The sequence below is a fragment of the bacterium genome (genome assembly GCA_016124905.1).
GTDB lineage: Bacteria > Pseudomonadota > Alphaproteobacteria > Rickettsiales > RI-342 > RI-342.
The window spans coordinates 1-56,665 of record WGMV01000040.1 but is presented as its reverse complement, the minus strand read 5'-3'; the positions used below and the strand labels follow the sequence as shown (position 1 = coordinate 56,665).

Sequence of the window (56,665 nt, the reverse complement as noted above, 5' to 3'; positions counted from 1 at the left end):
CCTAGGAAAGGTCGATATCAGCTTCCAGTGACACAGCTAATCGCTCGGTTTGGTCGGGATTGAGTTTGAACATCTCCTGAGCCGCATTCACCATATCCTCGCTCCGATCGACAATGCCGTCTTGCAGCAGGTCTTTGGCGCACTGGATAACGGCATTTAATTCGTCATCCGTATCGATGCTGCCGTTACCGGCACTGCCGGCAAATGCTTCAGCTCGTCGTATCATTGAGGAAGACCAATCCCGAGGGCGATCATCTATGAAACTCTCGGTCGCCAAAACAACACCTTGAAGCAAATCGGTATAAGAGTTGTCAAAATGATGCTCGGCGGCTTGGTAGGCTGCATAATCACCAGAGTTCAGGTCAGCAGAATGGGATGCTTCATCGAATGCAGCCTGAACCTGGCCTGTATGATAGGTTTCTCCTGACAAAAAGCCTGAGGTATCGAGTTCAGGAAATGCTGCCGCCGCGAAAGCATGGCGAAAATCGCTCAAGAATTGGTTGCGTTCATCCGGGTTGTCCCAGTCAACCGTTAAGGCTTGTTGATGCCAGTCATTCAAAAATTGACGTTTAAACTGGTCTAACCGGTCATTCCGGTCACCGGTCAAGCCGCTTGCTGCCTGAGATTGAACGGCGTAATCATGGCTGTAAATGCCAGATTCAGGGGAAGACAAAAATAACGCGCCATATTGATTTTCTAAGGTCGCAAAGGCCTGCTGTTGGACGGCATTCAGCTCCGCATTCAGCAGCTGATGAATAGTGGGACTAGGCATGGTTTATTCTCGCAGTAATGGATACACGCAGAAAACTAACAAAGGACGATGACATCGTGATGACGATGCATCGCACGGTCCAGCGGCCGTTTTCCCCAATGAATCTTGCACAACAGCGCCAAATCGTTAAAAACACCGGGTAACCCTCACAGATTGGTTAACTTCATGCAGCTGCCCGAACGCTATAACCCCCTCGAATCCGAACCGAGCTGGCAAAAAGCCTGGGAAAAAGCCGGGGTATTCAACACGCCCGCGCCGTCTGCGCGCCCGAAATATTACGTGCTGGAAATGCTACCCTACCCAAGCGGCAAGCTGCATATGGGCCATTTGCGCAACTACACGCTCGGCGATGTGCTCGCCCGGTTCCTCACCATGAACGGCCATGACGTGCTTCACCCCATGGGCTGGGACGCCTTCGGCCTGCCTGCGGAAAACGCCGCCATCCAGAACAAAACCCACCCGGCCACCTGGACCTACGCCAACATCGCCGACATGCGCCAGAAGCTGAAGGAAATCGGCTTCTCCTACGACTGGAATAAGGAAGTCGCCACCTGCTCGCCGGATTACTATCGCCACGAACAAAGCTTCTTCCTTGATTTCCTGGAGAAGGGCCTCGCCTACAAAAAAGAATCCTGGGTCAACTGGGACCCCGTCGACAATACCGTGCTTGCCAACGAGCAGGTCGTCGATGGTCGCGGCTGGCGCAGCGGTGCGGTGGTGGAACGCCGCCTGATGAACCAGTGGTTCCTCAAAATCACCCATTACGCGCAGGAACTTCTCGATGCCGTGGATAATGACCTGACCGACTGGCCCGAATCCGTCCGCACCATGCAGCGCCGCTGGATCGGCCGCAGCGAAGGCGCGCACATGACCTTTGAATTCACCGATGGCAGCCGCGCACCGCTCCCCATCTACACCACCCGCCCCGATACGCTCTGGGGCGCCAGCTTCGTCGCCATCTCGCCCGATCACCCCATCGCCGCCGAACTGGCGAAATCAGATGAAAAACTCACCGCCTTCATCGCCGAATGCCGCCAGCTCGGCACGGCGGAAGAAGCCATCGACACCGCCGAAAAAGTCGGCCACAAAACCCCGCTCAAACTCAAGCACCCGCTGGATGCGAGCATCGAGCTCCCGCTCTATGTCGCCAATTACATCCTCATGGATTACGGCACCGGCGCCATCTTCGGCTGCCCCGCGCACGATGCGCGCGACCTGGAATTCGCCCGCCGCTATAGCCTCCCGGTCATTCCCGTCGTCGCCCCCGAAGGCGTCGCCGAAATGACCATCAACGAGGACCCTTTCCTCGGCGCGGGCCGGCTCATCAACTCACGCGACTGGAACGGCCTCACGGTTGAGGAAGGCAAAAAAACCGCCATCGCCGCGCTGAAAAAAGCGGGCAGGGGCGAAAGCCAGATCAACTTCCGCCTGCGCGACTGGGGCGTTTCCCGTCAGCGCTACTGGGGCTGCCCCATTCCCGTCATCAACTGCCCGAGCTGCGGTACCGTGCCGGTGCCCAAAAACCAGCTCCCGGTAACATTGCCCGAGGACGTGAATTTCGACACCCCCGGCAACCCGCTCGACCGTCATCCCACCTGGAAGCATGTCGACTGCCCAAAATGCTCTGGCAAGGCCACACGCGAGACAGACACGTTCGACACCTTCTTCGAATCCTCCTGGTACTTCCTCCGCTACACCGACCCCTCCACCAGCGAGCCGCTGAACAAAAAGGAAGTCGAGCGCTGGAACCCGGTGGATTGCTACATCGGCGGCATCGAACACGCCGTGCTGCACCTTCTCTACGCCCGCTTCTTCATCAAAGCCCTGCGCGACACCGGCCACATCAGTTTCAGCGAACCTTTCAAAAAACTCGTCACCCAGGGCATGGTCACGCACGAGACGTACAAAGACGCCAACGGCCAATGGTGCTACCCTGAGGAGGTCGTGAAATCCGCCGACGGCAAATGGCAGACGGAATCCGGCACGCCGGTGACCATCGGCCGCTCCGAGAAAATGAGCAAATCCAAAAAGAACACCGTGGAGCCGGACCGCATCGTCAAAGCCTATGGCGCCGACACCGCCCGCCTCTTCATGCTCTCCGACAGCCCGCCCGAGCGCGACCTGGAATGGACCGAAGCCGGCGTCGACGGCGCATGGCGCTACATGGGCCGCCTCTGGCGCCTGGTACGCGAGGCACAACCCCTCATCACCGGCAGCGATGCCCATGATGCATCCGATGCACCCGCCCTGGCGCTGCGCAAACTCACCCACAAAACGCTCCATCAGGTCGCGCAGGATATCCCTGCCTTCCGCATGAACCGCGCCGTGGCCCGCATCCGCGAACTCTCCAACGCCATTGAAGGTTTCAAGGCCGAAACCCCCGCTCAGAAAGCCGCGCTGAAAGAGTCCATTAACGCCGTCATCCACCTCATCGCCCCCATGATGCACCACCTGGCCGAAAGCTTATGGCAGGCTGTGGACGGTAAAGGCTTCATCTGCCAGCAGCCATGGCCCACGGTCGATATGGCCCTCGTCGCCGACGATGTCGTCACCCTCGCCGTACAGGTCAACGGCAAGCTCCGCGGCACCATCGAATGCGCCAAGGACGCCAGCGAGGCCGACGTCAAACCCGCCGCGCTCGAACTCGCCGATGTGCAACGCGCCATCGACGGCAAACAGCTGCGCAAGGTCATCTACGTTCCCGGCCGCATCCTGAACCTCGTTGCCGCATAGTTCCACGATGGTTGCTGTTCAGCATGATCCGTTCAGCGAACTGCGCCCCTTACTGAAGCTCTATGTCGATGCCAATTTCACCAACGCTGACTGCGCATTGGCAACATGCGACAGCCTGCTCACCTTCATTGCCATGCAGGAGCAGGGCCGCGCCTTTGAGCCGGAATTTCTAGGCCTCGGCAATGAAGCGGTTGTCGCCGGGCTGGACAAGCAAACAGCCGTGCGCTTCGCCTTCAATCCGCTGGATGATTTTGTGCCCGGGCAGCATTGTGCCTTCAGGCCGCCTTTGTCCCAGGTGGTGCCTGCCCATCTCACCATCATGGTGGAGCAGGGCGTGGTGGAATTCATGAACAACCTTCGCCATCACCCTGCCGTGACCTTGCTGGATGAAACGCCGCCGGTGCTTTTATGGTGGGAGCTTTTCTGCTCCATGTGGCGGCAGCGCCATTTTTGCAGCGCCGGACAGGACAGCAATTACATCATCGTCGAAACCGAGGATGAATCCACCCTCTATGTGCTGGACAATGACGGCATGATGTCGCTCGATGAAATGACCGATGAAGAGATATACGGGCTATTCGATTCTATTAAAGAGGGCAGCTTTTCCGTGGATGTTTTTGGCGAGGAATGGGAGGAGCTTCAGGAAACCCATCCGCTGCAGTCCGCCTATTGGCGCCATCTGTCCGATCTGCTGCACCAGTTCCCAAAAGATTTCTCGGAGCCGCATTACAAGGAGATGTGCCGGTTGCTAGATGAGGCTTCCCTTACCGTGCAAGACATGGAAAAATGGCAGCGCATCGCCGCGCAAACCGGGGTGTTCGAAACGACCAGCCTGATCGAGGCGGTGCGCCCGGAACTGGACCGGCTGGCGGCAAGGATGAACGAGGTGGAATGTTAGGAATGGCCATGGTTACACGGATGATGAAATACACGGCCATCATGGCATGCCTGATGCTGACGGCCTGCGACGTACGCCCCCTCTACGGCTCCCGCCAGGATATCGGCGGCGGCACCTCCTTTATGGAAGCCATTGACGTCAATACGCCGGATACGCGCGAAGGTCAGCTGATGCGCCGCTACATGCGTGAGGCGCTGGGCGTGGACCGCGCGGTGCAGAAGGATTTCACGCTGCAGGTGGTTCCTACTGTCAGCAAGCTGACGGCCCGCATTGATGAGCGCGGCCTTGTCGGGCGTTATTCCGTCAGCGTGGCATGCGCCTACACGCTTACCCGTCTTTCCGACCATAAACAGCTGACCATGGGTAGCGCCCGCGCCCTCTCCAGCTACGATGTCGCGCTGGAGGATTTCGCCACCACCATGGCCGAGCGTGATGCCACCGAGCGCGCCATCGCCGAATGCGCCCAAATCATCCGCTTGCGCCTGGCCAATCGCGACTACAGCAAGCAGCCGAATGCGAAAGCCGCCGCCACGCCGGAAATCGCCGAAACCCCGGTGACGCATCAATGAAATGGAACCCCAACGATATCGGCCAGCTTCCGGCACGCCTGAAACAATCGCCGGTGCGCTGCTTTCTGCTGCACGGCAACGATGCATCCCGCCAGCAGGCGGTTGGGGCGGATATCGTCGCCCATCTGAAGAACCTGCATAAGGACCTGGAGCATCAGCGCCTGGACGCGGGCGCGGTGATGAAGGGCAACCCTTTCCTGGGCGATCTGCTCGCCAGCGGTTCGCTCTTTGGCGGCACCAGCCTGTATGACATCACCGGCGCGGGCGAAACCTTCCGCGAAACGCTCGAAGCCGCCGATCTCGCCAAAACCTCCCATTTCCTCCTCATCCGCGTGGATGAAAGCCTCACCAAAACCTCCAAGTTCGGCCAGTGGGCGGAAAAGGAACCCGCCATCGCCATCATCGGCTGCTATGCGCCAGAGATGGGCGACATGGCCGCCATGCTAAGGCACGAAGCCGCCAATGTCGGCCTGGTGCTGGACCGCGACGCCGCCACCTACCTTGCCGGGCAAATGGCCGGTGATTCCATGGCCGTCCGCATGGAAATGGAAAAGCTCCTGCTCTTTAAGGGCGGCCCCGGCAACATATCGCTGGAGGAGGTCAAACTCGCCGTCCCAAGCTACGAGCACGACAGCGCCGATGCCCTTCTTTCCGCCCTCTTGCGCCGCGATTTCGCTAAACTCACCCACCAGCTCAACCTGCTGGAAGCCGAACAGACCAGCGCCGTCAGCGTCCATCGCCAGCTGGCAGGCAACGTGCTGCGCCTCATTGCCGTGCGTCAGGCATTGGATGCGGGCATGGGCATGGAGCAGGCCGCCATGAAGGCCCGCCCGCCCTTTTTCTTCAAACAGCAGGATTTATTAAAAGCCACCATGCGCGGCTGGTCATTGCAGGATCTCATCTCGCTCATGCAATCCCTGCTCGCCATGGAAGCCGACGTGAAAATGAACGCCAACCAGGCCTACGCCCTGCTGCTGCACAAGCTCGCCCAGCCGCGGGCGGCTTAGCGGTCAAAGCATTCGGGAAACGGCGGATTGCTCAACATTGCTGAGGCCGGTGAACCGCTGCCACATGGCCAGCATTTCACCGATGAGAGATGTATCAACATCCCGCCCGTAGCTCTGGCTCAGGATGCGGCATGTTTCCTCTTTGGCCATATTCGCAACGGTCTCGTCCGCGCCTGTGCGTAAAAGCGTGCGGGCAAACTGGGTGATTTCCTCCAGCGCATCCAGCCGGATGGGAATGCCTGCCTGTTTCAGGCCGAAGATATCAAACGCGCAATGCGGCCCCGCATTATCGGGGTTGTAAAGGGAATCATAGGCAAATCCTGCGCGATAGCGAACCAGAAGCTCGTCCATATCCGCGTAACGCTGGCCATAAACCCCTGCGCCGTCATAGCGAATGGCGGTATAGGTTCCAACCGGCCTGTCAAACAGCGCATATCCGTCTTTAAAGGATGTGTAGAGCTCATTGGCCTGCCCGGCGATGACATTGCCATACCTGAGGGTGTTCATGGGGTTGGGGCTCGGCTCCCAGCGACGGATGCCATGCTCTTTGAATGCATGCTCCAACTCCGTCAGAAACTGAATGAAAGAAACCTTGGGGCGGATTCCTTCATCATTCAGGGATTGATTCTCATAGAAGGTGAAATGTTTGCCGGCCTGCCATGTCTGGTCGGGGTCGGAGATTTCTTCCAGAGTGCCGACCCTCACGGCCTTGGCATTGAGGCCATATTTCAAAATCAACGGAACAGCCAGGTTAAGCGCCGCTTCCATATCGTCCGGATGAACGGACACATGGGCTTTCCAGCCGGAGACCATGGGCCTTCCGCCGATGGGGTGTTTCGCGCTGAAATTGATGTAATTTGCGCCATTCTGGCCCTCCGCCACGGTAATAGCGGTTACCTGATCGGAAAGGGGTACCTGACGCGCGCCCGGTGCGCTGAATGCCTGATAGTCGAACATGCAAAACCCGTGATGAATAACATCCCGAGTTCTACCATCGCTTTGTTAAGCTTTTGCGAAAACGTTCTTTTTACAGCTCTCCTGCGGCCACCACCATGTCCCAGGTCAAGGGAATCTCCCCATCCTCCTCATGCTGATGGAAGAATCTCTCCATGCTGGCCAGGGCCGCATCCCGGCTGGTCGGGCCGCTCATCCAGTCTGCCAGGCTGGAAATGGATGCCAGATAGGCAATGAACCGCTCGAAGGAGAAATGGATCACCGGCTGGTTTTTCTCATAAAAGCTCGGCGTGATATAGGCCTCGATATAGCGGTCCACATGGCTTTGCCGGGTGGAGGCGAATTGCGTCGGCGCTTCGGAATAGTCAGGGCATTCCTTCGTCAGCACCGCATGCAGCTTTTGGGTGATCTCCGCATCGGGCGAAATGATGGAGGAAAGCCCGAGCAGCCATCCGCTCGGGGCCAGCGCGCGTCGCATTTCCGGCTTGGCCTTGGCGGGGTCAAACCAGTGCAGCGCGTTCGCCACCCCGATCAGGTGCACGCTCTGGTCTTCCAGTGGCAGCTTTTCCGCCGTACCGGGCTTAATGGCAACCGTCGTGATGCCTTCCACCTGCAACCGGTCTGCCAATGCGCCGCGCATGGCATCGTTCGGTTCAATCGCCGTCACCTGATAGCCCAGCTTCGCCAGTGGCACCGTCAGGTTGCCCGTGCCGGCGGCCACGTCCGCCACGGCGGAATCCGGCGGCACCTTCATATGCGCCAGCCAGCGTCCCACCTCCGGCGTTTCCAGCATCACCCGGCCTTTTTGATAATGCGCCACTTGGCGGCCGAAAATCTCTTTGGGGTCGAAAAGCGTGGTATCGTGCGAGGCCATATGCATCTCCTATGCAGCCTCTCTGCGCCTTTTCGGATAAAAAAACAATCAAAATCGGTTAATAGAAATTAATACACATATAATATGTGAATTACAGGCGGCGACTGGCGCGTATCGCCAGGTTGGTAATGGCGCTCACAACCCCATGCAACACAGGGTAAGCAACGGCCCCCTGCGCCCCTTCCTCCAGCCCCGTGTCATGATGCTCCAGCTCGTCGGCCTGAAACTTCGCCAGCTGCTGTTTCAGCTCAGGGCTGGCGGCGTCCATTTTTTCCAGCTGCTCGCCATAATGCTGGCCGATCACCTCTTCCACCGCCACCGTGCAGGCCATCGCTGCCTTGGGCCCAAGCGCTGCCGTGGCCGCGCCCAGCAAAAACCCGCCCACATGCCACAGGGGCTGCAAGGCGGTGGGGCGGATGCGCTGCGCGGGCAGGGCCTTGTTGAAATAATCCAGATGCATGCGTTCCTGTTCCAGCATTTGCTCAATCAGCTTCACCGCCTTGCGGCTTTCCGGGTCTTTCCGCCGCCGCAGCGCCGCCAGCTGGCCCTTGTAAATCCGCACCGCGCCATATTCCCCTGCCTGGTTGACGCGCATCATCCGGTGCAGGTATTCCTTGCCATCGGCATCGCCGGGCTGTGGGGGGAGTTGGCTCATCAATAAAACGTCCTGTTCATGCTGTCGGTACGGTTCCAGAAGCCCCGCAATGCCGCCGTCGCCCAGAAGGCCATCACCAGCACGAACACCGCGTTCCAGCTCGCCAGCGACCAGCCGAAGAACACCGCCGTCGGCTGATCGCACGAAACCAGCGGCGCGGCCATAATGGCGGCCCTCATTGCCTCCAGCGAGCTGGTATCGCCGCTTTGCGCCACGCAGCCGCTTTCGGTAATCCACCCCATCTCAATGCCCACATGGTAGGCCGCCAGCCCCACGCCCACCCACATGCTGAGCGCAATGGCCGCCAGCGCCGCGCGCCGCACGCCCGGCTGCGCGGTGGCGCAGCTGCCCAGAAGCGCGGCAATGCCCGCCACGGCATAGGGAATGCGCTCTTTCAAACACATGGCGCACGGGGCAAACCCAAAGCCATATTGCAGCACATAGGCCGCCAGCAATGCCCCGAGCGAAACCACGCCCAAGGCCCGCAGCACATGCCGCGCCGGCCATTGACGGATGGATTGCAACCGTTTGTGTGTGTTCCACATGGGCGGTTATCATAATCCTGCGGAGGATAGAGAAAAGAAAAATCAATGCCCGAACGAGTTATGCCTGTGGAGCAAACAATTCACGCGCATGGGCCTCGGCGCCGGCCAGGTTTATGATCACTCCCTCAAACGCATAGCTCTGAAGGTAATATTCGATCGATGAAACATCGATCAGCGTATGCGCATGCGTCTGGTTGTAGGCGGCGATGGCTTCCGGGTGGTTGCGCATGATGGTAACGATGGATTCCAGGCGTTCCTGAACCTGTTTCATCAACGCGCCCGCATAACGATAGCGCATGGAAAAATCCTCGTGGATGCTTTTTATCACCTGCTCCATATCATCAGCCCCATCAATTTTGCCGATGCTTCCGAAAACCCCATACAAAGGGTCGTCGCTGATGAGGAAATCCTGTGCGTAATCGATCAATTTCAAGCAAGGATTATCGATGGCGTGATTAAGAGCGGCCAACTCCGAAAGATCGGGGGTCTCGCCTTTGCTGGACCAGTCGCTGTGAAAATGGAAAAGCGCAGCCGACAGGGCATGCACGGCATGGTGGATTTGTCCCATCTGATAGGTGATGGCGGCACTCTGGTGCATCAGTTTCAATAATGCGGCTTCGTGGTCCACGGGATTCTCTCGGTTTCTCAGTGCTTTTATCCGTGTTTTATTACGCAGGCGTGACAAATGCCTTTGGTGACAAAACAATGGAAAACAATGCGTAAATACGTTAATCCCTGTGGCTCGCACTTTTACGGAACCCTTTATGTCCAACGCCGCAGCCGCCATGCCCATTGACTCCGCCCCCGATGCCGAAAGCCTGAAACAGGAAGCCCTTTCCCAGGTGCAATTCGCCGCCAGCCTTGATGCGCTGGAGCAGGTACGCGTCGCCGTGCTCGGCAAAAAGGGCAGCCTCTCGCTTGCCATGGGCCAGCTTGGCCGCATGCCGCCGGAAGAGCGCAAGACATTCGGTGCCTCCATCAATGCCGCAAAACAGGCCGTGGAAGAAGCCCTCGCCACCCGCAAGCAGGCGCTGGAAGCCAGCGAGATGGAAGCCCGCCTGAAAACCGAGATCGCCGACATCTCGCTTGCCGTGCGGCCGGAGGCCAAAGGCGCCATCCACCCCATCAGCAAGGTGATGACCGAGATCCAGGAAATCTTCGCCGATATGGGTTTCGCCGTGGCGCTCGGCCCGGATATCGAGACGGACTGGTACAATTTCACCGCCCTCAACATCCCGCCGGAACACCCCGCCCGCCAGATGCACGACACCTTCTACCTGCAGGGCGAGGAGGGCAACCGTCCCGTGCTGCGCACCCACACCTCCCCGGTGCAGATCCGCGCCATGCAGGCCGGCCAGCCGCCCATTCGCATCATCGCCCCCGGCAACACCTACCGGGCGGATAGCGACGCCACCCACACTCCCATGTTCCACCAGGTGGAGGGCATCGTCATCGACAAGGGCATCCACATGGGCCACCTCAAGGGCTGCCTGGAGGGCTTCCTGAAGCGCTTTTTCGGCCTGGAGACCGTGCCGCTCCGTTTCCGCCCGAGTTTCTTCCCCTTCACCGAACCTTCCGCCGAAGTTGATATCGGCTGCAAGCGCGGCCCCGATGGCGTCGATGTCGGCAAGGGCACCGACTGGCTGGAAATCCTCGGCTGCGGCATGATTCATCCAGTAGTCCTGAAGAACGGCGGCATCGACCCCGCCGACTACAGCGGCTTCGCCTTCGGCATGGGCGTGGAGCGCCTCGCCATGCTCAAATACGGCATGGCCGACCTCCGCCTCTTCTTCGAAGGCGATCTCCGCTGGCTCCAGCATTACGGCTTTTCTCCGCTGAGCTGACACGATGGACAAAACGGTCTTCCAGCTTTTTGAGATCAAAAAAGCCTGCCCCGGTACGGAACAGGCAAGCTTTCGCGTGTCCGCGCATTACACGCGCGCCAATCCGTTTGAGGGCGAGCATGCCACCGTGATTTTTGAGCTGCACAGCCACTATGATCTGAACGCGGAGGATGTGGAATGCCTCAACAGCATCGCCACGGAGAATGATTCCGCGGGGTTGCTGATGCCGGGCGACGGGCTGATGGCCTATTTGGGCAAGATGCGAAAATGCGCGGAGGATGGAAAAATCACCGACCCGCTTTTTGCAAAGCGCCTGATGCCCCTCATGCACATGATCCACATAAACATCGCCCCCCTGTTTGATGCCGCTGCAAAGGCCCCGAGCATGAACCTGGCCTATTGCGGCGGTGTCGGCAGGAATGACACGGCTGGCGGCATCGGGTCCTCCACAACGCTGTGGATTGAGATTCCCTGTGGGGAAGCTGATAAACAGGTGCTGACATCCCCATACCAGCAAAGCACGGGCGCGGAGGCATTGGGGATCGTGGTGGATGCGCTCCTTTCCGGTTTGGTGCAGGCGGGCTTTGTTGACGAAGCGGAAAAAGAGCGCGCCATGAATCAGGCAACCTTGCGCAATGATGCAGGGCTGTTGATGACACTGAATGGCTCGGTTGAACGCGCCGGCATGCGAATATTAAACTAAAGGCTTGTTATGAAATTCACCCTCTCCTGGCTCAAATCCCACCTCGATACCACGGCATCGCTGAACGAGATCTGCGACCGCCTCACCGCCATCGGGCTGGAAGTGGAAAGCCTCGACGACAAGGGCGCAGCCCTCAAGCCCTTCGTGATTGCTGAAATCCGCGAAGCCACCCGCCATCCGGAAGCCACCAAGCTGCAAATCTGCCGCGTGTTCGACGGCACCGAGGAACACCAGGTCATCTGCGGCGCCGCCAACGCGCGCGCGGGCCTGAAGGTGGTCATGGCCCCCATCGGCACGGTGATCCCCAATGGCGGTCTGGTCATTCAGAAAGCCAAAATCCGCGGTGTGGAAAGCTGCGGCATGCTCTGCTCCGAGGAAGAACTCGGCCTGGCCGATGAAAGCGAAGGCATCATCGAGCTCCCCGCCGATGCCCCCGTCGGCAAGCACTACGCCGAATGGGCGGGCCTCGACGACGCCGTCATCGAGATCAACCTCACCCCCAACCGTGGCGACTGCACCGGCGTGCATGGTGTGGCGCGCGACCTCGCCGCCAGCGGCCTCGGCACGCTCAAGCCGCTGGAGATTCCTTCCATCGATGCCAAGGCAACCAGCAGCGCCCGCGTCACCATCGCCCCCGGCTCCCATGCCTGCCGCCAGTTCCTCGGCCGCGCCATCCTCAACGTGAAAAACGGCCCGTCCCCTGCCTGGCTGCAAAACCGCCTGAAAGCCATCGGCCAGCGCCCCATCTCCGCGCTGGTGGACATTACCAATTACCTCTCCATCGATCTCGGTCGCCCCGCGCATGTCTATGATCTGGACAAGCTGAACGGCAACCTCACCACCCGCACCGCCAAATCCGGCGAAACGCTTCTTGCCCTCAACGGCAGGGAATACGCCCTCGACGAAACCCACAGCGTGATTGCCGACGACAAGGGCCCCGTCGGCGTCGCGGGCATCATCGGCGGCGAACTCAGCGGCTGCACGGACGACACGAAAAACGTCTTCCTCGAAATCGCCTGGTTCGATCCCGCCCAGGTCGCTCTCAGCGGTCGATCGTTACAAATCGACAGCGACGCCCGCTACCGCTTTGAACGCGGCGTGGACCCCGCCTTCCTGCCGGGTGCGGAAGCCATTGCCGCCAGCCTCATCCTCAAACTCTGCGGCGGCGAACCCGCTCCCCGCGTCGATGCGGGCCAAAGCGCCTTCAGCGCCCGCGTCATCGCCTTCAACCCGGAAATGATCGAATCCCTCGGCGGCGTGAAACTGGATTCCGACACCGCCAAATCCATCCTGCAGAAACTCGGCTTCAGCATTTCGGGCAGCAGCGAATGGCAGGTCACCGTGCCATCCTGGCGCCGCGATGTGGAAGGCCAGGCCGACCTGGTGGAAGAAATCGTCCGCATCCACGGTTATCAACACATTCCCGCCACCGACCTGCCGCCCGTGCCCGTCACCGCGCTACCCGGCCTGCCGCTTCCGCTGGAGCGCGCCGCCAAGGCGCGCGATGCGCTTGCCACGCGAGGCCTGCTGGAAGCCTACAGCTTCTCCTTCCTTCATCAGCCGGTGGCTGAACTCTTCGGCGGTGGGCAGAAGGAACTGCAACTGCTCAACCCCATCTCCAGCGAGCTGGGCACCATGCGGACCAACCTGCTGCCCAATCTGCTCGACATGGTCCGCCGCAACATCGAGCGCGGCTTCGACCATATCGGCCTGTGCGAGGTCGGCCTCATTTTCGCCAACCCCTCGCCCGAAGGCCAAAGCACGGTGGCCACCGGCGTGCGCTCCGGCCCCTACGTGGATGCCAGCCCGCATGCCGATGCGCGCGAGGCCGACCTGTTCGATGCCAAGGCCGATGCCCTGGCCGTGCTGGAAGCCGCAGGCGCCCCGGTCGCCAGCCTGCAGATTTCCCGCAATGTCCCGTCCTGGTACCATCCCGGCCGCGCCGGTGCTCTCACGCTCGGCAAGCAGGTGCTCGCCTATTTCGGCGAACTGCACCCCGGCACGCTGAAACAGCTGGACATCAAGCAGCGCGTGGTTGCCTTCGAGGTCATGCTCGACACCATCCCCGCGCCGCGCCGCGCCAGCAGCACCAAGCCGGCTTACAGGACCAACGACCTTCAGCCCGTGCAGCGCGACTATTCCTTCCTGATGCCCGAAACCAGCCTCTCCGGCCTCTTGATTTCCGCCATGGAAAAATCAGACAGGCAGCATGTGAAGAATGTCTCGGTGCTTTCCTGCTATCAGGATGCCGCCTTAAAGGCCGAAGGCATAGTCTCCATCGCGCTCCGCGTCACCTACCAGCCGCAAACCGCCACCTTCACCGATGCCGATATCGACGGCTTAAGCAAAGCCGCCATCCAGGCTGCGCTCAGTGTCTCCGGCTGCCGCATGAGCCCCGCGCTGGAAGCCTTCGTGAAGCAAAAGGGAATTGCGATTACGGTCTAAAGTCCGTGAGGGATAAGGTGTTGCTCAAGCCCGCGCGCGCGAAACTGTTCGGCCTCAGCAACGGCAACCAGACCAGACATCATCGAGCCCATGAAGGTTGCGGCATCGTAATCGACACCGTTTATGAGCATGTGGGTGGTAAGTTCAGATTGCATGATGGCGGCATCGCCCATCACATAGTCATTTAAGGCGCCTTCTTCGGCAATAATACCTTCTGCCTTAACAAAGGAATCCGTAATCAGGCGGGCAACCCCTTCCACCAGTTGTGGCGAATCATGGAAATTCTCGGACACATCGCCGATCATACCGGCAATCTGTTCTTTTACAGGCTCCAGAGCTTCAATATAACCGGCAATGAGCTTTGAATCGGTCGTAATAAAGCCTGAAGTCGCCTTCTCTCTCTCGCTGTCTATACTGTATTGCAGATTCACAACCCGTTGTCTTAATTCGGCAACCAGTTCATCATTCGGCTGATCGCTCTGTTCTGCCTCGTTCAGACGCGCTTGCGCAATCTCTAGATTCGCTTCGCGGCGGGCCATGGAATATGCACGAGAATTCTCAATGTGATGGTTATATGCTTCAGCGGCACGCTGGCATTGTTCCACATTATAATCGGTCAATAACAGGGCTACTTCACATCCAACGCGCGCATTCTTGCCGAGCAGGGTCGAAACCCCATGGTCGCTGATGCCAAGTTCATTAATAATATAGTCAACGGCTGGTTTCAGGCTATCTGATGCATTAAAGGCGGAAACCATAGCTGTTCTCCTTAAGTTCAGGAAAACATAGCAAAAAAACCCGTCAGATTTATTAATGGTTTGTGACGGCTATTTTACAATTTTCGCATCGCCATAGCCGCTTCGCAGCATGTAATTCTTCAAATCAGCAGCCTGCATCTTGGTGCTGGTGACCCGGATGCGCCAGAAAGGCTTGCCGTTCACATTCACCTGTTTCACCTCCACATCGCCCAGTTCGGCCAGTTTATAGGCCGCCTGTTCGGCATTATGCTGGTTGCTGAAGGACCCCGCCTGCACTACGGATTGCCCGCTGAACCCCGTCGGCGCCGTGGCGGCCTGCGGGGCATAATCCGGGGCGGGGGTGCCCCTGACCGGGGGCGGGGTGAAAGGCTGCGCCGTGGCGGCATTCTGCCCGGCCTGCGGGGCGATGGAATCATCCAGGTTGCCGCCGTCATTCAACGCGTGCTGCTCAGGCATGGCCTGTCGTGCCTCGGCCTGGCTGCTCAGCGGCGCCTGCCAGTCCTCCACCGGGGCCACCAGCCCTTCGGGCGAGGGCGTGACCATGGTCGTCGTGGTCGTGGTGGTGGTCGTTACGGATGAAGCGGCCGCCTCATCCAGCGCTGGCGGCATATCGTCGCTCACCGCAATGCTCGTCAGCGGTGCGCTGCGTTCCGTCGGGCCGCCGTTATTATCCGCCAGCATCACTTCCTTGGGCTGCTTCATCGCCAGGCGGGACCACATTTGGCGCGTCTCGTCATCCAGATATTCCACCCGCACATGCGCGGTGCCGGTGCGCACCATGTCCAGCGCCTGCGCCGCCTCGTGCGAAAGATCGATGATACGGTTACGCGCAAACGGCCCGCGGTCATTGATGCGCGCCACAATGTTGCGCCCATTATCCAGGTTCGTCACCTTCACCAGCGAGGGCAGGGGCAGCGTGGTATGCGCCGCCGTGTAATCATGCTTGTTATATTCCTCGCCATTGGCCGTCGCCCCACCATGGAAACCCGGGCCATACCAGGAGGCAATGCCCTCTTCCACATAGTTCGGGTCATACACCGGCGTATAGGTGCGCCCGTTCACCCGGTAGGAATCCCCAACCTTCACCGCCGCCGGAATTTTCCCCTGATTTCTCAGCTTGGCCGTGTAATCCACCAGCTCCGCCGTGTTCGGCGTATGGTCCCACGGCCTGTTCTCCGCGCACGCCGCCAGCAGCACCAGCCCCACGGTGCTGAGCATCAGCCGCAACTGCCGCAGATACGGGGGCGCTGCCCCCACGCCCCCGGCAAGGGTCGAGGACCCTTGCATCCCAGGACTGGCCTTGTCTTTCCCCCTCTGGGGGAAAACAAGGCCAGTATCGGGGTTCAGGGGCACTAGGCCCTTGACGGAGCGCGAGGCAGAGCCTCGCATATGGCAGTTGCGGTTCATGGCGTCAGTTCCGTAAGGCATCGGCCAGCTGGCCAACGGCGGTGGCGAAGAAGGTGGAGCGGTTCCATTTCATGATCACGTCGTAATTGGCCGTGGTGATGAAGGCGGTGTCCGACCCGCGCGGGATGACGATGGAGGTAAGCCCTTCGCCTTTCAGCGGGCTTCCGTCGGCAAGGGTCACGCCGAGGGCGGCCCATGCGTTGAGGGATTTCTTGGTGGTGCGGCCTTCCAGGTCCATGTTGAAATTGGCGGGCAGCTTCACGGCTGCGCCCCAGCTCACATTGCCGTTCCAGCCGGATTTGGAGAGGTAATTGGCAATGGAGGCAAACACATCCGGCTCGCTGCTCCAGATGTTCTTGTGCCCGTCGCCGTCAAAATCCACCGCCATGGCGCGGAAGGAAGACGGCATGAACTGGCATTGTCCCATCGCCCCTGCCCAGGACCCGATCATCTCATGCGGCGGGATATGCCCTTCATTGAGGATTTCCAGCGAATGCATCAGCTCGGTGCGGAAGAAATCCGCGCGCCTGCCTTCAAACGCCAGCGTGGCCAGCGCATGCGGAATTTCGTAATTCCCCGTCACCTTGCCATAGCTGGTTTCAATGCCCCACAGCGCCACGATATATTCCGGCTGCACGCCGAACTGGCGGCTGATCCGCTCAAGCAGGCCGCGGTTTTGCGACATCAGCGCGCGCCCTTCCTGGATGCGCTTGTCGGTAATCACATTGGTGCGGTATTGCGGCCAGTCGATCGTGCCTTCCGGCTGCTTACGGTCCAGCCGCACCACTTTTTCGATCGGCTCATTAAAATCATCGAACGCCGCGGCGATGATCTCTTTACGGATACCGCGCCCGGCGGCTTCCTTCTTCACGCCAATCAACCAGGTGTCGAAATTACCGGGCAGGGCGATGGTCTCTTCGGATGGATAAACGGTTTTACTCGCCTGCGGGCTCGGCGCATGCGTCACGCGGCGGCTGGGCGATTGGTTGGCTTCCGCGCCAGGCTCGCTGGCGCAACCGGCCAGCATCATGATCAGACTTCCAGCCCAATAGCGTAAACGCATCCGTTCCCCCTAATTAACCATCACAACATGCCGTGGTTTTGGAGTCGGGTCAATAAGGGCGAGGAGAAATAACCAATCACAAAAGGTTAAAGAATTTATGTTTTGATGGGGCCATCAGAAAGACAGCATATGACACTCATTGATGAGAAAAAAGCGAGGCTGAGGGAGTATTTCAGCCACAGCGTAGTGGAATCCCTCCACAATCTTGGTCTGCCGCCGGAATTCAGGGAGGCTCAGCCTTCCAGCCTGGCTGACATCTGGGCCGCGCGTCTAGACGAGTGGCTGCGCGGCGCATCGGACCAGGGGACGTTGGATGAGATGCTTCACCTGCTGACCGAAACCGTGCCGGACTTTATTGACGACATGAAGGTGGAACACCGTGCGGTTGACTGGCTGCTGGATTCAACCGAAGGCGCCGTGGCGCTGATGGGGCCTTATGCGCTCAAATTCAGTTACGGCGCCGGGAGTGTGGGTTTCTTTAAAACCAAGGCGCTTGAGCTGCTGGACAGGCCGCCCATTGCGCCCGTCGTGCAATCCTATGGGGCATTTTATTTCAGCCATCGCGGCCTTCGCCTCACGGATGCGCAAGAAATGCCCAGCCACCAGAAACAGGGCGCATTGCGTGTTGAAATCATGCCCAATCTTAATTGGCCAAGCTGGTATCAAACCCAGCAGCCGGGCCAGCCGCAGGTAGAATTGGTCGGCATTTATTCCCCAGCGCTCCGCACAAGCCTTCCAGACAATTATGACAGCAGCAACCTGCACGGAACCGACATCATCGAGGCCTATGGCATACATAGCCGCGACGCGACCCATATCGGCAATCATGCCATCTTTCGGGTGGATGGCCGCCTGGTGGAATTGGTCCTCGATGCCGGAGGGGCCGAGCCGCTTCTCCGCACGGAAGAGATACGGCAACAAGCCCAAAGCGCTCCGTTCAGACAATATCTGGAGGACATCCGCGTGATTCAGGAATCCGTCTTCGGGTTTGGCGGACTGAATTATGATCCGCTGAATTTTCATTGCCGTGAAGAAGGCAGAGACGGCACCATTCCATGTCCCGTCATCTCGCTTGCGGATAAGGAGCAGGAGCGCGGCCTGGATTTCTGGCCACCACTCAAATAGCCTCAACGCATATGCAGCACGCACACCAGCGTGAATAACCGCCGCGCCGTCTCAAAATTCAGCCACACGCGTGGGTAAAGCAGCTCTTTGAGCAGTTCGGAGCCTTCGTTATGCACCCCGCGCCGTCCCATGTCGATGGCCTCCACCTGCACATGGTTGCCGCTCTGGATGGCGTTGGTATAGCTGTCGCAGATCATGAAATAATCCTTGATGATCGTGCGCAGCTGCCGCACCGGCAGGGCCACGCGCATGCCGTCCGGCTGGGTGTCGGATGAGATGTCGAAATTCAGCTTGCTGTCTTCCGTCACCGAAATCTGCACATCAAACGGCCCGTCGAACAGGGGCGTCTCAAGCCCGTCCTCACGCGGAAAAAACCGGTTATCCTCCAGCAGGTCGGCCACGGCCACCTGCCGCTCGCGCTCAATCTCCGGGCGGCGCGCCTGCAGGCTCGCTTCGTCCAGCACTATCCGGCGAATCCGCCGCGCCCATTCTTCCGCACTATGCACCATAAGTCGCTCGTATGTGACGCAGGACGCTGTCCTGCACCTGACAGGGGTCCAGACCCCTGTACTCCTTATTTCTTTATAAATACCCCTTAAAATAAAGGGGTATTTATAAAGAAACCCGGGTTCCAAGGGCCAAGGCCCTTGGCCGGGGTGCGGGGGCAGCGCCCCCGCGTCAATTACATCCGCCCGCGCCGAATCGCCACCGACCGCCGGTGCGCATCCAGCGTTTCCGCGCTGGCCAGAATCTCCGCATGATGCCCGGTCGCACGCGTGGCTTCTTCGCTATAACCGATCAGGCTGCTCCGCTTGATGAAATCAAACACCGAAAGCCCGCTGGAAAACCGCGCCGCGCCCGAGGTCGGCAGCACATGGCTCGGCCCGGCGATGTAATCCCCCAGTGCCTCCGGCGTATACCGCCCGAGGAAAATCGCCCCTGCATGCCGTATATGCGGAATCACCTCCTCGATATTCTCCAGCGCCAGCTCCAGATGTTCAGTGGCGATCATGTTGGCGATATGCGCGCCTTCCACCCAGTTCTGCACCAGGATGATCGCGCCGTGGTTCTGGATGCTCTCTTTAGCGATTGCTGCGCGGGGCAGGGTGTTGAGTTCCGTATCAATCGCGCCGCGCACCTCATTGGCAAACGTCGCATCGTCGGTGATGAGAATCGCCGCCGCCTTCGTGTCATGCTCCGCCTGGCTCAACAGGTCGCACGCAATCCAGCGCGGGTCGTTCTGGTTATCCGCCATCACCAGAATTTCCGACGGCCCGGCGATCGTATCGATCCCGACCAGTCCGAATAACTGCCGCTTGGCCTCTGCCACATAGGCGTTTCCCGGCCCGACGATCTTATCCACCGCCTGAATGCTTGCGGTACCATAGGCCAGTGCTGCGCAGGCCTGCGCCCCGCCAATGGTGTGGATCTCCTCCACCCCTGCAATCCGCGCCGCCACCAGCACCGCGTCGCTTAATTTCCCATCCGGCGCGGGCACGGTCATCACCAGCCGCTTCACCCCCGCCACCTTGGCCGGGATGGCGTTCATCAGCACCGAGCTCGGATAGCTCGCTGTGCCCCCCGGCACATACAGCCCGACCGAATCCAGCGCCGTACAGCGCCAGCCGAGCGTCACGCCCGCCTTATCTTCATAAATCACGTCATGCGGCATCATGCGCTGATGATAATCATAGATGCGCTGCGCCGCCTCATGCAGCGAGGCTTCCACCTCGCTCAGGATATGCGCCTTGGCCATCTGCTTTTCGGAAATCCGGTAGCTGCCATCCTTCGGCTCCAGCCGGTCGAACTGGCGGGTATAATCCGCCACCGCCTCATCGCCGCGCTGCTTCACGTCCTGAAGGATGCCCCGCACCCGGTCCACCACATTCTGGTCAAACGGCTCATCCCGGTGAAGCAGCGCCTTCAGCTTGGCGGCAAAATCCACATCCTTGGTGGAAAGCCTATGCACGCTGCTTCTCCACCGCATCCCGCACGTGGCTTACCAGCGTGTGCATTTCTTTCGCCCGCGTTTTGAACGCCGTGCGATTGACGATCAGCCGCGAGGAAACCTGCGCCAACACCTTCTCTTCCACCAGCCCGTTGGCCTTCAGCGTGCCGCCCGTGCTAACCAGGTCCACGATATGCGTCGAAAGCCCAAGAATCGGCGCCAGCTCAATCGCCCCGTTCAGCTTGATGCATTCCGCCTGAATGCCCATCTCGGCAAAATAGCTACGCGTGATGTTGGGGTATTTCGTCGCCACGCGGATGTGCGACAGCCGGTCATAATCCACCTCCGGCGCATCCACCTTGCCCGCCAGCGACACCCGGCATGTGCCGATGCCCAGATCCACCGGCGCATAAATATCCGGGTAATCGAATTCCGCCAGCACGTCGCTCCCGCAAATGCCGATATGCGCCGCGCCGAATGCCACAAAACTCGCCACATCGAACGACCGCACGCGGATCAGCTCAATCAGCGTGTGATTGCTGCCAAACCGCAGCCGCCGGTCATCCTCGTCGAAAAACGCGTCTTCCGGCTTCAGCCCGATGGCCGCCATCACCGGCCGCAATTCCTTCAGGATGCGCCCCTTAGGCACGGCGATAACGAGCGGTTGGTCGATGGCAAGCGTTACCACGCGGGGCCTCAGCTTTTGGTGTGACTTGTTTATCTATCGTGTTAAACCTCACGCCTACGGATTAGGCAAGAGAATGTATTATGCCCGCAATGGCGGAAGACGACTGGAAACGCATGATGGCAAGTGCCCGCACGGCCAGCCAGCAACTCGCCGCCCTGCCGGGAGAAGTCCGGGCCGAAGCCGTGCGCGTGGCCGCCAGGGGTATTCAGGCCCAGTCCGCCGCCATCCTTGAAGCCAACGTAGCCGACATGGACGAGGCCGAACAGCACGGCGCCACCCCCGCCGTGCTGGACCGCCTGAAACTCGATGCCAAACGGCTGGAATCCGTCATTTCCGGCATGCTCCAGATCGCCGACCAGCCAGACCCGCTCGCCCCCAAAGCCAAGGGCTGGAAGCGCCCGAGCGGCCTTCGCATCACTCCCGTTCCCGTCCCGCTCGGCGTCATCGGCATGATCTACGAAGCCCGCCCCAACGTTGCCGCCGATGCCGCCGCCCTTTGCATGCTGGCCGGTAATGCCGTCATCCTGCGCGGCGGCAGCGATTCTGTCCGCTCCTCCCGCGCCATCACCCAGGCCATGCAAAAAGCCCTGAAGGACGATGCGCTTCCATGGCAGGCCGTGCAGATGCTCCCCAGCCAGGACCGCGATTTGGTCGGCAAAATGCTCACCGCCGTGAATGAGCTTGATGTCATCATCCCCCGCGGCGGCAAAAGCCTGACCGAGCGCGTGCAATCCGAAAGCCGCGTGCCCACCTTGCTGCACCTGGACGGCAACTGCCACCTCTACCTGCACGAAGCCGCCAAACCCGCAATGGCCGCCAAACTGGTGGAAAACGCCAAACTCCGCCGCACCGGCATCTGCGGCGCGCTGGAAAGCCTGCTCGTCGATGAACACGCAGCCGCCACGCTCCTTCCGCCCATCATCAAAAAACTCCTCGCCAAAGGCTGCGAGCTGCGCGGCGACCCTGCCACCTGCGCCCTCGACAAACGCATCAAACCCGCGAGCGAGGATGACTGGTCCACCGAATACCTCGCCCCCATCCTCTCCATCAAACAGGTGGACGGGCTGGAACAGGCCGTCAACCACATCAACCGCCACGGCTCCCACCATACGGACGGCATCGTGACCGAGGACGCCAAGGCGGCCAACTACTTCCTCCAGCATGTGGACAGTGCCATCGTCATGCACAACGCCTCCACCCAGTTCGCCGATGGCGGCGAGTTCGGCTTCGGCGGCGAGATCGGCATCGCCACCGGCCGCCTGCACGCGCGCGGCCCGGTCGGCGCGGCACAGCTCACCACCTACAAATACGTCGTCCAGGGCAAGGGCACGGTCCGCGCATGAGCCTCTACCAGAAACTCGCCGCCCTCAAACACGGCACCGAGCATCTCAATTACGGACGCGACATCATTGCCAATTGGGCCGTGGAATCCGTCATGGGCGTCAGCAACCCCGCCATCCTCGATATCGGTGTCGGCAAGGGTGAAGACCTTGCACAAATCCACAAACAGCTAGGCCGCAACGCCCAGCTCTACGGCCTGGAAGGCTTCGAGCCCTCCCGCCAGAAAGCGCTGGCCAAAGGCATCGACGCCCGCGCCGCCGACATCGAACGCGAGGTCTTTCCCTTCCCCGACACCAGCATGGATACCGTCATCATCAACCAGGTGCTGGAACATCTGAAAGAGGTCTTCTTCGTCCTGTCCGAAGCCTCTCGCATCATCAAGCCCGGCGGCACGCTCATCATCGGCGTGCCCAACCTGGCCGCCTGGCACAACCGCCTGATGCTGCTGGCCGGTTACACGCCAAGCTGCATCGGCACCGTCGGCCCGCATGTACGCGGCTTCACCCGGCGCGATTTAAAACAGACATTGGAACTCGGCAATTATTTCACCGTGCAGGCCCAGGCCGGTTCAGGCTTCTATCCCTTGCCGGAAACACTCGCCAACTTCGCATCGCGCATCTGGATGGGCGGCAGCGTCGGCCTTTTCATGAAAGCCACGCGCACAGATAAAAAAGGCCATTACCGGGAGGTAATCTCCGCCATCCCCATGGAAACCGGCTACCTGTTGCCGCCGCGTTGACCCGCCTCGGCCACGGCCAGGCGCTTATCGTCATTTTCCGCCACCACAATGATCGCCACGCCGCGCTCTTCCGGTGAGGGTTCCTTCTCCTGTTTCGTGTCGCGCTTTTCCGCGGTGCCTTCATCCTTGGGCAGCGTGCGTTCATCGGCTTGGCGGTGAGCGGTGACATCGGTCGATGCCGCCTCATCCTCATCCAGCGCTGCTCGCGTGATGGATGGCTCGCGGCGTTCCTTTTCTTCCCGCCGCTCACGTGCTTTTTCATTGGCAGCGGGTGCCGTTTCATTGCGCCACTGGTCTTCCAGCGTATCGGCCGTGTCGGCCGCCGTTACGCCCTTGTCCCGTTCGCCCGCTTCCAGTGCGGCCAGGCGCTGCGAATCCTCGGTGGTAACAGCGGGTCTATCGGTTTGCCCGTCTTCTTGGATACCCAAGCTGTGGTCCCGCTTGCCCGGTGTCAGCATTTCCCCAAACGCCTTGGCATAAGGCCCAGCGAAAGGCTCTTCCTTGCGTGTGCCGATGGCATGGCCACCTGGCGCCGTGCCCGGCTCATGCATCCACTGGTCGGCCAGCCCGGCAATGCGTAAAGCCTTCTCGGCGTCGCTTTTCGGCATGCTGCGCAATTGACGTTCAATCTCGGCCTGTGGAACTTCATCGCGCAACACGGCGACGCTGGCATCGAACTGCTTCACGTCCAGCGCTTTGGTTTTTTCCAGCGCCAGCCGCACGGTCATGGCCGCCAGCTCCTGCGCGGCATTCACCACGGTTAAGTTGTCCGTCTCCCGGCGGATCTGTTCCAGCATCGCGCTGGCATAATGCGCGTCATGCACCATCCCGGCCAGCGCCTGCACCGCTTCGGCAATCTCATTCAGGCGTGGCTGGTTGAACCCCTGTTCCGCCTGCGTCTTCATCACGCTTTCGGTAAAATATTTCAGCGCGCTGCCGCCAAGAATATCACCCTTGTCATTACGCCGCTCAAACCCGATTCCGTCCAAAATGTAATAAGCCGCCTGCAACGGCGTAAGCCCGATGGCCGCCAGCGGGCTGCGCTCATTGGTGGCCACGCTCAGCACCGGCACATCGCGTCCATCATGGGTGCGCGCCGTGCCCGCCACCAGCTTGTAAAGCGGAAAGCCGTCCGCCGCTGCATCAATCGCCGGCAGCTTCTCCAAAGGCTTGTTGGAAAAGAGATCGGCAAAATATTCAGCATAAGGCGGGTTGCCCAGCTCACGCCGTGCATAGGCCTCAAACGCCTTGGCGAAATCCGCCTGGCGCACCGTCACGTTCACACCGAAGCTTTGCCCCTCCGGGTCGTTTTCCATGCCCACATAAAGGCCCGTATTCACCACGCCCAGATCCGGGCGATTGGTGCCGCGATATTCATGCGGCCCGCTGGCGAACAGGTTCATGCCCAGCACGTAACCCTGAAGGCTGGCTTCCTCGTTGCCCGGCTGGCTTTCCGGGTTCGGCTTCACGCTGCCGGGGTTTTTTATCAGCGAGCCATAGGCGAAAAACCGCGCGGTTTTGTCGCCATTGGCAATAGCGGCCACATACTGGCGCACCAGCGGGCGCAGCTCACTCCAGCCATAGGCTTCTTTCCCACCGTTTTCGGCTTGTTCCAGCTCCTGAATACGCGCACGCGCGCCATGCAGAAAATCATCAAACGCATGCAACACCCGGTCTGCCTGCTTCAAGGCATTACGGCGAATTTCCGGCAGGTTCTCACGAATTTCGGCTTCCAGCTGCTGGCCCATCTCGTCCAGCTCCCCGGCAATGCGCTGAAGATGGTCGTCAACCTGGTCGGCAGTGGTCTGGGTCATCGCCATAAATCCCCGCATGAAACATCAAAAGAAATTATGATGTTTCTGTGACACCCAGATGACAGGCCTGAAAAATCCGGGCCATGCAAGCGGTTGAAAGCCTATTTCTTGCCTTTGGCTGCCTTGCCCGCCAGCAGATCGCGAATTTCCTCGAGCAGCACCTCGTTGCGCGGCGCGGCTGCGGGGGCTGCGGGCTCTTCCTTTTTCAGGCGGTTCACCTGTTTCACCAGGATGAACACCGCAAAGCCCACGATCATGAACTTAATCACTTGGTTGATGAACACACCATAATTGATGGTCGCCACCCCGGCCTTCTGCGCATCGGCCAGGCTGGCATAGCTCTCACCGTTCAGGGCAAAGAAAAAGTTGGAGAAATCGATCCCACCCAACAGCATCCCGATCGGTGGCATGATGATGTCATTGACCAGCGAGTTGACGATGCCGGTGAATGCCGCGCCGATGATTATACCCACCGCCAGATCTACCACATTGCCGCGAGAGATGAAGGCCTTGTATTCTTTTAACATGCTCATGGCGCAGCTCCTCAAATGTTTGAGGAAAAATAGAAAGCCGCCTTGCTTGGGTCAAGCGCCGGGCTGCGCCACCTGGAAAAAGGCGCCGGCCGCGCCTTGCTCATCTGCGGAAAGCTGACCGATGGCCCAGCACAGACGCGGATGGTGCTGAAGCATGGAAAGCGTGCCATCCACGCGATCGGCCGACGGGCAGCCCGCATAGGCATGTTTGCCTGCCACCAGCTCCAGCGCATGGCGCACCGCCGGGCGGGATTCCGACGGTGCCTTAGCGACCGCCAGCGTGATGAACCCGCTTGAAAGCGGCACCTCATGGGGCACCGCATCCGGCGCCGGAGTGGGGATCGTCTCGCCCAGGGCAAACCGCACGGTCATGCCATGTTCCCGCCAGTAATGGGCGGCATGGGGAATTTCCCCCGCCATCAGTCCTTCTTCAAGGATGTCGACCATGTAATCCGGCCCGATGACGAGCACGCCCTCCTGCACGGGGCGCACCTCGATATCCTCGGCCAGCATATCCTCAATGCCCTTGGCTTCGGCCTGTTTCCAGACATCCGCCAGACGCGGGCTGTCATAGAACCAGTGACCGACCGTGGTGACCAGAATATCGGCAATGCCCGCCTCATCGGCGAACAGATAAAGCTGATGGTGGTCCTGGGTAAGCAGGTCCTGCGTGCCATGCAGGGCAAGTTTTGGTGAACAGGGTGGAAGCTTGAAACCGTGCAGTTCCTCCGCCAGCCCGCGGTAAATGGCATGGATCATGCTGCGCGGCAGGCAGATGTCGATGACCTGGTCATCCAGCAGTTGAACCCAGTGCTGGTCTTCCTGAAGCGCCTCCGCCAGGCCCGGCATGCCCTCCATGAATTGCGCGGCCAGTTCATTGATGCGGTCGAAAAGCCCGCTGAAGCGTTCCGCCTCCATTTCCTTGAAACGCCAGGTGATGCGATAGGGGGTGAGGTTGATCATGGTCGTCCCTGCTTTTTGATGGCAGGCAATTCACCATATCAATGTTGCGGTATTACGACAAAAGGCCCTTGGGGCCGAAGCCCATCTCCCGGGCCAGCTCGGCCCGCACGGCCTCATCCTCGATCAGGCCGAAGGCATATTCCAGCAGGGGCTGGCCGTTGGAGGCGTTGAGCTGTCCGATAATCCGGTCCGCATCAAATCCGGTTTTACCGTAATAGCCGGGCCCGTCCACATTATGATTGGTCATGGCATCCAGAACCAAATTGGCCAATGGCTGATGGTCGGGGTTCTGTTCGCGCACGTGGCTCAGAATATGTGTCTTAAAACCCGATGGCAGCATGATATGCTTTAACCCCGGCGGAGGGCCCGGCGGCCGACTTGTCAATTCGGCGGGATAAAATTCGGCCACACCTTCCAACGGGTGTTCCTGCAAAAAACCAATCAGACGATAAGCCATTGCCTCAGGCAGGGTGATGACGATTTCATCGTCAAACCCTTCAATCACTGCCTGATCAATATCATTGGCTGCTTTGAAAGAGCGAAAGAATACCGGGTCTTTTTCAAACAACGAGTCAAGCAGCGCATCCGGCAGCGCATCAATAAGCCCTGTTTCCGTAGGCTTAATCACCACGCAGATGCGCTTGACCTCCGCCATTACCCAAGCATCACCGTCGCAGGCGTGTAATCCAGCTTCAGCGCGCCGGCCACCGCCTCATGCGTGATGCGGCCCTGGCACACGTTCAACCCGTTGCGGAAATGCGCATCCTCGCGCAGCGCCGTGCGGTAGCCTTTTCCGGCCAGCGCCAGCGTGTAGGGGAGGATGGCGTTTTCCAGCGCCTGGGAAGAGCTGCGAGCCACCGCGCTCGGCATGTTCGCCACGCAATACAGGATGATGCCGTCCACGTCATAGACCGGCTCGGCATGGGTCGTCGCCTTGCTCATTTCCGTGCAGCCGCCCTGGTCGATAGCAACATCCACAATCACCGAGCCGCGCTTCATTTTCGCCAGATGCTCGCGACGGATCAGCTTCGGAGCCGAAGCACCTGGAATCAACACGGCGCCCACCACGAGGTCGGCTTCCTGCAGGTGCTCTTCCAGCGCGGCCTGGGTGGAATAAATGGCCTTGATGCGGCCGCTGAAAATCTCATCCAGCTGGCGCAGGCGCTTCAGGGATTTGTCGAGCACCACCACATCGGCACCCATGCCTGCGGCGACATAAGCTGCATTCGTGCCCACCACGCCGCCGCCGATCACGACGACCTTGCCTGGGGCCACGCCGGTGACGCCGGAAAGCAGCACGCCGCGTCCGCCTTTGACTTTTTCCAATGCATTGGCACCGGCCTGAATGGAAAGACGGCCCGCCACTTCGCTCATCGGCGTCAGCAGCGGCAGCGTGCCGTCGCTATGCGTCACCGTCTCGAATGCGATGGCCACCGATTTGGATTCCATCAAAAGCTCGGCCTGTTTCGGGTCGGCGGCAAGGTGGAGGTAGCAGAAAATCACCTGGCCTTCGCGCAGCATCTTGCATTCCACCGGCTGCGGCTCTTTCACCTTCACGATCATGTCGGCGCGGGCGAACACTTCTTCCGCGCTGGCGGCGATTTTGGCGCCCGCGGCTTGATACTGGGAATCGTCAAAACCAATCGCATGCCCGGCTTTCGTTTCCACAATCACCTGGTGGCCATGGTGCACCAGTTCAGCCACACCGGCCGGGGAGGTGGAGACGCGAAACTCGTTATTCTTAATTTCCTTGGGAACCCCAATCAGCATGGACAACCTCTTAATGTGGAAGAATATTATAAGGGTATGGTATAAAACGGTATTACGGGTTAGGCAGAACGAAGAGCCTTTCTTTAGACGCAAACGTCTTTTGAAGCATCTGCAAAATTTGCATGGCTTCGTTGCGGCGATAAGGCTCGCTTCCTTCGCCCCAGACCGGGTTTGGCCAGGCAGAGTCGCTTTGCAGGCGGCCCACCACATGCACATGCAGCTGCGAAACCTGGTTGCCCAGCGCCGCCACGTTGAGTTTGTCGGGGTTGACGATCTCGTTCATCACCTTGCTGGTCACGGCAATTTCATCCACCAGCCGGTGCAGGTCCACCACATTGAGGTCGATCAACTCGCGCAGGTCTTCCTGCCTCGGCACCAGGATAATCCAAGGAAACAGGCGATTATTCATCAGCAACACGCGGCAGAGCGGCAAATCACCCACCCAGGCCGTGTCTTTCATCAGGTCCGGGTGAAGGTGAAAATGCTCATTGCCGATTTTTTTCGCCTTGCTGGTAACCGCTGGCACCGGTTTGGTATCCACCGCGACCTTGGTCGCCTTGGTTTTGCTGTTGGATGAAGCAGGCATGGAACCCCCGTCTGTGTCGATCGACCCACAGATTAACGCATTTATTTTCCAGCGCCAGTCTTCTTGGTGGCCTCCTGAATATCAGGCGCCTTGGTCACCGGCGCGCAGGCGATACGGTCGCCCGCGTTGCCGGCGGGGTCGCTGCTGTAATCATCGGCCTTCGCATGCACCATCAGCGCGCTGCCGTCTTCATCCAGCAATTGCTGAACGGTTACCGTGGTGTTGAGCACCTGCTGCACCAGCTTGCCGTTGGCGGGCACCATCAGGTTCGGCATATCGCCGGAATGCGCGCCCTTGGGGTTATGCAGCCCATGTTCATGCTTGTTCGGGTTAAAGTGCCCGCCCGCGCTTTTGAAGTCCGGCTCCTTGCACTCACCCTTTTCATGGATATGGAACGCATGCTCGCCCGGTGGCAGCATGGCGTCGATTTTGATCAGCACGCCTTCCTGGGTATCTTCCAGGGTAGCGCTTCCCACTTCCTTGCCCTTGGCGTCAACAAAGGTCGCTTTCGCCTGCTCGGCCTGCGCGGCCAGCGGCAGGGTGGCAATGCCCATCAGGGCCAGAACGGATAGAACATATTTCATGGTCGTTACTCCTTGGTTTCATGCCAGAGGCGTTGAACTTTAAACAGCAGCAGCAATCCAGGCAAGGCCAGCGAGCTGGCAATCAGGAAAAAGACCGGCCAGCCCACTTGGTCGGACACATAACCCGCCCCGGCGGAAAGCTGCGTGCGCCCCACCGCCGCCAGCGAGGAAAGCAGCGCATATTGCGTGGCGGTGAAACGTGCATTGCACAACCGAGAGATAAAGGCGACAAACACGGCCGCATCCATCCCGCCGAAGAAGTTATCCAGCCCGATGGTGATGTGCAGCATCTGCAGGTCATTTCCCTTCAGCGCCTGCACCACATAAAGCAGGTTGGCCAGCATCAGGGCGATGCCGCTGAACCACAGCGCCTTCACCACGCCGATGCGGCGCGAAAGCCATGCCCCCGCCGTCAATCCAAGCAGCGTTGCTCCCAGGCCGAACACCTTCACCACCTGCGCCACTTCCAGCTTGGAAAAACCGATATCGAGATAAAACACATTCGCCATCGCGCCGAGGAACGCATCCCCCAGCTTGAACAGCAGCACGAACAGCAAAATCCACCAGGCTCCGTCATGTTTCAGAAAATCACGGAAAGGCTCCAGCACCGCACAACGTGCCCAGCTTCGCACGCGTTCCGCCAGGGGCAGCTTCCGGTCAATGATGGGGAAGGGCGGCGTCTTTTCCGGCTCCCCGCCAATCAATGCCGCCACCGTGCCGATACCCATCAGGCAGGCCATGATCGTGTAGGTCATCTGCCAGCTGGTCAGTTCCGCCAGTGCCAGTGCCCCGCCGCCCGATGCCAGCATGCCAAGCCGGTATCCCAGCTGCACTGCCGCCGAGCCGGGGCCTTGCTCCTCCGCTTCCAGCAGTTCGATGCGGTAGGCGTCGATCACGATATCCTGCGTGGCCGATGCCGTCGCCAGCATCAGGGCGAACATCGCCGTCAGCCAGGGATTAACCGACGGGTCGTTGGAGCCGAGCAGCAGCATAGCCGCCACCACCATCATCTGCGCGAAAAACAGCCAGCCACGACGGCGGCCGAAACGGTCGCACAGCCAGGGCAGCTTGATGCCGTCCACCAGGGGCGACCAGAGAAATTTCAACGCATAAGGGGTGCCTACCGAAGCAAACAGCCCGATTGTGGTGCGGTCAATGCCGGATTCCTTCAGCCATGCCGTCAGGGTGCTGAAACTGAGCGCCAGCGGCAATCCGCTGACGAATCCCAAAAACACCACCACCGCCACGCGTTTGCTGGCAAACCCGCGCCAGCCCGCTTTTGCGCTGGTGGGTGTGGCACTCATTCCGTTTTCGCGGCTTTAGGTTCACGCGTTTTAGCAAGCGACACCACCACGCCCGCCGTCAGCGTGCCAAGCGTGGCCACAAAGGAAAACAGCGCGGACAAATGGATGCCGAAAAAGCCCAGGAAGATTTTCGCGCCGATGAACACCAGCACAAGCGCCAGGGCGAATTTCAGGTAATGGAACCGGTGCACCATCGCCGCCAGCATGAAGTAAAGCGCGCGCAGGCCCAGAATGGCCAGGATATTGCTGGTATAAACGATGTAGGAATCCTGTGTGATGGCAAATACCGCCGGGATGCTGTCCACGGCGAAGATAAGGTCCGCGCATTCCACCATCACCAGGCACACGAAGAGCGGCGTGGCCCAGTTGATTTTTTTCTCCGGGTTTTCCGGCGACGGCGCGCGCACAAAAAATTTCTGCCCGTGCAGCTCTTCCGTCACATGCAGGTGTTTATGCAGGAAGGCCAGTACTTTGTTGCCTTCCACCTTGAATTCATCATCATCGTTACCGAACATCAGCAGCATCTTGCCGCCCGTCCACACCAGGAACGCGCCGAAGAGATAGAGCACCCAATGAAACTGCTCCAGCACCGCATCGCCCAGCGAAATGGCGATCCCGCGCAGCATCACCACGCCGATGACGCCCCACAGCAGCACCCGGTGCTGATACTGACGCGGAATGTTGAAATAAGAAAAGATGATGGAAATCACGAAGACGTTATCGAGCGACAGGCTCTTTTCCACGATATAGGCCGTGTAATAATCCCGCGCGGCATCCGCGCCGATCGTCATCCATATCCATCCGCCAAACACCACGCCGATGACCACGTAAAAGAAGGTCAGGTACAGACTGTCGCGAATGCCCATGATCTTGGGCTTGCGGTGCAGCACGCCGAGATCCAGCACCAGCAGCGCCACCACGGTGCCCAAGAATACCCATAACATCCAAAGCGGCTGATCCACGTTTATGACTCAATCTTGCGCGGGTTGAAAAATCGATCCTGGCGTCCTTGGTAAACCAGCCAGAGCCCCGCCGCAAGCATCGGCATCGACAAAAGCTGCCCCATGGTGATGGGCCCGACGATGGGGCCGAGGAAAGCATCCGGCTCGCGGAAACATTCGGCGCTCATGCGGGCGATGGCATAACCGGCCAGGAACAGTCCGCCCATCATCCCCACATGCCGAAATGCGCCCCTGCGGTAGGCGATCATCAGGATCAGCCCGAGCAACAGCCCTTCCAGCCCGGCTTCGTAAAGCTGGCTGGGGTGGCGCGGCAGCATGTCCACCTGTGGGAATACCATGCCCCAGTCGCTCCCGGTGGGGCGTCCCACCAGCTCGCCATTCACAAAATTCGCAAGCCTTCCGAAAAACAGCCCGATCGGCGTCACCAGCGCCAGCACATCCGTCACGCGCAAAAAGGGCAGCTTGTATTTGCGGGCAAACAGCGCACTGGCAATCAGCACCCCCGCCAAACCGCCATGGAAGGACATGCCTCCCTGCCAGATGCGGAGGATATTGGCCGGATTCTCCAGATAATGCCCGAGCTGGTAAAACAGCACGTAACCGAGCCTTCCGCCCAGCACCACGCCCAGCACCACGTAAAACACCAGGTCATCCACCATTTCCTTGGATAAGGCCAGCGGCCCGTGCCCCGCCACCCGGCGCACGATCACCCATCCCAGCACCACCCCGGCCAGATAGGCCAGTGCATACCAGCGTATGCCGAAACCGAGTATATGGATGGCGACGGGGTCGAGGGCGGGAAAAGTTAACATTTTTACTGGCATCCACGGATGATTTGCCCTATGGCATAGTTCGCTCTGCAAAGAAATGCCACAAAGGAATGCCCAAAGGAACGAAATGACCAACCCCGCCTGGCAAAAACTGTTCGAGGATGCTTCCAAGCTGTTCGGCTCCGCGCTGTCATCGGCCGGCACCGTGCGTCAGGAGGCCGAGCAGCGTTTCAAGCAGCACTTGCAGGACTGGCTTGCCGGTCTGGACCTTCCCACGCGGGAAGAGGTCGACCTGCTGCGCGCCATGCTGGCCGAAAGCCGTCAGCAGCAGCTGGCCCTTCTGCATCGTATCGAAGCCCTCGAGGGCAAAGGGGAAAGCAAAAGCCCCGCCGCGTCCAAACCGGCCTCCACCTCCGCCAAAAAGACTGCCGAAAAGAAATGACCCAGACCGCAATCGAATCCAACCGTCGGGCATCCGACCCGATGGAAGTCGTGGAATTCGTGCTTACCAGCCGCGAATTGCCCTTTGACCGCACGATGGACGATGCCATCGTGGCCGAAGGCCTGACCCATTGGTGCGAGCTCAAGCTCTGGTGCCTCTGGCGTGAGGAGGAGGGCGCGCTGCTCTTTGCCTGGCATTTCGGCGCACGTGTGCCGGACAAGCTCCACCCCGCCATCTATGAGCTGCTCGCCCGCGTTAACGAGCGCCTGCTGCTCGGCCATTTCGCCTTCAGCCAGGAGGAATGCGCTGTCTATTTCCGCCAGACCCTGCTCATGGCCGGGGCCGAAAGCCTCTCCTCCGAACAGGTCGAGAATTTCATGGATACCGCCATTGTGGAATGCGAGCGCTTTTATCCGGCGCTGCAATCCCTCATCTGGGGTGGCCGCACCCCCAAGGAAGCCCTTGAAATAGCGGTATTTGACACGATCGGCGAAGCCTGATCCGTCCAAACATGCACACACATAAAGATGCGGTTTACCCTAGCTTAATCCTGCGGGAGTAAAACCAAAGGCATAACATGCCGGAACTGCCTGTGAACAACCAGAAGACACCGCATCGCAAAGCCGTAATGGAAGCCGCCACGCTCGGCTTTCTGGTGCTTGCCCTTGCGCTCGGCGCGTCGCTGATCGTCTATCGCAGCGCGGCATCGGCCATGGCGTTGCAGCTGCACACCTACATTCAGGGCATTGCCGAATTCGCCGCCAGCAACGTGGATGGCGACCTGCACGGCACCTTCACCCGGCCCGAGCAGAAAAACACGCCCGAATATGCCGAGGCCATCAAAGGCCTGGCCAGGGTGCGCAACAGTTTCAACCGTGTGGCCTACACCTACACCTTGATCCGCCGCGACGGTCAATATTACTTCGTGCTGGACTCCGTCCCCGATGGCGACGCCGACCATGACGGCGTCAACGACAAATCCCAGATCATGGAACAATACGATGAAAAAACCTCCGATCCTGGCCTTGCACGCGCCTTTGACGAAAAAACCGTCACCAGCTCGCAGGATCCCACCATCGACAAATGGGGCACCTTCGTCAGTGGCTATGCGCCGGTGTATAACAGCAATCACGAGCTCGTCGCCGTCGCCGGGGTGGATGTGGATATCCGCACTTACCAGCAGCAGATGAACGGCGTACGCATGGCGGGCCTCTGGGGCGTCATTGCCGCCGTTATTGCCGCCTGCATGATGACGCTTGGCGTCTATCGCTGGCGCATCCGCGCGATTGAGGCCGAGGTCAAGCTGGCCAGCACCATGCAGGATCTGGAAATTTCCCTTCGTCAGGCGGAATCCGCCAGCCTTGCCAAAAGCCATTTCATTGCCAACATCAGTCATGAAATCCGCACGCCGATCAATGGCATCATCGGTATGGCTCAACTGCTTGCTGAAAGCCGCCTCGGCAAGGAAAGCAAACATTACGCCGAGGTCATCCAGCATTCGGCGGATCACCTTCTCGGCCTCATCAACGAGGTGCTGGATTTCTCCAAGATAGAATCCGGCCACATCACCCTTAGCCAGCGCCCCTTCAACCTGCGCGCCATCGCGCAGGATGCCGTGGACCTCATGCGCTCCCGCACGGATGAGAGCAAGGTGACGGTGGAATGCAAACTGGATGACGAACTGCCCAATCTTCTTCTGGGCGATGAGGTAAAAATCCGCCAGGTGATGCTCAACCTGCTCGGCAATGCAGCCAAATTCACCCATCAGGGCGTCATCACACTGGCCCTTCATTGCGATCAGCTATCCCCGTCCGAGGCATGGCTGCGTGTGGAAGTGACGGATACGGGCATCGGCGTGCCCAAAAACCGTCAGGCCGATATTTTCGAGAAATTCACCCAGGGCGACAGCTCCACTACCCGCCGCTACGGCGGCACCGGCCTTGGTCTGGCCATCTGCAAAGAGCTGGTGCACCTGATGAACGGCGAGATCGGCGTCATCAGTGAGGAGGGCACCGGCGCTACTTTCTGGTTCACCCTGCGCCTGGCGATTGCCGATGAGCAGGAGCTGGCCGAGGCCAAGGCCAAGCTGCGTGACTCCTGGCGCCCCGGCGCGCTGCGCGTGCTGGTGGTGGAAGATAATTCCGTCAATCAGCTGGTGGCCATTCAGGCATTGAAAAAGCTTGGCTTCCGGCATGTCACCGTCGTTGCCAGCGGCGAGGAGGCCGTACGCAGCGTGCAGGAAGACCCCTGCGATGTCATGTTGCTGGATCTGCACATGCCCGCCATGGACGGCTTCACCACCGCCCGCGCCATCCGGGCGCTGGGCATGCATTCGCCCGAGCCCATCATCATCGCCTGCACGGCGGATGTGGAGCCCGAAACCACCGAGAACTGCATCCATTCCGGTATCGACGGCATCCTGACCAAGCCCTATAAATTTTACGATGTCGGCAAGATCATCAAAGATCAATGGCTCAAAGCCCAGGAGGACATGCCGCTGAACACCACGTCGGCAGCCTGATTTACAGCCCCATCGCCCGGCGCATCATCAGTTTCTTGACCGGCGGCAGCTGTTCCACCAGCCCCATGCCAAGTCTGCGCCCGGTGCGCAGCACCGCATCGTCATTGGCGAACAATCCGTTCAAATGATGCGTAAAGCCGATCATGCTGTGAATATCGAACTGCCTTGCCTTATCATAGGCCGCCAGCACATCGGCGCTGCCTAAGTCTAGGCCGTATGCATGCTGCCCAGCAAGCCGCTCGGCAAGCTCCATCGCATCGCGCAATCCGAGATTCAGCCCTTGCCCGGCAATCGGGTGCATACGGTGGGCGGAATCCCCCACCAGCGCCAGCCGCTCCGCCGTGATGCGGTTGGCCGTCATGCAGCTGAGCGGATAGGCGAACACCGGCTTCACCAGCGCCAGCCCGCCCAGAAAATCCCCGAACCGCCGCCGCACTTCACCCATGAACGCTTCTTCGGGCAGCGCGGCAAATTTAGCCGCAAACCGTCCATGTTCCGTCCAGACGATGGAGGAGCAATGCAGCAGCGGCACGCTCACGTCATGCGGCGGCAGCATGGGCAGGATGGCAAACGGCCCGGCCGGATAGAACCGTTCCTGCGCCACGAAATGATGCGGCTTCTCATGCGCGATCGTCGCCACGATCGCCGTCTGGCCATAAGGCGTTTCATGAATGCGAATACCCGCCTGCGTCCGCAGTTTGGAGGCGCGCCCTTCGGCCACCACCACCAGCGGTGTTTCCAGTTCGCTCCCGTCATTCAGCTCCAGCACGGCATGGCTTTTAAAGGCGCGCATGGCCTCGGCGCTGAACCCTTCGCGGATGTCGATCAACGGCTCTGCAACGGCTGACTGATGCAGGGCGGTGCGAATATACCGGTTCTCGGCGATATACCCCATTGGTTCACCTTCATCGGTGGCCTCCCGATGGTCGTAATGCACAAACAGCGAGCTTGCTCCCTTGCCCACCTCATTATCGGTGATGCGAATATCCTGAATAGGGCAGGCATGGGCCTTCAAGTGCCGCCACACGCCGATGCCCTCCAGCCACCGGGCCGAGCCAAGCGCAATGGCGCTCGTGCGCCCGTCGAACCCGCGCGCAAGCTGCGCCTTGTATGGCTGCGGCTCGATCACGATGCTGGCAATCCCACGCTCGGCAAAGGCCAGCGCCTGCGCCAGTCCGACCATTCCACCACCCGCGATCACGATTTTCCGGCTCTGCACCATAAGGGCCCTATGCATGATGAATTGCCTGACTATAGTAGCATCCATCCACCTCCACAACAAAGACCGAGCGCCATGCCCATCACCATTGCCAGCTGGAACATCAACTCCGTCCGCCTCCGTATGCCGCTGGTGGCGCAAATGGTTCAGCAGTTCAACCCCGACGTCCTTTGCCTGCAGGAAATCAAATGCGAGGACATGCACTTCCCGCTCGAGGGCATCAAGGCGCTGGGTTATGAGCACGTGATGCATAGTGGTGAGAAATCCTACAATGGCGTTGCCATCCTCTCACGCCTTCCTCTGAAGGACATGGAAACCATCAACCATGCGGGCACCAACCAGAAGCGCCACATCGCCGCCACGCTTCCCGACGGCACCCGCCTGCACAATCTTTACATCCCCGCCGGCGGCGACATCCCCGACGTGAACGAGAATCCAAAATTCAAGATGAAGCTGGATGTGCTGGATGCCCTCAGCGAATGGAGCGACAAGCTGAACAAGGACACGACTTCCATCATCCTGGGCGATTTCAACATCGCCCCGCTCGAGCATGATGTCTGGAGCCACAAGCAGCTGCTCGATGTTGTCAGCCACACCCCCATTGAGGTGGAAAAACTCACCCGCCTGCAACACACAATCGGCTGGGTGGACAGCGTGCGCGAATTCATTCCCCACCACGAAAAAGCCTACAGCTGGTGGAGCTACCGCGCGCGTGACTGGGACGCCGCCGACAAAGGCCGCCGCCTCGACCATGTCTGGCTTTCCCCCGCCCTCAAGCCCCAGCTCAAAGCCGCCCACATGCCCCGCGCCCCGCGCGGATGGACCCAGCCCTCCGACCACGTGCCCGTGCTGGCCGTGCTGGAAGGATAATAAATCAATATATTTCAATGGGAGGAAAATTTTTTCATCCCCCACCGAAGGATTGGGGCGCTTAAGGTTGTATAAACCGGATAAGCTTTCTAAGCTTGATGGATTCTAAGCGAGGAAACCGATCTTGAAGCCATCCCGCCACCCTGTGGTCATGATTCTGTTGTTGGTGGTTGCGGCCGCGCTGGTCTGGCGCTTCTGGCCTTCGGGTGAGGAAATGAAAAAGGGCCCGTCGGACGCGCCCGTGAAACTGGCCACCGTCCAGCCCTCTCAATGGGGGGACATGCTGGAAGCCGTCGGCACCGCCCTGGCGAATGAGCAGGTGGACCTCACCGCCCGCATCACTGAAAAAGTCGCCGACGTCAAATTCGAGGAAGGTCAGGCCGTCAACGCGGGCGATCCGCTGGTGGTGCTTTCCACCAACGAAGCCGCCGCCGAGCTGGCGGAGGCCCAGGCCACCCTGGCCGATGCCAGCCGCGAATATAACCGCGTAAAGGATATTTCCCTCGCCGCCATCCCCAAGGCCCAGAAGGACCAGCGCCGCGCCCGTTTTGAAGAAGCCCGCGCCCGCGCCGACGCCGCCCGTTCCCGCCTGGGCGACCGCGTCATTTCCGCGCCCTTTAACGGCATCATCGGCCTTCGCAAGGTCAGCCCCGGCAGCCTGGTGACGCCCGGTCAGGTCGTCGCCTCCATCGCCGATACCAGCCGCATCAAAGTGGATGCCAGCGTGCCGGAGGAATTTCTTTCCAAGCTCGCCGTCGGCATGCAGGTGCAGGCCGTTACCCGCGCCTGGCCGGGCAAGGAGTTCCAGGGCACCATCGCCAGCCTTGATAACCGGGTGGACCCCGCCACCCGCGCCATTACCATCCGCGCCATCTTCGAAAACCCCGACAATCTGCTCAAGCCCGGCATGCTCATGTCGCTCATCCTCACCGGCCCCGCGCGCGAAGTCATCGCCATCCCCGAAAGCGCCATCACCGCACTCGCCACCCAGCATTTTGTCTATAAACTCAATGCCGACGGCAAAACCGTCAAACGCATCGCCGTCGAAACCGGCGCGCGCCGCCCCGGACTGGTGGAGATCACCAAAGGCCTCAACCCCGGCGACCGCATCGTCACCGAAGGCGCCATCCGCCTGAAGGACGGCGCAGGCGTGAAGCCGATGGAAGAACGCGGGGGCGCTGCCCCCACACCCCCGACAGGAGGCTAGCCTCCTGCACTTCCTATTCTTTGGTTTACCCCCTTGAAATGGGGGTAAACCAAAGAAATACGGGGTCCCAGGGGACTAGTCCCCTGGCAGGGTGCGGGGCAGAGCCCCGCGTCCCCCACAGGAGCCACGCATGCTACTATCCGATCTGTCGGTCAAACGGCCTGTTTTTGCGATTGTGGTCAATCTGTTGATTGCCGTGTTCGGCATTATTTCTTTCACCAAATTGCCATTGCGTGAATATCCCGACATCAACCCGCCGGTCGTTTCGGTGGATACGATCTACCGTGGCGCCTCCGCCGCCGTGGTGGAATCGCGCATCACCCGCCTGCTGGAAGACCGCGTCAGCGGCATTGAAGGCATCAAGAACATCAGCTCCAACAGCCGCGACGGCCAGTCCTCCATCACCATTGAATTTGAACTGAGCCGCGATATCGACGCTGCCGCCAACGACGTGCGCGAGCGCCTTTCGCGCGCGGTGAAGGATTTGCCCGACGAGGCCGAACCGCCCGAGATTTATAAGGTCGATGCCAACACGGACGTGATCGTCTGGTTCAGCCTCATCAGCGACAACATGTCCACCACCGAACTCACCGACTATGCCGAACGTTACCTGGTGGATGCGCTGGCCACCGTCGATGGCGTGGCGCGTGTGCGCGTGGCCGGTGGCTCGCGCTTTGCCATGCGCATCTGGCTGGACAGGCTTCAGCTTGCCGCGCGCGGCCTCACGGTGGCGGACATCGAAAGCGCCCTCAGGCGCGAGAATGTGGAGCTTCCCGCTGGGCGCATCGAGAGTGTGGAGCGCGAATTCACCGTGCGCGCCGAACGCGCCTACCGCACCCCGCGGGAATTTTCCTCGCTCGTCATTTCCAAAGGCAAGGATGGCCACTTGACCCGCCTGGGCGAAGTGGCGCGCGTGGAACTCGGGCCGGAGGAGGACCGTTCCTTCCTGCGCTCCAACGGCAAGCAGCGGGTGGGGGTTGGCATCATTAAGCAATCCACCGCCAACGCGCTGGCGGTGGCGCGTGGCGTCAAGCAGCGCGTCAAGGAACTGTCCGATCGCCTGCCCCCCAACATCAAAATCATGCAGAGTTACGACACCTCCGTCTTCATCGAATATTCCGTGCACGAGGTGTACCTCACGCTCGGCATTGCCGCCTTTCTGGTTGTGGGCATTATCTTCTGCTTCCTTGGCACGGCGCGTGCCATGCTCATTCCCGCCGTCACGGTGCCTGTGTCGCTGCTGGGCAGTTTCATTCTGCTGTATGCGCTGGGTTATTCGGTCAACATCCTCACGCTGCTGGCATTGATTCTCGCCATCGGCCTGGTGGTGGACGACGCCATCGTGGTGCTGGAAAACATTGCCCACCGTATGGAACAGGGCGAGCCGCCGCTGCTGGCCGCCTATCGCGGCACGCGCCAGGTTGGGTTTGCCGTGGTCGCCACCTCGCTGGTGCTTGCCGCCGTGTTCGCCCCGCTCGGCTTTTTGCAGGGCAATGTGGGGAGATTGTTTGTGGAATTCGCCGTGGCGGTGGCGGGTTCGGTGCTGTTCTCTGCGCTGGTGGCGCTCACGCTGTCACCGGTCATGGCATCCAAATTTTTGAAAAACGACATGAAGCCCGCCCGTATTTCCCTCTGGGTGGACAGGGTGTTCGAGCGCCTTCAGAATAACTACCGCAACCTCCTCATCCGTTCGCTGGATCGCCCGCTTTTCACCTGGCTGCTGGTGCTGGTCGTGCTCGGTCTCTGCGGGGGGCTTTATGCGATGATTCCCAAGGAATTCGCCCCGACCGAAGATCGCGGCGCCTTCAATATCATGGCCCAGGCCGACGAAGGCACCACCATGAGCAAGATGACCGAGAACATGAACAAGGTGGAGTCCATCCTGCTGCCCCTGCTGGGTGACAAAACCCACAAAGGCGACGCCGTGCAGTTGATGACGCGCATCCCCGGCAGTTTCAGCTCGGCCGATGCCGTCAACAGCGGCATGGTCATCGTGGTGCTGGATGACTGGGGCAAACGTCGGACGATCGACAAAATCATCGCCTCCGTCATGCCGAAACTTTCCACCATTCCGGAAGTGAAAGTGTTTCCCGTCCAGCGCCGCGCCTTTGGTCAACGGACGGAATCCCCAGTGCAGTTCGTGCTCGGCGGGGCGGAATTCGCCCAGCTCGCCGCCTGGCGCGATGCCATTCTGGAAAAGGCGAGGGACAATCCCGGCCTCACCAACCTCGATGCCGACTACAAGGAAACCAAACCGCAATTGCTGGTGAAGATCGACACCACCCGCGCCGGCGACCTGGGCGTGCCAGCCGAAAGCATCGGCGGCGCGCTGGAGACCATGCTGGGCGAATCTCACGTCACCACCTTCATGAAAGAGGGCGAGGAATATGACGTGATCCTCGAAGGCGACCGCACCAAAGCGCAAAGCGTGGCAGATGTCGACAACATCTACGTCCGCTCGCAAACCACCAACGAACTCATCCCGCTCTCCAACCTCATCTCCATCACCGAAGTGGCCGATGCCGCCACCCTGCCGCGCTACAACCGCATGCGCGCCATCACCATCACCGCCAACCTCACCAATGGCTATGCCCTTGGCGATGCATTGCAATACCTGGTGAAAACAGCACGTGAAACCGCACCCGACGCCATCATTGACTACAAGGGCGAATCGCTCGAATACCAGCGTGCCGGGTCGGACATCATTTTCACTTTCATCATGGCGCTGCTGGTGGTCTATCTGGTGCTGGCCGCGCAGTTTGAAAGTTTCGTCCACCCCGGTGTCATCATGTTCACCGTGCCCCTTGCCTTGGCGGGCGGCCTGATCGGCCTGTTCCTCACCGGCCTCAGCATCAACATCTACAGCCAGATCGGCATGATCATGCTCGTCGGCCTTGCCACCAAAAACGGCATTCTTATCGTCGAGTTCGCCAACCAGCTGCGCGATGCGGGCATGAGCTTTCGTGATGCACTGGTGGAAGCTGCCTCCCGCCGCCTGCGCCCCATCATCATGACCTCGCTCGCCACCGTCATGGGCGCCGTTCCGCTGGCTATCTCGCACGGGGCGGGGGCGGAAAGCAGGCAGGTCATCGGCACCGTGGTGGTCTTCGGCGTCACCATCGCCACCCTCATGACACTCACCATCGTGCCCGTGGCGTACCAGACACTCGCCCGCAACACCCGCTCGCCGGAAGAGATCGCCCGCGAGCTCAAGCGCGAAGATGAGGAACACCCGGATCATGCGTAAGCGCCAGCACGATCTCGGCATCGCCCCACGCCAGCTTTGCCGCGACGGCGCATGGTTCATCATTCGCCGCTATGCGCCTCCCATATTATTGGCCCTCGCTGCCGCTGACCTGCTTCTATGGGCCTGGTTCCATTTCATCCTTCACCGCTGCTATGGCATTGGCTGCTTGATGGGGTGAGAGAGCAGGGCTAGTATGAAAAAAAGGAGACCACCATGCCCGCCTCCAAAAAAGCTGCAGCAAAAACCAAAAAACCAGCCCTCGAATCCGTAGCCAAAAAATCCCCACTCCCCACATGGGACCTCACGGATTTCTACCCCTCCCACACCCATGCGTCGGTCAAAGCAGACATTGAGAAAGTCGCGAAAGATGCCGTCTCGTTTCAGAAATCCTACCAGGGCAAAGTATCCAAACTCTCCGGCGATGAACTCGGCAAAGCCATCTCGAAATACGAAAACCTTCACGAACTCATCGGCAAGCTCGGCAGCTACGCCTCACTGCTGAATGCCACCGACATGCTCAATGGCGATTACACCCGCTTCTACCAGAACACGCTCGAAGCCCTGAACGAACACACCACGCACCTGATTTTCTTTTCGCTGGAAATCAACGCGCTGGATGAAAAGAAACTCAAGCAGGCGATCAAGGAAAGCAAAAAGCTCGCCCATTATGCTCCCTGGCTCCGCGACGTGCGCATCATGAAGCCCTACCAACTGAGCGAGATTGAAGAGAAACTCCTGCACGAAAAATCCATCACCGGCGCGCAGGCATGGAGCCGCCTGTTCGACGAAACCCTCACGCGCCTGACATTCGAGATGGACGGCAAGAAGATGCAGCTGGAACAGGTCCTCCACCTGCTTTCCGGCAAGGACGCCGCCACACGTAAAAAAGCCGCGCACAGCCTCGGCAAAACCTTCAACGCCAACCTGCCCATCTTCACCACCATCACCAACGTACTGGCCAAAGACAAAGCCATCGAGGACCGTCTGCGCGGCTTCAAGGCCCCCATCTCCAGCCGCAACCTCGCCAACCTGGTGGAAGACGATGTGGTGGACGCACTGCTGAAGGCGGTCAAGAAAAGCTACCCCAAACTCTCCCACCGCTATTACAAAATGAAAGCGGGCTGGTTCAAGCAGAAGCAACTGAATTACTGGGATCGTAATGCCCCCATTCCCGAGGATGCCGATCAACCCTTCACCTGGGAGCGCGCGCGCGACACCGTGCTGGATGCCTATGGCCGCTTCAGCCCCAAACTGCGCGAGCTCGGCCAGGAATTTTTCGACAAACCGTGGATCGACGTGCCCACCCGCCCCGGCAAAGCCACGGGTGCGTTCGCGCATCCCACCGTGCCGTCGGTGCATCCTTACCTGCTGCTCAACTTCCAGGGAAAATTGCGCGATGTCATGACGCTCGCGCACGAGCTCGGCCACGGCGTGCATCAGGTGCTTTCCGCCAAACAGGGTGCGCTGATGGCCGACACCCCGCTGACCCTGGCTGAAACCGCCTCCGTCTTCGGCGAGCAGCTCACCTTTCGTGCCCTGCTTGACCAGCAGAAGGACAAGAAAAAGCGCAAGGCCATGCTTGCTTCCAAAGTGGAGGACATGCTGAATACCGTCGTGCGTCAGGTCGCTTTCTGCGAGTTCGAGCGCCGCATCCATGCCGAACGCGCCAAAGGCGAAATCCCGCAGGAAAAGATCTGCGACATCTGGATGGATGTGCAGAAAGAATCCTTAGGGCCTGCTCTGAAATTCGACGATCACTATCGCGGCTACTGGGCCTATATCTCCCACTTCATCCACTCGCCCTTTTACGTCTATGCCTATGCCTTCGGCGATTGCCTGGTCAACGCCCTCTACGCCGCCTATCTGGAAAAACCCAAAGGCTTTCCGGAGAAATATTTCGCCATGCTCGAGGCCGGTGGCACGCTCCACCACAAGGAGCTTCTCGCCCCCTTCGGCCTGGATGCGACAGCCCCCGCCTTCTGGCAAAAAGGCCTCAACGTCATCTCCGGCTTTATTGATGAGCTTGAAACGCTCTGAGGCGGAAATCCTGCATGCCCTGCTTCGCCGCGTCGGCGGGCAGGGAGGCATGGGCGATCGCCTCGCATGCGCCTGCGCCGGGGTCATGTAATTCCTGCGCAATGGCCAGCACGGCATGAAAGCGATTGATGGCCGCCATCGTCTTGGGCGTGATGCCCTGCTGCGCAATGGCCGCCATCACGCCGCTGCGCCATTCGGCCAATGTCAGGCTGGCGGGGTATTCATCCGTCTGCGGGGGCAGTGGGTTGTGCAGCACGCCGGGGTGGGCAGTCTGCTGCAGCGTCACATCCAGCACGTCATGCAACACCAGCAAGCGCATGGAAACGGGCGATAAGGCGCATTCGATGCTGCGGCGGCTGTGCAGCTTCACATCCGCAATCCGTGCCGCACCGGCCTGCGGCGCCCCAAGCAACGCGCGAAAGCGCGCGGGCTCAATGCGCGCTTCTTCATAGGTCTCGCGAATCGCCGCCGCCATCCAGTCTTCCACAGCAATGATGCTGTCACTCCACGCATCGCCGGTAATCAGGCCGATATCCGGCATGCCGTCCGCATCCAGCATGTCGCGCGTCACCAGCATCATCGGCGTTTCCGGGTGGCGTGATTTCAGGAAGGCCAGCGTCGCCTCGTCAAAATCATTCTGCCGCAGCGCATCCAGCCATTGCACTTCTTCATGCGTGAGTTTCGCCTCATCCTGTCCAAGCAGTTTATCGACAAGCGATGCGTCCATGCCGCATTCCCGCAGCCATGCCGCCAGCGCATCCTGCGTCACATGCTCCATCAAAAACCCGATAAGGCGATCCGGCTTATTCAGCGGCGCGGAAGCCACCTTCCACCCATCCGCCCCGTGCCGCAGCAGGTATAAGTTGACTGATCCCGCCGCCAGCGCGGGCAATTGGGGCGAATCGGTTCCCGTGTAATGCTTCACCGTCGTGGCATAACGGAAATGTCCTGTATCGCGGTCCTCGCTGTAAACCAGCCCGCCCACCTGGCGGTGCTGATAGCCCGCCTGGCGCAGCAGAGACGTCGCGTCGGTCAGAAAATCATTTTCGGTCATGACATGCATCATGCCCTTATACAGCATGATGGCATGACGGTTTCATGAAATTTAGGGGAGAATGCGTGTTACTTCCGGGATAACCAGCAGTTTTTCCGCTTTGGCAGCCCTCGCCAGCGCGTCATGCTTCGGCTCCTCCACATCCAAGGTGCCGCCTTTGATGGGCAGCAGCACTGCGGCCAGCGGGTCGTGCACCGCATGGCCAAGCTGGAGCATGGCATTAAAGCGATTGGCCGCGGCAAGGGTTTCGTTCGTTACACCGACGATGCGAATGGCCGTTTCCACACGCTCCCGCCATTGCCGGAGGTTCAGGACAACGGGCTCTTCCCGCGCTTCGTCGGTAGCGTCATCTTCCACTTCTTCGCTGGCCATTCCCAGGCGCAATCCTTCTTCCATGCAGAGCATGATGAGCTTCTCGTGCCGAAGCGGCCCGTTGGCATCCAGGCTGCGTTTGCTGTGAATCGCCACATCAAATTCGCCCATCTGTTTTCCAAGATGGATGGAATCCAGCTCCACCCCGGCTTCTTCCCGGCTCTCACGAATGGCGGCCGCCCGCCATGGCTCAACCTTGACATTATCATTGCCGCAAACAGCCATGAGCGCAGCTAAATAACGCCTGTCCGTTTCGCGTGAGCCGCCGCGCGCAGTCCTGAGGTCAGGCACCAGCTCATCGATCATGGTTTCCTTCCAGCCCAGCACATGCTTCAGGAATTTGCGTTGCTCCTCAGGTTTGTTCAGCGGGCCTTTGAGGAAAACGGGCGCCTCGATCCAGGCAAAAAGCTTGTCGTTTTCATGTTCCAGGCTGAAAGCATCTCCAAATATCGGCCGAAGATAATCCTCCAGATGGGTCCAATATTCATCTGCCGGCAAGTCATTAGCCTCGCGGAGGTTCCAGTAATGCAGCTGTTCAAGCAGCCTTTCCGCTTTTTTGTAGGTGCTCACATTCACACGAATGCCATTGGGCACATTCAGCCACACATCCTGGGTTCCCGCGGCAAAACTCGGAAGCCCCTCAACATCGCTGTAGGATTTCAGGATAAGCGCGTAATCATAACCATCCGGGTTAGGCTGATAAGCCATCAACTCCACGGGCGCATTATTATGCCCGGCATCGTCAATTGCGGCTTCAGCCAGGCTTTCCAGGCCTTGCCTTTGCTGAATAAGTGCATCAAGATTATGTTTTGTCATTCCAGCCAATCCCAGTTTATGAACACCACTCCCCCTGACCTAAGCGCGCCCAATTGGCTTGAGCCATGGCTGAAGAAAGAGGGGCCCGTGTCTGTCGCACGGTTTATGGAGGCGGCACTTTTACACCCGGAACATGGCTATTACAACAGGCAATCCGTGTTCGGTTCCGGGGGCGATTTCATCACATCCCCCGACATTTCCCAGCTTTTTGGCGAGATGCTCGGCATCTGGGTGGCGGACCGCTGGCAGGCCATGGGCAGTCCTGCCCAATGGCAATTGGTTGAACTCGGCCCCGGCCGCGGCACCATGATGGCCGACCTGCTGCGCAGCCTGAACGCACTGGAGCGCGCGATGCCCGGTTTAATGAAAGGGCTCTCGGTACGGCTGGTGGAAGCCAGCCCGGCCCGGCAGCGGGAGCAGCAAACAGCCCTGGCGGCACATGCCCCCATCACTCAATGGCCGGATGAACTGCCGTCCATCGACCGTCCCACCATCCTGGTCGCCAACGAATTTCTGGATGCCCTGCCGATCGAGCAATATCAGCTGATGGAAGGTGGCTGGCATCAGCGCATGGTCGCGCTGGACCAGAATGGCGCCGCTCATTTTACCCTGGCCGATACGGCCGGTCCGTTACCCTGGGTGGAAACGCCGCAACAGGCCTTGCCCGGTTTGATGGCCGAACATTGCCCCGCCGCGCATGAACTGGTGCGCCACCTGGCCGAAGCCAGCCTCACACAACCGCTCTCGGCGCTTTTCATCGACTACGGCTATGCCAATGGCGAAATGGGCGACACGCTTCAAGCTGTGCGGCAGCACCGCTATGCCGATATCCTCGCCACGGCGGGGGAGGCCGACCTCACCGCGCATGTGGATTTTCTCCGTCTGCTGCAAACGGCGCAGGCTGCCGGTGCCGCCTCCTTTGGCGCCGCCATGCAGGGTGCCTTTCTCACCCGCATGGGCATCGGCGAACGCGCCGCCATGCTGGCAGCCAAGGCGGATGATGCCGCCCGCACGGCCATCGCCCGGGCGGTGGAGCGTCTCATCTCGCCCGATGCCATGGGCGAACTCTTTAAGGCCCTGGCCATTCAGTCGCCACACTTGCCCCCGCCCGCCGGGTTCTTATAATAACCAAAGCGCCCTGGCCTGTTTGAAGGCAGGGCAAATCAGAAAAGACATCCATGACCGAAACCATCGCCATCCCCTCCGTCCAGTCCGATCACCTGCTGCTTAAAGGCATCTCGCATGGCTTCTTCGGCCGCCGTGGCGGTGTGAGCGAAGGCGTGCACGCCACGCTCAACTGTGCGCTCGGCTCGCAGGATGCACGCCCCAGCGTACTGGCCAACCGCGCGCTGGTGGCACAATCCATCGGCGCCGCGCCGGAGCGGCTTATCACGCTCAAACAGATTCACAGCCCCACCTGCCATATCATTGCCGGTGAAGAGGATTTCGATACCGTCTATTACAGCGAAGGCGATGCAATGGTCACGAAGCTGCCCGGCATCGCGCTCGGCATTTTAACGGCCGATTGCCCGCCCGTCCTTTTCGCCGACCCTGCCTCAGGTGTCATCGGTGCCGCCCATGCGGGTTGGAAAGGCGCCTTCACCGGCGTGCTGCTCTCCACCATCGTCGCCATGGAATCCCTCGGCGCCAGCAGGCACAACATCCGCGCCAGCATCGGTCCCTGTATCGCGCAGTCATCCTATGAAGTGGACGACGCCTTCCGTCAGCGTTTTCTGGATCAGAAACCCACCAACGCGCAATTCTTCACACCCGGCAAACCCGGCCACCATCAGTTTGACCTTAAGGGCTACAACCGCCACCAATTGCAGACAAGCGGCATCCGACAGATCGACATCCTGCCGGACGACACCTACGCCGACGAGCAGGGCTATTTCAGCTTCCGCCGCACAACGCACCGTAACGAACCGGATTACGGCCGCCAGCTCTCCGTCATCATGAGGCAGGGATGAAACTGACCATCCGCACCATCGCCATGCAGGATGTCGCGGCCGTGGCGCGCATGGCGCAGCGGCTTGCCGCCAGCGAAGGTGAAGGCAGAACGGAATTTAACGAAGAAGCCATCCGGCGCGATGTGCTGTGCCAGCACCCGCATTGCGTCATCTGGGTGGCGGAAGCCGGGGGCCAGCCCGTTGCTTTCCTGATGGCCTATCCGGGTTACGACATGCTCTCCGCCAGCACGGGTTGGCATCTGGGCGATCTTTGGGTGGAGCCGGGCTTTCGCCGCCAGGGCATTGCCACGCAGCTCGTCCTGGCGCTCGCGGCACAGGCGAAAGACCATGGCAGCCGCTGGATCAGCCTCACACGCCTAAAGCAAAATCACGAAGCCAAGGAATTTTACACCAAGCTCGGCTTTTTCGAACGCTGGGACGTCTGCTTCCATGCCGCCGGTGGCGATGCCTTCCTGTCATTGGCCAATGCATCCGGCGGCATGCAGGCGATGCTGCTATGAACGCCGAAACGCAAGTCCCCACGCCCTGCGTGAAAGTGTGCAAGCTTGATCCCGACACGGGCTACTGCCTCGGCTGCTTCCGCACGCGGGAGGAGGTTGCCAATTGGCTGACCATGACGGACGATGAAAAACGCGCCGTCTGGGCAAGCTTTGAAGCGCGGCAGGAAGAGATGCTGCGCAGCCTGAGGGGAGAAGCATAATGCAAGTGGTGCTCATCGGTTTCGGCAATATGGGCCGCGCGCTGGCATCGGGCTGGCTCTCATCGCTTGCGGATGCGACCATCCACGCGGTGGACCCCCACGCCCAGCCGATGGACGGCATCCACCTGCATAAAGACCTGTCCGGCCTTCCATCCTCCCTCACGCCCGATGCCGTCATCCTTGCCGTTAAACCGCAACAGATGACCCACGTTCTTCCACTTCTTGCGGAGCAGCCCTGGATGAAGGCCTCGCTTCTTCTCTCCATCGCCGCGGGCACGCGCATCACCACATTCCAGCATGCGCTCGGCGAATCACAGCCCGTCATCCGCGCCATGCCCAACACACCCGCGTTGATTGGCCAGGGCATGACGGGCCTGGTGGCGAACCGCACCGCAACAGCCGCCCAGCGCCACCTTGCCGAAACGCTGATGCAGTCCGTCGGCAAAACCCTCTGGCTGGAGGATGAAAGCCAGATGGACGCCTACACCGCACTCGCCGGCAGCGGCCCCGCCTATCTGTTTTATTTCATCGAATGCCTCACCGAGGCGGGCGTGGCCCAAGGCCTTTCCTCCGAGGTCGCACGCGTAGCCGCCATCCAGACCATGCTCGGCGCCTCCATGCTTGCCGCGGCATCCACCGACGATGTTGCCACCCTGCGTGCGCGCGTCACCAGCCCCGGCGGCACCACGGCCGCCGCGCTTGAGGTGTTCATGGCGCCATCAGGCATGAAGCCGTTGGTGAAGCAGGGGATCCTGCAGGCCACCCAGCGTGGAAAGGAACTGGGCAAATAAACGTCAAAGCCGCCGGATGATGGCCCCAATCGGCGTGATTTTTTGAAGCAGCCTGGCAACGCCGTGCTGGAGGCTGCGCATGAAGGGCGCATACAGCACCAGAGGCATGGCCACCAGCGCAATGGCAACCGACCCCACCGCGATATCCGTAAACCAGTGCGCCCCGCTGAACAGGCGCGGCAGGCAGAACAGCACCGCAAGCAGGGTGGTCGGCCTTCCATAAACACGCCCCATTTTCGCTACCGCAAACCAGGCGAACATCAGCAGCACCGCCGCATGGTCACCGGGAAAGCTGCCTTCCGAACTATCTTTCGGCATGGCCCAGGGCTGTAGTTGCGACAGCTTGTAAACCGGCGTCAGCACCAGGCTCGGGCTCAGGCGCGACACATCCAGCGCCAGCCGCTGCGCCTGCATCACCACCAGCGCGAACAGAATCATGATGCCGCCCGCCGCCACACGCTCAAACCGTGCCTCGCCATCCGTGCTGCGCACCCATGCCACCAGCATGCCCACCATGATGAGCCCGACCACCACATCCGCCAGCCGGTTATTTGCCACCGCCAGGATGATCTGCAACGGCCCATGCGCCAGCAGCCCGTTCAAATGATAAAACACCACCCTGTCCGCCACGTCCCACAAGGCCCGCGTCTGCGGCCATACCAGCCAGCTCGCCACCAGCGCCGCCGCCAGCAGCCAGTAACCCATTAAGCGTACCATATTTGCCTCCTTACGCGGGACGCTGTCCCGCACCCTGCTAGGGGTCTAGACCCCTAGAACCCCATTATTTCTTTAGCGGCCCCATGTGTGGGGCCGCTAAAGAAATCCCGGGATCCAAGGGCCTAGGCCCTTGGTGGGGTGGGTGGGGGCAACGCCCCCGCGTCAGGCCGCAAGCAAGGAGCGTAACGGCGTCTGGCTGCGTGCACCGATATGGGTGATGATATGGCCTGCGAGTTTGGAGCCGAGCGTTCCGGCTTCCTCCAGCGACATGCCGTGCGTCAGTCCGTAGAGCACGCCGCTGGCATAAAGGTCGCCCGCGCCGGTCGTGTCCACCACGGGACCCGCGGTGATGGCGGGGATGACCACCTCATCGCGCCCGCGCACCAGCACGGATCCTTTTTCGCTGCGGGTGATGGCGGCCATGTGCACCCATTCGCGCAATTTGTTTTTGCCTGCATCGAAGTCGCTTTCGCCGGTCAGCGCTTCCAGTTCGCTTTCATTGGCAAACAGCCAGTCCACGCTGCTTTTGATGAGATCCATGAAGGAGGCGTGGTGGCGTTCCACGCAAAACCGGTCGGAGAGGGTGAAGGCCACGATCGTCTCATGTTTCTGCGCCAGCGCGATGGCCGCGCGCAGCGATTCGATCGTGTTCGGGTCGTCCCACAGATAGCCTTCCACATACAGCACCTTGGCGCGTTTGATGAGCTCCTCGTCCATGTCCGCCACGCTAAGGAGGTTGCTGGCGCCGATGAAGGTGTTCATGGTGCGTTGCGCATCGGGTGTGACGAGGATCATGCACAGCGCCGTGCTTTTGCCGCTCGTGGCGGCGGGCGTGGAAAACTGTACGCCGATGCTGTTCATGTCGTGCCGGAAGATGGCGCCGAGCTGGTCCTCATACACTTTGCCGATGAAGCCCGCCTTGCCGCCCAGCTGCGCGATGCCCGCCAGGCTGTTGGCGGCGGAGCCGCCGCTGCATTCCATGCTGGTGCTCATGGCGGCATAGATGCTCTTGGCCCGTTCCTCGTCAATCAGGGTCATGGCGCCTTTGGCCATGCCATGCGTAATCAGAAAACCGTCATCGCAATTGGCCAGCACATCCACAATGGCATTGCCAATGCCCACTACGTCCAGATCTTTGTTCACGCATTTTCTCCTATTGTGTTGGCATATTGGTTGGCGTTTTCCAGGTCGTCGGGTGTATCCACCGCCAGCGGGGCTTTTTCCACCGTGGCCACGTGGATGCGCATGCCCGCTTCCAGCGCGCGCAGCTGTTCCAGCTTCTCAATATGTTCCAGCGCGCTTGGCGGCAGTGCGACGAACCGCTCCAGCGCCGCGCGCCGGTAGGCATAAATGCCGATATGCTCCCAGCCCCAGATATCGCCCTTTTTATGCCCGTGCCCGCTGAAGGGCAGGGCGGCACGGCTGAAATAAAGCGCCCTTCCACCCGGTGCGGTATTTCCGGCGAACACGGCCTTAACGATATGATGCTTGTGCCATGCCCCCTCATGCGTGATAGGGCAGGCCAGGGTATTGATGTCGGCATCGGCCACGGCAGCCGCCTTTCGCACATCCTCCGGCGCAATAAAGGGAAGGTCGCCCTGAAGATTAACAATGACCTCGGCATCCCGGCCCTGCGCGAACTGCTGAAAGGCGTTCCATATGCGGTCCGTCCCGCTCGGCAGATCCGACGGCGTCATGATGGCCGTGCCTCCGGCCGTTTCGATGGCGGTTTTAATTCCCTCATGGTCGGTCGCCACCGCCACGGGGCCGATGCCCGCTTTCATGGCCTGATGCCATACCCTCACGACCATCGGCATACCGCCGATTTCCTTTAATGGCTTCCCCGGCAACCGGGCGGAAGCCATTCGGGCGGGAATGAGGATGCATGTTTTCATCGCCAAACAAACCTTAGTGGACAAACCATTGTAAACTTCGTACATAACTCGCAGCGTGTGGCTGGACAACTAACCCATTATAAGGGGGCTGCGTCACGCGCAAGCCTAACCGTTTAATTCCAAGCCTAACCCTTTAGGTGCTCGCCCATGAACTCGTTCGAATTGAATAAGATTGCCGCCGCCATCCTTCTTTCCGGCCTTATCGCCATGATCGTCGGTACCGTCACCGGCGCATTGTACGACCCCCATCACGATGCGACCAAGCGCGGCTTCAAGGTGGAAGTGGCGGAAGAGGAAACGGGCGCTGCCGTCGCCGCCGAACCCGCCAAACCTGAAGTGCTGGATGTGAAGGCCCTGATGGCCGCCGCCGATGCCAAGCGCGGCGAAGCGGTAGTAAAAAAATGCGCCGCCTGCCACGATTTCACCAAGGGCGGCCCAAACCGCGTCGGCCCGAATCTCTACGGCATCGTCGGCAACAAGAAAGCCCATGCGGCTGACTTCGCTTACTCCAAGGCCATGCAGGAAAAAGGCGGCACCTGGACCGAGGAAGACCTGCTGCACTTCCTGAAAAAGCCGAAGGATTTCGTGCCGGGCACCAAAATGTCCTTCGCGGGCATTGCCAAACCGGAAGAACGCGCCGACCTGGTGGCGTATCTGAGCACGCTGAAATAAGCCTTTCTCTTTTCGGAAAGCCCAACCCGCAGGATTTTTATGGAGCCCAACCTCACCCGCAAGCCTCTGGATAGCGGCGGCCGGTGTGAGGTTGGCGCAAAACCCGGTCGGCCGGAGCGGCGATCGCGGTTAAAGCATGCTGCTGCGCTGGCTCTGTCCTTCTGGGTGCTGGTTGTGGCACCCATCCACGCCCTGGCGCTGGATGAAGACCTCGACACGCTCGACGAGGTCCAGACCACCCACGGCATCACGCTGATGGACAAACTGAAATACCCCAAAGACTTCACCCATCTCGATTACGTCAACCCCGATGCCCCGAAGGGCGGATCGGTAAGGCTGGCCGCCATCGGCACCTTTGATAGCCTCAACCCTTTCATCCTGCGCGGCGTCGGCGCCAATTCCATCGGCCTGCTGTTCGACACGCTGCTGGATAATGTGGAAGATGAGGCCTCCAGCGAATACGGCCTGCTGGCGGAGTCTGTTCGTCGTCCCAAGGATAACCGCTGGGTGGAATATGTGCTGCGGCCGGAGGCGAAATTCCGCGACGGTTCTCCCGTCACCGCGGCCGATGTGGTCTGGACCTTTAACATGCTGCGCGAGAAGGGCCACCCCGTCTACCGCGCCTATTACCGCGACGTGGAAAAGGCCGAGGCGAAAGACGCCCGCACCGTGCGCTTTACCTTCAAACATGGCGACAACCGCGAGCTGGCCCTCATCCTCGGCCAGTTCCCGATTACCTCTAAAGCCTTTTACGAAAAGCACGACGTCACCCAGCCCGGCCTGCTCGCGCCCATGGGCAGCGGGCCTTACGAGGTGGCCGAGGCCATCCCCGGCAAAAGCATCCGCTACAAGCGCCGTGACGGTTACTGGGCAAAGAACCTGCCCATCAACCGCGGCCGCTATAATTTCGACACCATCCAGGTGGATTACTACCGCGACGAGACAGTGGCCATCGAAGCGCTGAAAGCCGGTGAATATGATTTCCGTCAGGAGAACATCGCCCGCCTCTGGGCCAAGGCCTACAACACCCCTGCGATTCAGAGCGGCAAACTGAAGAAGGAGGAAATCTCCCACAAAATCCCAACCGGCATGCAGGGTTTCATCTTCAACCTGCGCCGCGACAAGTTCAAAAACTGCCTGACACGGGAAGCCATCACGCTGGCATTCAACTTCGAATGGGCCAACAAAAATCTCTTTTACAGCGGCTACCATCGCAGCCTCAGCTATTTCAGCAATTCCGAGCTGGCCAGCAGCGGCCTTCCTTCCAATGACGAACTGAACCTGCTTAAGCGCTGGGAAAGCAAGCTGCCGCCGCAACTCTTCACCACGCCGTTTAGCCTGCCGGTCAATGAGGAACCCGGCGACATGCGCGCCAACCTCATTAAGGCGAAGGAGCTGCTCACCCGCGCGGGCTGGCTGGTGAAGAACGGCCAGCTGGTAGACGGCATGACCGGGGAGCCCTTCACCATCGAATTCCTCATCGACATGCCCTCCATGGAGCGCGTGCTGGCTTCCCTGGTGCAGAACCTCAAGCGCCTGGGCATCGACGCCCGCATCCGCCTGGTAGACGATGCGCAATTCCAGAAACGGCTGGAACAGTTCGATTTCGATATGGTGACCGATGTCATTCCCCAGTCCATGAGCCCTGGTAATGAGCAAATCGACTTCTGGCATTCCAGCAAGGCCAACGTGCAGGGCAGCCGCAACCTCGCCGGTCTGCAAAACCCTGCCGTGGATGCGCTGGTGGAATCCATTGTCTCCGCCCCTAACCGCACGGCCCTGGTCACCGCCACCCATGCGCTCGACCGCGTGCTACTGAACGAATACATCGCCATCCCCGGTTGGCACCTCAAGAGCTTCCGCATCATCTACTGGGATAAATTCGGCCGCCCCGACAAGCGCCCCGACTATGGCCTCGGCTTCCCTCACACCTGGTGGAGCAAATCCGCCGAGCCGGCAAAACACTAGGCTTTGTCATCAATTTTTCGCATTTCTGTCACGATTTGTTCCTCCTCGCCCATTAGCGTGAGCGCAGAAATTGGAGGATGAAATGACCACAGTTAAGCAAGCCACAGTTAAACAAGATGGTGTGTTCAGTACGGTAATCATTAGCCCGGGCTCATCCAATGTGGATGCAATGCTTGCGGATTATGCGGCGCAGGCCATTCCGTTGGTGGCAAATGGCTACCCGGCACAGCAAGATGAATTGATCCTCACCGGGCTTAACCTGGAGGGGGCCGCCACAATGGCGCATCAATGGAACATCGAGGACGGATCTCAAGGCGATTTGATCATCGTGGATCATACGGACACAACGCAGCAGGAAGCCATGGCCGTTCCTGTCTACACCGCCGTTTAGCGCGGCTATATCGCAAACGCCGACGGGCAATAATCCGCAATCGCGCATTCCGCGCATTTCGGCGCCCGCGCCTTGCACACATAGCGCCCGTGCAAAATCAGCCAGTAGTGCGCATGCTGCATCCATTTCTCCGGGATCACTTTCAGCAGGTCCTGTTCCACCGCCTCGGGTGTTTTTCCACGGCTGAAGCCCAGCCGGTGCGCCAGGCGGAACACATGCGTATCCACCGCCATGGTCGGCTGGCCGAAGGCGCAGTTGAGGATCACATTGGCCGTCTTGCGGCCCACGCCGGGCAGGCGCATCAGGTCCTCATGCTTATCCGGCACACGGCTGCCATATTCCTCCACCAGCATGCGCGAAAGCGCGATCACGTTCTTCGCCTTGGCCTTATACAGGCCGATGGTCTTGATATAGCCCTCCAGCCGCTCCACCCCGAGCGCGGCCATCTTTTCCGGCGTGTTGGCAATGGTAAACAGGGCAGGGGTTGCCTTGTTCACGCCCGCATCCGTCGCCTGGGCGGAAAGCACCACCGCCACCAGCAGCGTAAAATGATTGGTAAAATGCAGTTCCGTCTCCGGATGCGGGTTCAGGCCGGATAAAATTGCAAAGATTTTATCCGCCCGCTTCTGCAATAAGGCATAGCTTTCCTTGGCCATTGTACCATCGTCGAACAGCTTGAAAACACTGGGCTCAAATAGATTTTGTGCACTGCACAAAAGCGCTTGACGAACCCATTTTCAGAGCGTATAAGGAAGTCAGTTAAGGTGCAAGCTGCGCCTTCTTTTGTATACCTATTGTTTTTTCCAAAGGGGTTTCCCATGGCTACCAACAAAACTGCCAACAATTTTGGCAATTTTCCCGATTACAGCAAAATGTTCGCTGAATTCCGTCTTCCGTCCGTAGATTTCACCAGCTTTTTCAACATCCAGCGCCGCAACATGGAAGCCTTCTCCGCTGCCCATCAGGTTCTGGCTGAAAGCTTCCAGGCTCTGTCCCGCCGCCAGGCTGAACTGATGCAGGAGCAACTCGAAGGCGTGCTGAAAAACGCCAAAGACGTGCTCGGTGCCGGTTCTCCGGAAGCCGGTGCTGCCAAGCAGGCCGACTATGCTAAACATTGGATGGCCAATTCCTTCAACAACTTCCGCGAACTGGCCGAAATGGCCTCCAAATCCAACGTGGAAGTGCTGGACGTCATCAGCAACCGCGTGGTGAAGAACATTGAAGAGTTCGGCGAAGCCGTCAAGAAAGCTGCTTAATCGCGCTTTTGATTCTGTCAAAAGGCCCGGGCATTGCCCCGGGCCTTTTTTCTTGCCAAAACGCTTTGACAAGCGCGTTCTGGCAGCGTATGTAGGCCCCTCTGAATTTCCTCGCCATGGCGAGGGCATGTAGCTCAGGTGGTTAGAGCGCACGCCTGATAAGCGT

55 protein-coding genes and 1 pseudogene are annotated in these 56,665 nt (G+C 59.8%); 27 read left to right on the top strand and 29 right to left on the bottom strand.

Annotation, left to right across the window (positions count from 1 at the left end):
• Position 1: 1 nt before the first annotated feature.
• Positions 2-772, bottom strand: a complete 771-nt coding sequence (locus tag GC177_10145) for a hypothetical protein (protein ID MBI1276313.1) — start codon at positions 770-772, stop codon at positions 2-4.
• A gap of 165 nt (positions 773-937) precedes the next feature.
• Between GC177_10145 and GC177_10140 the strand changes: the two genes are divergently transcribed.
• Genes GC177_10140 through holA form a run of 4 tightly spaced genes read left to right on the top strand, consistent with a single transcriptional unit; the run spans position 938 to position 5,979 of the window.
• Entirely contained in the window at positions 938-3,505 is a 2,568-nt protein-coding gene (locus tag GC177_10140; GenBank protein ID MBI1276312.1) for a leucine--tRNA ligase, read from the top strand.
• Between the two features lie 7 nt (positions 3,506-3,512).
• Entirely contained in the window at positions 3,513-4,403 is an 891-nt protein-coding gene (locus GC177_10135) for a hypothetical protein (GenBank protein MBI1276311.1), read from the top strand.
• On the top strand, positions 4,292-4,972 hold the full coding sequence (locus GC177_10130; protein ID MBI1276310.1) for a hypothetical protein: 681 nt from the start codon (positions 4,292-4,294) through the stop codon (positions 4,970-4,972). Before GC177_10135 ends, GC177_10130 begins: the two co-directional genes overlap by 112 nt.
• Positions 4,861-5,979, top strand: a complete 1,119-nt coding sequence (gene holA, locus GC177_10125) for a DNA polymerase III subunit delta (GenBank protein MBI1276309.1) — start codon at positions 4,861-4,863, stop codon at positions 5,977-5,979. Before GC177_10130 ends, holA begins: the two co-directional genes overlap by 112 nt.
• Before the next feature lie 3 nt (positions 5,980-5,982).
• Here the strand turns inward: holA and GC177_10120 are convergent, their stop codons facing one another.
• The 5 genes from GC177_10120 to GC177_10100 all read right to left on the bottom strand — a co-directional run bounded on the left by GC177_10120 (position 5,983) and on the right by GC177_10100 (position 9,635).
• Entirely contained in the window at positions 5,983-6,936 is a 954-nt protein-coding gene (locus GC177_10120; protein MBI1276308.1) for a hypothetical protein, read from the bottom strand.
• A 70-nt stretch (positions 6,937-7,006) separates the two neighbouring features.
• Positions 7,007-7,813 (bottom strand): methyltransferase domain-containing protein, encoded by an 807-nt coding sequence (locus GC177_10115; GenBank protein ID MBI1276307.1) that lies wholly within the window; start codon positions 7,811-7,813, stop codon positions 7,007-7,009.
• A gap of 85 nt (positions 7,814-7,898) precedes the next feature.
• Complete coding sequence (locus GC177_10110) at positions 7,899-8,462, bottom strand: demethoxyubiquinone hydroxylase family protein (GenBank protein ID MBI1276306.1); 564 nt, start codon at positions 8,460-8,462, stop codon at positions 7,899-7,901.
• The gene (locus GC177_10105) at positions 8,462-9,007 is read right to left on the bottom strand and encodes a disulfide bond formation protein B (GenBank protein ID MBI1276305.1); all 546 of its coding nucleotides are present in this window, start codon (positions 9,005-9,007) and stop codon (positions 8,462-8,464) included. The genes GC177_10110 and GC177_10105 overlap by 1 nt, the downstream gene beginning before the upstream one ends.
• Before the next feature lie 58 nt (positions 9,008-9,065).
• Positions 9,066-9,635 (bottom strand): hypothetical protein, encoded by a 570-nt coding sequence (locus GC177_10100; GenBank protein MBI1276304.1) that lies wholly within the window; start codon positions 9,633-9,635, stop codon positions 9,066-9,068.
• 157 nt (positions 9,636-9,792) lie between these two features.
• On the opposite strand from GC177_10100, the gene pheS reads away from it, so the two are divergent.
• From pheS to GC177_10085, 3 genes are read left to right on the top strand one after another with little or no spacing between them, the layout of a single operon-like run.
• Positions 9,793-10,851, top strand: coding sequence for a phenylalanine--tRNA ligase subunit alpha (gene pheS / locus GC177_10095; protein ID MBI1276303.1), 1,059 nt, complete (start codon positions 9,793-9,795; stop codon positions 10,849-10,851).
• Between the two features lie 4 nt (positions 10,852-10,855).
• Positions 10,856-11,554: a hypothetical protein gene (locus tag GC177_10090; protein ID MBI1276302.1), complete on the top strand. Its 699-nt coding sequence runs from the start codon at positions 10,856-10,858 to the stop codon at positions 11,552-11,554.
• 9 nt (positions 11,555-11,563) lie between these two features.
• Positions 11,564-13,999 carry a phenylalanine--tRNA ligase subunit beta gene (locus GC177_10085; GenBank protein MBI1276301.1) on the top strand — a complete coding sequence of 812 codons (2,436 nt, stop codon included), beginning with the start codon at positions 11,564-11,566 and terminating at the stop codon, positions 13,997-13,999.
• Here the strand turns inward: GC177_10085 and GC177_10080 are convergent.
• From GC177_10080 to GC177_10070, 3 genes and pseudogenes are all read right to left on the bottom strand, one after another.
• On the bottom strand, positions 13,996-14,757 hold the full coding sequence (locus GC177_10080) for a hypothetical protein (protein ID MBI1276300.1): 762 nt from the start codon (positions 14,755-14,757) through the stop codon (positions 13,996-13,998). The two genes, GC177_10085 and GC177_10080, sit on opposite strands and share 4 nt — an antisense overlap.
• A gap of 717 nt (positions 14,758-15,474) precedes the next feature.
• Positions 15,475-15,975: pseudogene (locus GC177_10075) on the bottom strand (septal ring lytic transglycosylase RlpA family protein).
• Between the two features lie 193 nt (positions 15,976-16,168).
• Positions 16,169-17,227 carry a lytic murein transglycosylase gene (locus GC177_10070; GenBank protein ID MBI1276299.1) on the bottom strand — a complete coding sequence of 353 codons (1,059 nt, stop codon included), beginning with the start codon at positions 17,225-17,227 and terminating at the stop codon, positions 16,169-16,171.
• Between the two features lie 129 nt (positions 17,228-17,356).
• Between GC177_10070 and GC177_10065 the strand changes: the two genes are divergently transcribed.
• Positions 17,357-18,352 carry a hypothetical protein gene (locus GC177_10065; GenBank protein MBI1276298.1) on the top strand — a complete coding sequence of 332 codons (996 nt, stop codon included), beginning with the start codon at positions 17,357-17,359 and terminating at the stop codon, positions 18,350-18,352.
• Between the two features lie 2 nt (positions 18,353-18,354).
• Here the strand turns inward: GC177_10065 and GC177_10060 are convergent, their stop codons facing one another.
• The 3 genes from GC177_10060 to GC177_10050 all read right to left on the bottom strand — a co-directional run bounded on the left by GC177_10060 (position 18,355) and on the right by GC177_10050 (position 20,973).
• Entirely contained in the window at positions 18,355-18,861 is a 507-nt protein-coding gene (locus GC177_10060; GenBank protein ID MBI1276297.1) for a UPF0262 family protein, read from the bottom strand.
• A 173-nt stretch (positions 18,862-19,034) separates the two neighbouring features.
• Positions 19,035-20,339, bottom strand: a complete 1,305-nt coding sequence (gene hisD / locus GC177_10055) for a histidinol dehydrogenase (protein ID MBI1276296.1) — start codon at positions 20,337-20,339, stop codon at positions 19,035-19,037.
• Positions 20,314-20,973: an ATP phosphoribosyltransferase gene (locus GC177_10050; GenBank protein MBI1276295.1), complete on the bottom strand. Its 660-nt coding sequence runs from the start codon at positions 20,971-20,973 to the stop codon at positions 20,314-20,316. Before GC177_10050 ends, hisD begins: the two co-directional genes overlap by 26 nt.
• A gap of 104 nt (positions 20,974-21,077) precedes the next feature.
• Here GC177_10050 and GC177_10045 point away from each other — a divergent pair, with 104 nt between their 5' ends.
• Positions 21,078-22,331, top strand: coding sequence for a glutamate-5-semialdehyde dehydrogenase (locus GC177_10045; protein ID MBI1276294.1), 1,254 nt, complete (start codon positions 21,078-21,080; stop codon positions 22,329-22,331).
• Complete coding sequence (locus tag GC177_10040; protein MBI1276293.1) at positions 22,328-23,068, top strand: methyltransferase domain-containing protein; 741 nt, start codon at positions 22,328-22,330, stop codon at positions 23,066-23,068. The genes GC177_10045 and GC177_10040 overlap by 4 nt, the downstream gene beginning before the upstream one ends.
• Here GC177_10040 and GC177_10035 read toward each other — a convergent pair.
• The 10 genes from GC177_10035 to GC177_09990 all read right to left on the bottom strand — a co-directional run bounded on the left by GC177_10035 (position 23,047) and on the right by GC177_09990 (position 32,408).
• Entirely contained in the window at positions 23,047-24,888 is a 1,842-nt protein-coding gene (locus GC177_10035; protein MBI1276292.1) for a hypothetical protein, read from the bottom strand. The two genes, GC177_10040 and GC177_10035, sit on opposite strands and share 22 nt — an antisense overlap.
• Positions 24,889-24,983: 95 nt before the next feature.
• A complete protein-coding gene (gene mscL, locus GC177_10030) occupies positions 24,984-25,409 on the bottom strand; it encodes a large conductance mechanosensitive channel protein MscL (protein MBI1276291.1) in 426 nt (141 codons plus the stop codon).
• Positions 25,410-25,466: 57 nt separating this feature from the next.
• Positions 25,467-26,378 carry a hypothetical protein gene (locus tag GC177_10025; GenBank protein MBI1276290.1) on the bottom strand — a complete coding sequence of 304 codons (912 nt, stop codon included), beginning with the start codon at positions 26,376-26,378 and terminating at the stop codon, positions 25,467-25,469.
• Between the two features lie 52 nt (positions 26,379-26,430).
• Entirely contained in the window at positions 26,431-27,033 is a 603-nt protein-coding gene (locus tag GC177_10020) for a hypothetical protein (protein MBI1276289.1), read from the bottom strand.
• Positions 27,033-28,148 (bottom strand): alanine dehydrogenase, encoded by a 1,116-nt coding sequence (gene ald, locus GC177_10015; protein ID MBI1276288.1) that lies wholly within the window; start codon positions 28,146-28,148, stop codon positions 27,033-27,035. Before ald ends, GC177_10020 begins: the two co-directional genes overlap by 1 nt.
• A 52-nt stretch (positions 28,149-28,200) precedes the next feature.
• Complete coding sequence (locus GC177_10010; protein ID MBI1276287.1) at positions 28,201-28,608, bottom strand: HIT domain-containing protein; 408 nt, start codon at positions 28,606-28,608, stop codon at positions 28,201-28,203.
• 167 nt (positions 28,609-28,775) lie between these two features.
• Positions 28,776-29,318, bottom strand: a complete 543-nt coding sequence (locus tag GC177_10005) for a superoxide dismutase family protein (protein MBI1276286.1) — start codon at positions 29,316-29,318, stop codon at positions 28,776-28,778.
• A 5-nt stretch (positions 29,319-29,323) separates the two neighbouring features.
• Positions 29,324-30,622, bottom strand: a complete 1,299-nt coding sequence (locus GC177_10000) for an MFS transporter (protein MBI1276285.1) — start codon at positions 30,620-30,622, stop codon at positions 29,324-29,326.
• Positions 30,619-31,566: a TerC/Alx family metal homeostasis membrane protein gene (locus GC177_09995; protein ID MBI1276284.1), complete on the bottom strand. Its 948-nt coding sequence runs from the start codon at positions 31,564-31,566 to the stop codon at positions 30,619-30,621. The genes GC177_10000 and GC177_09995 overlap by 4 nt, the downstream gene beginning before the upstream one ends.
• Positions 31,567-31,586: 20 nt before the next feature.
• Positions 31,587-32,408, bottom strand: a complete 822-nt coding sequence (locus GC177_09990; GenBank protein ID MBI1276283.1) for a prolipoprotein diacylglyceryl transferase — start codon at positions 32,406-32,408, stop codon at positions 31,587-31,589.
• A gap of 43 nt (positions 32,409-32,451) precedes the next feature.
• Between GC177_09990 and GC177_09985 the strand changes: the two genes are divergently transcribed.
• The 3 genes from GC177_09985 (at position 32,452) to GC177_09975 (ending at position 35,317) form a co-directional block, all read left to right on the top strand.
• Complete coding sequence (locus GC177_09985; GenBank protein ID MBI1276282.1) at positions 32,452-32,796, top strand: accessory factor UbiK family protein; 345 nt, start codon at positions 32,452-32,454, stop codon at positions 32,794-32,796.
• Positions 32,793-33,296 (top strand): hypothetical protein, encoded by a 504-nt coding sequence (locus GC177_09980; GenBank protein ID MBI1276281.1) that lies wholly within the window; start codon positions 32,793-32,795, stop codon positions 33,294-33,296. The genes GC177_09985 and GC177_09980 overlap by 4 nt, the downstream gene beginning before the upstream one ends.
• A gap of 77 nt (positions 33,297-33,373) precedes the next feature.
• Positions 33,374-35,317, top strand: a complete 1,944-nt coding sequence (locus GC177_09975; protein MBI1276280.1) for a response regulator — start codon at positions 33,374-33,376, stop codon at positions 35,315-35,317.
• A 1-nt stretch (position 35,318) separates the two neighbouring features.
• Here GC177_09975 and GC177_09970 read toward each other — a convergent pair whose 3' ends face one another.
• Entirely contained in the window at positions 35,319-36,584 is a 1,266-nt protein-coding gene (locus GC177_09970) for a 2-octaprenyl-6-methoxyphenyl hydroxylase (GenBank protein MBI1276279.1), read from the bottom strand.
• Between the two features lie 27 nt (positions 36,585-36,611).
• Here GC177_09970 and xth point away from each other — a divergent pair, with 27 nt between their 5' ends.
• The 5 genes from xth (at position 36,612) to GC177_09945 (ending at position 43,897) form a co-directional block, all read left to right on the top strand.
• A complete protein-coding gene (xth, locus tag GC177_09965; GenBank protein MBI1276278.1) occupies positions 36,612-37,406 on the top strand; it encodes an exodeoxyribonuclease III in 795 nt (264 codons plus the stop codon).
• Positions 37,407-37,530: 124 nt separating this feature from the next.
• On the top strand, positions 37,531-38,613 hold the full coding sequence (locus GC177_09960; protein ID MBI1276277.1) for an efflux RND transporter periplasmic adaptor subunit: 1,083 nt from the start codon (positions 37,531-37,533) through the stop codon (positions 38,611-38,613).
• Between the two features lie 130 nt (positions 38,614-38,743).
• Complete coding sequence (locus GC177_09955) at positions 38,744-41,860, top strand: MMPL family transporter (protein ID MBI1276276.1); 3,117 nt, start codon at positions 38,744-38,746, stop codon at positions 41,858-41,860.
• Positions 41,853-42,038 (top strand): hypothetical protein, encoded by a 186-nt coding sequence (locus GC177_09950; GenBank protein ID MBI1276275.1) that lies wholly within the window; start codon positions 41,853-41,855, stop codon positions 42,036-42,038. Before GC177_09955 ends, GC177_09950 begins: the two co-directional genes overlap by 8 nt.
• 35 nt (positions 42,039-42,073) lie before the next feature.
• Positions 42,074-43,897, top strand: a complete 1,824-nt coding sequence (locus tag GC177_09945) for a M3 family oligoendopeptidase (GenBank protein MBI1276274.1) — start codon at positions 42,074-42,076, stop codon at positions 43,895-43,897.
• Here GC177_09945 and GC177_09940 read toward each other — a convergent pair.
• Together GC177_09940 and GC177_09935 are read right to left on the bottom strand one after the other, a co-directional pair.
• On the bottom strand, positions 43,872-44,951 hold the full coding sequence (locus GC177_09940) for a hypothetical protein (GenBank protein ID MBI1276273.1): 1,080 nt from the start codon (positions 44,949-44,951) through the stop codon (positions 43,872-43,874). The two genes, GC177_09945 and GC177_09940, sit on opposite strands and share 26 nt — an antisense overlap.
• A 51-nt stretch (positions 44,952-45,002) precedes the next feature.
• On the bottom strand, positions 45,003-45,629 hold the full coding sequence (locus GC177_09935; GenBank protein MBI1276272.1) for a hypothetical protein: 627 nt from the start codon (positions 45,627-45,629) through the stop codon (positions 45,003-45,005).
• 21 nt (positions 45,630-45,650) lie between these two features.
• On the opposite strand from GC177_09935, the gene GC177_09930 reads away from it, so the two are divergent.
• Genes GC177_09930 through GC177_09910 form a run of 5 tightly spaced genes read left to right on the top strand, consistent with a single transcriptional unit; the run spans position 45,651 to position 49,600 of the window.
• Positions 45,651-47,264 (top strand): hypothetical protein, encoded by a 1,614-nt coding sequence (locus GC177_09930; protein ID MBI1276271.1) that lies wholly within the window; start codon positions 45,651-45,653, stop codon positions 47,262-47,264.
• A 53-nt stretch (positions 47,265-47,317) separates the two neighbouring features.
• Positions 47,318-48,109, top strand: coding sequence for a peptidoglycan editing factor PgeF (gene pgeF / locus GC177_09925; protein ID MBI1276270.1), 792 nt, complete (start codon positions 47,318-47,320; stop codon positions 48,107-48,109).
• Positions 48,106-48,609 carry a GNAT family N-acetyltransferase gene (locus GC177_09920; protein ID MBI1276269.1) on the top strand — a complete coding sequence of 168 codons (504 nt, stop codon included), beginning with the start codon at positions 48,106-48,108 and terminating at the stop codon, positions 48,607-48,609. Before pgeF ends, GC177_09920 begins: the two co-directional genes overlap by 4 nt.
• On the top strand, positions 48,606-48,809 hold the full coding sequence (locus GC177_09915) for a DUF1289 domain-containing protein (GenBank protein MBI1276268.1): 204 nt from the start codon (positions 48,606-48,608) through the stop codon (positions 48,807-48,809). The genes GC177_09920 and GC177_09915 overlap by 4 nt, the downstream gene beginning before the upstream one ends.
• The gene (locus GC177_09910) at positions 48,809-49,600 is read left to right on the top strand and encodes a pyrroline-5-carboxylate reductase (GenBank protein ID MBI1276267.1); all 792 of its coding nucleotides are present in this window, start codon (positions 48,809-48,811) and stop codon (positions 49,598-49,600) included. Before GC177_09915 ends, GC177_09910 begins: the two co-directional genes overlap by 1 nt.
• Before the next feature lie 3 nt (positions 49,601-49,603).
• Here the strand turns inward: GC177_09910 and GC177_09905 are convergent, their stop codons facing one another.
• The 3 genes from GC177_09905 to GC177_09895 form a co-directional block, all read right to left on the bottom strand.
• The gene (locus GC177_09905; GenBank protein MBI1276266.1) at positions 49,604-50,317 is read right to left on the bottom strand and encodes a phosphatase PAP2 family protein; all 714 of its coding nucleotides are present in this window, start codon (positions 50,315-50,317) and stop codon (positions 49,604-49,606) included.
• A gap of 162 nt (positions 50,318-50,479) precedes the next feature.
• A complete protein-coding gene (locus GC177_09900; protein MBI1276265.1) occupies positions 50,480-51,370 on the bottom strand; it encodes an adenosine kinase in 891 nt (296 codons plus the stop codon).
• Positions 51,371-51,456: 86 nt separating this feature from the next.
• Positions 51,457-52,212, bottom strand: a complete 756-nt coding sequence (locus tag GC177_09895) for a 3-deoxy-manno-octulosonate cytidylyltransferase (protein ID MBI1276264.1) — start codon at positions 52,210-52,212, stop codon at positions 51,457-51,459.
• Positions 52,213-52,359: 147 nt separating this feature from the next.
• Here GC177_09895 and GC177_09890 point away from each other — a divergent pair, with 147 nt between their 5' ends.
• From GC177_09890 to GC177_09880, 3 genes are all read left to right on the top strand, one after another.
• Positions 52,360-52,884: a c-type cytochrome gene (locus tag GC177_09890; GenBank protein ID MBI1276263.1), complete on the top strand. Its 525-nt coding sequence runs from the start codon at positions 52,360-52,362 to the stop codon at positions 52,882-52,884.
• A 39-nt stretch (positions 52,885-52,923) separates the two neighbouring features.
• On the top strand, positions 52,924-54,852 hold the full coding sequence (locus GC177_09885; GenBank protein ID MBI1276262.1) for an ABC transporter substrate-binding protein: 1,929 nt from the start codon (positions 52,924-52,926) through the stop codon (positions 54,850-54,852).
• Positions 54,853-54,934: 82 nt separating this feature from the next.
• Positions 54,935-55,243 (top strand): hypothetical protein, encoded by a 309-nt coding sequence (locus tag GC177_09880; protein ID MBI1276261.1) that lies wholly within the window; start codon positions 54,935-54,937, stop codon positions 55,241-55,243.
• Positions 55,244-55,248: 5 nt separating this feature from the next.
• Here GC177_09880 and nth read toward each other — a convergent pair whose 3' ends face one another.
• Complete coding sequence (gene nth, locus GC177_09875; GenBank protein ID MBI1276260.1) at positions 55,249-55,899, bottom strand: endonuclease III; 651 nt, start codon at positions 55,897-55,899, stop codon at positions 55,249-55,251.
• 162 nt (positions 55,900-56,061) lie between these two features.
• Between nth and GC177_09870 the strand changes: the two genes are divergently transcribed.
• Positions 56,062-56,499, top strand: a complete 438-nt coding sequence (locus GC177_09870; GenBank protein MBI1276259.1) for a phasin family protein — start codon at positions 56,062-56,064, stop codon at positions 56,497-56,499.
• The last annotated feature ends 166 nt before the right edge of the window (positions 56,500-56,665 follow it).

Excerpts from the sequence above, each read along its gene's own strand:
- GC177_09880 (MBI1276261.1), top strand. The coding sequence starts at position 54,935 with ATGACCACAGTTAAGCAAGCCACAGTTAAACAAGATGGTGTGTTCAGT.
- GC177_10090 (MBI1276302.1), top strand. The coding sequence starts at position 10,856 with ATGGACAAAACGGTCTTCCAGCTTTTTGAGATCAAAAAAGCCTGCCCC.
- GC177_10020 (MBI1276289.1), bottom strand. The coding sequence starts at position 27,033 with ATGGCGGAGGTCAAGCGCATCTGCGTGGTGATTAAGCCTACGGAAACA.
- GC177_09945 (MBI1276274.1), top strand. The coding sequence starts at position 42,074 with ATGCCCGCCTCCAAAAAAGCTGCAGCAAAAACCAAAAAACCAGCCCTC.
- GC177_09990 (MBI1276283.1), bottom strand. The coding sequence starts at position 32,408 with ATGCCAGTAAAAATGTTAACTTTTCCCGCCCTCGACCCCGTCGCCATC.
- GC177_09895 (MBI1276264.1), bottom strand. The coding sequence starts at position 52,212 with ATGAAAACATGCATCCTCATTCCCGCCCGAATGGCTTCCGCCCGGTTG.
- GC177_10145 (MBI1276313.1), bottom strand. The coding sequence starts at position 772 with ATGCCTAGTCCCACTATTCATCAGCTGCTGAATGCGGAGCTGAATGCC.
- GC177_10045 (MBI1276294.1), top strand. The coding sequence starts at position 21,078 with ATGGCGGAAGACGACTGGAAACGCATGATGGCAAGTGCCCGCACGGCC.
- mscL (MBI1276291.1), bottom strand. The coding sequence starts at position 25,409 with ATGTTAAAAGAATACAAGGCCTTCATCTCTCGCGGCAATGTGGTAGAT.
- GC177_10105 (MBI1276305.1), bottom strand. The coding sequence starts at position 9,007 with ATGTGGAACACACACAAACGGTTGCAATCCATCCGTCAATGGCCGGCG.
- GC177_10070 (MBI1276299.1), bottom strand. The coding sequence starts at position 17,227 with ATGCGTTTACGCTATTGGGCTGGAAGTCTGATCATGATGCTGGCCGGT.
- GC177_10115 (MBI1276307.1), bottom strand. The coding sequence starts at position 7,813 with ATGCATATGGCCTCGCACGATACCACGCTTTTCGACCCCAAAGAGATT.
- hisD (MBI1276296.1), bottom strand. The coding sequence starts at position 20,339 with ATGCGGTGGAGAAGCAGCGTGCATAGGCTTTCCACCAAGGATGTGGAT.
- GC177_09910 (MBI1276267.1), top strand. The coding sequence starts at position 48,809 with ATGCAAGTGGTGCTCATCGGTTTCGGCAATATGGGCCGCGCGCTGGCA.
- GC177_10025 (MBI1276290.1), bottom strand. The coding sequence starts at position 26,378 with ATGATCAACCTCACCCCCTATCGCATCACCTGGCGTTTCAAGGAAATG.
- GC177_09970 (MBI1276279.1), bottom strand. The coding sequence starts at position 36,584 with ATGGATGCTACTATAGTCAGGCAATTCATCATGCATAGGGCCCTTATG.
- GC177_09915 (MBI1276268.1), top strand. The coding sequence starts at position 48,606 with ATGAACGCCGAAACGCAAGTCCCCACGCCCTGCGTGAAAGTGTGCAAG.
- GC177_10065 (MBI1276298.1), top strand. The coding sequence starts at position 17,357 with ATGACACTCATTGATGAGAAAAAAGCGAGGCTGAGGGAGTATTTCAGC.
- GC177_09930 (MBI1276271.1), top strand. The coding sequence starts at position 45,651 with ATGCTTCAGGAATTTGCGTTGCTCCTCAGGTTTGTTCAGCGGGCCTTT.
- GC177_09890 (MBI1276263.1), top strand. The coding sequence starts at position 52,360 with ATGAACTCGTTCGAATTGAATAAGATTGCCGCCGCCATCCTTCTTTCC.
- holA (MBI1276309.1), top strand. The coding sequence starts at position 4,861 with ATGCGCCCAAATCATCCGCTTGCGCCTGGCCAATCGCGACTACAGCAA.
- GC177_10080 (MBI1276300.1), bottom strand. The coding sequence starts at position 14,757 with ATGGTTTCCGCCTTTAATGCATCAGATAGCCTGAAACCAGCCGTTGAC.
- GC177_10000 (MBI1276285.1), bottom strand. The coding sequence starts at position 30,622 with ATGAGTGCCACACCCACCAGCGCAAAAGCGGGCTGGCGCGGGTTTGCC.
- pheS (MBI1276303.1), top strand. The coding sequence starts at position 9,793 with ATGCCCATTGACTCCGCCCCCGATGCCGAAAGCCTGAAACAGGAAGCC.
- GC177_10085 (MBI1276301.1), top strand. The coding sequence starts at position 11,564 with ATGAAATTCACCCTCTCCTGGCTCAAATCCCACCTCGATACCACGGCA.
- xth (MBI1276278.1), top strand. The coding sequence starts at position 36,612 with ATGCCCATCACCATTGCCAGCTGGAACATCAACTCCGTCCGCCTCCGT.
- GC177_10040 (MBI1276293.1), top strand. The coding sequence starts at position 22,328 with ATGAGCCTCTACCAGAAACTCGCCGCCCTCAAACACGGCACCGAGCAT.
- GC177_10010 (MBI1276287.1), bottom strand. The coding sequence starts at position 28,608 with ATGAAAGACACGGCCTGGGTGGGTGATTTGCCGCTCTGCCGCGTGTTG.
- GC177_09935 (MBI1276272.1), bottom strand. The coding sequence starts at position 45,629 with ATGATCGATGAGCTGGTGCCTGACCTCAGGACTGCGCGCGGCGGCTCA.
- GC177_10110 (MBI1276306.1), bottom strand. The coding sequence starts at position 8,462 with ATGAGCCAACTCCCCCCACAGCCCGGCGATGCCGATGGCAAGGAATAC.
- GC177_10060 (MBI1276297.1), bottom strand. The coding sequence starts at position 18,861 with ATGGTGCATAGTGCGGAAGAATGGGCGCGGCGGATTCGCCGGATAGTG.
- GC177_10130 (MBI1276310.1), top strand. The coding sequence starts at position 4,292 with ATGGCAGCGCATCGCCGCGCAAACCGGGGTGTTCGAAACGACCAGCCT.
- GC177_09985 (MBI1276282.1), top strand. The coding sequence starts at position 32,452 with ATGCCACAAAGGAATGCCCAAAGGAACGAAATGACCAACCCCGCCTGG.
- GC177_10140 (MBI1276312.1), top strand. The coding sequence starts at position 938 with ATGCAGCTGCCCGAACGCTATAACCCCCTCGAATCCGAACCGAGCTGG.
- GC177_10135 (MBI1276311.1), top strand. The coding sequence starts at position 3,513 with ATGGTTGCTGTTCAGCATGATCCGTTCAGCGAACTGCGCCCCTTACTG.
- GC177_09905 (MBI1276266.1), bottom strand. The coding sequence starts at position 50,317 with ATGGTACGCTTAATGGGTTACTGGCTGCTGGCGGCGGCGCTGGTGGCG.
- GC177_09900 (MBI1276265.1), bottom strand. The coding sequence starts at position 51,370 with ATGGCCAAAGGCGCCATGACCCTGATTGACGAGGAACGGGCCAAGAGC.
- GC177_10120 (MBI1276308.1), bottom strand. The coding sequence starts at position 6,936 with ATGTTCGACTATCAGGCATTCAGCGCACCGGGCGCGCGTCAGGTACCC.
- GC177_09920 (MBI1276269.1), top strand. The coding sequence starts at position 48,106 with ATGAAACTGACCATCCGCACCATCGCCATGCAGGATGTCGCGGCCGTG.
- GC177_09870 (MBI1276259.1), top strand. The coding sequence starts at position 56,062 with ATGGCTACCAACAAAACTGCCAACAATTTTGGCAATTTTCCCGATTAC.
- GC177_09955 (MBI1276276.1), top strand. The coding sequence starts at position 38,744 with ATGCTACTATCCGATCTGTCGGTCAAACGGCCTGTTTTTGCGATTGTG.
- GC177_10005 (MBI1276286.1), bottom strand. The coding sequence starts at position 29,318 with ATGAAATATGTTCTATCCGTTCTGGCCCTGATGGGCATTGCCACCCTG.
- ald (MBI1276288.1), bottom strand. The coding sequence starts at position 28,148 with ATGCTGATTGGGGTTCCCAAGGAAATTAAGAATAACGAGTTTCGCGTC.
- GC177_09980 (MBI1276281.1), top strand. The coding sequence starts at position 32,793 with ATGACCCAGACCGCAATCGAATCCAACCGTCGGGCATCCGACCCGATG.
- pgeF (MBI1276270.1), top strand. The coding sequence starts at position 47,318 with ATGACCGAAACCATCGCCATCCCCTCCGTCCAGTCCGATCACCTGCTG.
- GC177_09940 (MBI1276273.1), bottom strand. The coding sequence starts at position 44,951 with ATGACCGAAAATGATTTTCTGACCGACGCGACGTCTCTGCTGCGCCAG.
- GC177_09950 (MBI1276275.1), top strand. The coding sequence starts at position 41,853 with ATGCGTAAGCGCCAGCACGATCTCGGCATCGCCCCACGCCAGCTTTGC.
- GC177_09995 (MBI1276284.1), bottom strand. The coding sequence starts at position 31,566 with ATGTTATGGGTATTCTTGGGCACCGTGGTGGCGCTGCTGGTGCTGGAT.
- nth (MBI1276260.1), bottom strand. The coding sequence starts at position 55,899 with ATGGCCAAGGAAAGCTATGCCTTATTGCAGAAGCGGGCGGATAAAATC.
- GC177_10035 (MBI1276292.1), bottom strand. The coding sequence starts at position 24,888 with ATGGCGATGACCCAGACCACTGCCGACCAGGTTGACGACCATCTTCAG.
- GC177_09885 (MBI1276262.1), top strand. The coding sequence starts at position 52,924 with ATGGAGCCCAACCTCACCCGCAAGCCTCTGGATAGCGGCGGCCGGTGT.
- GC177_09975 (MBI1276280.1), top strand. The coding sequence starts at position 33,374 with ATGCCGGAACTGCCTGTGAACAACCAGAAGACACCGCATCGCAAAGCC.